Consider the following 57671-nt stretch of genomic DNA (forward strand, 5'->3'; position numbering starts at 1 on the left):
AGGTAACCTCGCCCCTACCTGCACGGACACACGCCAATGGGGATGGGTTCTATTAGGCCCCAACGGCTTCCTTGGCGGCGTACATCACTTCGACGTCAATTTCAGAGCAGTTGCGATCGCGAGCAAACTTCTCCGTATTTCGCTTCACTTTGCCGCGCACAAAACCAGGTACTCGATTGAGTTCAACTAGGGCTTCTTTACTCCACACCAGTTCAGAATCAGCGGAAACGGTTTTAGTAATCACTTCCTTTGTGTCATGACCCCCAAAGATTTCCAGCAGGTGGTCTTCCATACCCAAGGTGAAGGAGTTATAGACCAGATCCACAATTTGATTGGAGCCTTCGTATCCTAAGAAGGGACGATAGCCGACGGGGAAATTCTGAATGTGAATGGGAACCGCAATAACGCCGCAGGGAATATCGAGTCGCTTACCCACATGGCGCTCCATTTGGGTACCAAAAATAGCGGCTGGCTCGATGGTGGCAATCTTGTCAGCGATCGCGCCATTATCCTCACTAATCAAAATCTCATCGCAGTACTCGCTCACTTGATCACGGAACCACGCCTCATCGTACTTGCAGTAGGTCCCTGCCAGGACGACATGGATCCCCATCTCGCGGGCTAGAATCTTCGTCATCGCGGCAGCATGGGTACTGTCGCCAAACACAACAGCTTTTTTACCGGTGAGGTTTTGACAGTCGATAGATCGTGAAAACCAAGCCGCATTAGACACAAACCGAGTTTGCTCGTCGATGAAGGCTTCGTAATCGACAGCTGCCCCTTGAGCGTTAAGAATCTTTTGAATCGCTCGGATGCAACGTGCTGTTTCCACAACCCCCATGGGCGTCACGTCAATGCAGGGCTGGTCAAAGGTCTCTTTCAGATACGCTGCGGTGGAGGGACCGACCTCACGATAGGGCACCAGATTAAACCAGGCCTGCGGCAGCTTCTTGATATCGTCTACCGTAGCCTGATCGGGTAGGACAAGATTCACGTCGATGCCCAAATCGCCCATGAGTTTGATTAGCTCAGTGCGATCGTGATTATTGTGGAACCCTAAGGTTGTGATGCCAATGATGTTGACCGATGGCCTTGCCGTTTTTTCCGTTGAGAGGTTGCCCTTCTTTTGGGCGCGCTCTAGGTAGAACTGAACAATTTGCTGAAGAGTGCGATCAGCGGCTTGCAGTTCATTAACACGGTAATGGTTAACGTCTGCCAACAGAACATCGCACTGAGCGTCAAGACTAGCTCGCTGCACGAAATTTTGCAGATCTTCTTGCAAGATGCTGGAGGTGCAGGTCGGGGTGAGGACAATGAGGTCGGGATGCTCTTCGTGATCCTTGCGGACAATATTGTCTACAACTTTTTCCTGGGACCCTTGAGCCAGCACATTGCGGTCCACAATGCTGGCCGTTACCGGGGTGAAATCGCGTTCACGCTCTAGCATTGAACGCATGACATTGAAGTAGTCGTCTCCCAGCGGCGCATGCATAATGGCGTGCACGTTCTTGAAAGAACTTGCGATCCTAAGCGTGCCAATGTGGGCAGGACCGGCATACATCCAGTAGGCCAGTTTCATAAAAGGAGTCTCCTGTCGTAAGGTTTGAACTGCTAATGAGGTTTTTGCCGAAAACCCTCGCAATCCTTCAACGCAGGCTCCAGTTAAAAAGACTACGCATTGAAGCCTTCAGTATTGGTTTGTTCTAAGCTTCACTATAGTCATCAACGGAAAAGCTCTAGTGAAATTTACCCCAGCGTTTACACAGTGATAGATTCCGCAATGTTTCTGAAACAGGATTGGGGTGGCTGGACAAATGCCAAGAGAGACGTGATATACCACGTCTCTCTACGGTGGCTGATGGGGATGCTAGGGCTGTCGTCAGTTCCGGTGGGCCAAGATGATTTGCTGTTTGGCTGTGGTCTAAGTACCCGGATCCGATTCGATGGACAAGACTGGTGGTCTAAAGCTATAACTACCGGTGTCCCGTTAGCCCTCTTCAGTCGTGGCTTTGACAGACCCATCACTCGTTCGGGCGATGAAAACACCGCCCAAGATTAAGGCAAACGTTAGCAGATTAACGGGGCCCAAACTTTCCGAAAAGATGAAGTAGGCAAATATCGCCGTGAGGACTGATTCCAGTAGCAGAAATACATTGACGAAAGCGGATGAAAGATATTTCAAGCTGTAGACCACCAAGCCATGCCCCAGAGCTTCGCAGATAGCGGCCAAACACAGGACCATCAGCCACCCTGTTAAAGAGACAGGTAGAATAACCTCTTCTGTGGTTAGAACAATTGGCAGCATCACGACTGAACCAATAAAACAGCGCCAGAAGAGGATATTTTGCGAACAAATGCTGGCTCGTAGGCGCTCAATGATCAAACAGCTGGCCGCATAGAAGACGGCTGACAGCAACGCTGCTGCATCTCCGATCGCAGGCATGGTGCCCCCTATACCGAGATCAGAGACCGGGGTGGACAAATCGTTGAGACCTAACGTCAGGGCACCCATTAGAGCGATCGCCATCCCTAGCAAAAATCGCCGATTAAACCGTTGACCCAGCACCAACCAGCCCCCAAGGACTGTAAAAATGGGCGGCATATTAGCCAGCAGAGTGGCATTGACGACGCTGGTTTGAGTGATAGACCATGTCCAAAAGAATCGCCCTACAACATGGATAACAGCAACTATCACCAACAGCAGCATGTCTTGCCGAGACAGGTTTTCTTGAGGGGGAACCGCTGTTTTGGAGTGTTCAGACCGCATTCTGCTGAGACCGCTCCAAGCCCCAAAAATCAACGTTGCAATCCATAAGCGATTGAATAACGTTGAATTGGCGCTGATGTCATACAGCGAGATCTTGATAAAGATTGCCGTAAAGGAAAGAGAAACAAGAGCAACGCATAGCAAAAACAGGGCTGGAACAGGAGTTTGTTTAGCCTCCAGTTCAGCCGTATTTAAATAATTACTAACCATTTATAAAGACCTCATAATGCCGTGTAGTCTTGCAGCCAAGACCTACACCCTGAGATGCTTGCAGCCGTATCTTAGAAAGCGCGATCGCGCTTTCTAACCATCATCTTTGAGCTATGAACTATCGCTGCAACAATGACAAGTGACAGAGTTTGAACTGTGTACTCCTGTCAGCTCAGAGCAATTGCATAAGCGGGTTAATCCTTCATCGGAACTGAAAAGCAGAGCAAAAACCTGAATTCCTTGACGGAGCGAATCGACTGAAAATCTGTGAAAATCGATTCAGACCGCGCCGTCTCGAAAACTAACTTAATACTCAACCCATGTTTTTTCAGAGGTTTGGTCGATTGAATTTATGAAGTGTTCACATAGCCGTGAAAAGTTTGCTTTCGTCTAATCGTCCGTCCAGAAGTTAATTAATCAGTTCAGAAACCGAGAAGTACACCACGTCATCCGTCAGAATTTTTAGCAGCGGAATCACCCAACAGCTGGCTCTGTCAATTCTTTAATCAGCTTGTAATGACAAAACAATTTGAATTCAGGAAATGGTGTCAATATGAAGCAATTTTTTGAAAAATTCATCCATTCGTAGAAAAATTCATCGAGTGACATAGGTAACTGGAGCAAGCCCCTGGTAATCTTGGCAATGGTCGTATAGTGCTCCGCAAAATGCGGTTTTCAAACTGCGCAAAAAATGGAGTCATTCAAAAATGCATTTTGAAAAGGGGTCTATACAACTTGGTCATTGTAGAGGTATTGAATGCCAGCAATTTTATTCGGTTCCATTGGAACGATCGCAGAAACCTCGGAACTACAGAGACAGGCTTTTAATCGAGCCTTTGAACGCCACGGTTTAACTTGGCATTGGAATCGTGAAGAGTACGCTGCCCTATTGCAAAAAAGCGGTGGGCGGCAAAGAATTGCAGCGTATGGGCGATCGCTAGGACAATCGGTTGATGCCGCAGCAATTCATCAGTCCAAGTCTGAAATCTTTCAGCAGTCTATGGCTTCTGGGCAGCTCCAGCCCCGTGCTGGCGTTGTTCAAACCGTACAGGCAGCAAAACAGCACGATCTAAAAGTCGGGTTGGTGACAACGACCTCCGAATTCAACGTGCATGCCCTCCTCAAGGCTTTAGGTGACAGACTCTCGTTTGAAGATTTTGACATCGTTGTGACGTCTGCTCAGGTTCAACACGCCAAACCTGCTGCTGCTGCCTATTCGTTGGCGCTGGCACAGTTGCGTGAACAACCTGGTGAATGCCTTGCAATCGAAGACAATGTGGACGGGTTAACAGCGGCGAAATCTGCGGGTATTGCTTGCATTGCGTTTCCAGGCGCAAATACTGCGCACCACGACTTTTCGGCCAGTCTATTCAGCACAGATCATTTGGACTTTGCCACCCTGAAACAATTCTTGCCTGCGCTCAGCAGTCAACTGCGGGGCTAGGATGCAGCTATCAAATGCTATTCGTGATTCAAAATCCTATTACGTTCGACCGCTCTCACCGTTTGGTGCGGAGATGATTGGATTTGATATCACGGCTATCACCTCTGAGGATGCTAAAAGGATTCGTCAGGCGCTGGCCGACCAAGGTGTGCTCGTCATTCGCCATCAAGAGGTGTCTGATGCTGATTTTGTCAACTTCCTAAAAGCCTTAGGACCGCTGACCTTTACCACGGGGGAAACCCCCCTAGCCGATCAGCCCTGCCTCAATATCGTCAGCAATGTGGGTCGAACGCGCCCGCCGAGAAGCGTTTTTCATACCGACACCAGCTATGTGGCTCAACCGCCTGCTTACACGGCCCTGAAAGCGATCGCCCTGCCTCAGTCGGGAGGAGAGACCCTATTTTCCAACCAATATCAAGCCTTCGAAACCTTGCCCAATCAGGTCAAAACTCAGCTTTCAAAAGCCCAAGTCCATCATGTGGTGTCGGGTCTGGACCTGACTGGTGAGCAAGAAACTGAGTGCTGGCATCCGCTCTTTCGACAACACCCGATTTCGGGCCGCACGGCACTGTTTCTGTCAACGCCAGAGCGGTGTCAGGCCATCTCTGGATTGGAGGCGACCCTAGGACACCGAGCCATTCGTGTGTTGTATAAGCATTCAATTCGGCCTCATCGCCTCTATCGCCATCGTTGGCAATCCGGCGACATTGTTATATGGGACAACCGCTGTACCATGCACCGTGCTGATCATTCCCAAGTGTTGGGCGATCGCGTTTTGCATCGTGGGCTAGTCTCGGGCGAAGTTCCCCTAAACCCATGACCGGCGGATCATTTCATCGCCAACCATGATGTTGGTCGGTGCAAAGATTTGCTCTCGCCAAAACAGTTAGAAAAGACAGTCCGTGCCTTAATATTTTGTTACGATACGGGCTGTATTTCTCATGATTCCTGGGTTGAGCACTTTAAGTAAAAACCAACCCAGCCCCCTGTAGAAGTTTCTCCCTCAAGCTAATGTCCACATCGATTCAATATGGTTCGCGCTAATTCACTATTTTCCTCTCCTGAAAGTTTTTCGTCTCGTTCATCGCCCGCCAATTCAACGGTTTCAGCTGATCCCATCGAGTCTAAACAGCTTGACGAACAACCCACAGATGCTCTCTTTACAGCGTTACCTACCCCACGGGCCGTCACGCCTATGGGCATTTTGGTAGAGCGGTTGGACGCGATCGCAGTCATGGCTGAGCAGACTCAAGCATCTGCGTCTGTGCTGATCGCCCTGCAAGAAACCCTGGCCTTGGCCTCAGGACTTGATCCGTATTTGGCAACCTGCACCACTCCCGAGACTGAAGCCCTGAAACATCTGGCTCAGAAAACAGCGGCAGAAGATTGGAGTCAGCGGTTTTCCGATCAAGAAACGATTCACCAACTTGAGCAAGAAATGCTCTCCGGTCATGTAGAAGGTCAACTGCTTGGGTTGTTTGTTCGAATGATTCGTGCCCAGCGTGTACTTGAAGTGGGCATGTTTACCGGATATTCGGCGCTGGCGATGGCAGAAGCCCTGCCGCCAGAGGGTTGTTTAATCGCCTGCGAAATGGACGCCTATGCCGCAAAGTTTGCCCAAACCTGTTTTGCAGCCTCGCCCCACGGTCACAAAATTCAAGTCAGAGTTGCTCCGGCGCTAGACACCCTGGCTCAACTAGCCAACGAACAGCAGTCCTTCGATCTGGTCTTTATCGATGCCGACAAACGAGAGTACATCGACTATTTCAAACAGCTGATTGACAAAAACTTGGTTCCCCCTGGTGGCTTCATCTGTGTGGATAACACTCTGCTTCAAGGTGAAGCTTACTTGCCAGCTGCTCAGCAGACGGTGAATGGACGCGCGATCGCTGAATTTAATCGGTTTGTCGCTGCCGATGCGCAGGTCGAGCAGGTCCTATTGCCCATTCGAGATGGCTTGACTGTCATTCGCCGTAAGTACTAACGCGCCTTTTGATCAATGCCGTCCAAATTTAACGCTCTCATCAAAACAACAGCCGCGCTTGTGCTCCTTATGCTGGCTTTGCCGTTCAACCTCTTAGTGGTCAGCACGGCCTACCTTTGGAGTTGGGTTCGCGGATCATCTCCACCAATCCATCCGACTGGTCAGCCCCAGCGAATTTTGATCACGGGCGGCAAGATGACGAAAGCCTTACAGCTGGCGCGATCGTTTCATCAGGCAGGCCACTCTGTCGTTCTGATAGAAACTCACAAATACTGGCTGTCGGGGCATCGATTTTCACGTGCGGTTGATCGATTCTACACGGTACCGATTCCTGAACACGATCCGTCAGGGTATGTGGAGGCACTACTTAATCTTGTTCAACAGGAGAAGATCGATGCTTTCATCCCAGTCTCTAGTCCCATTGCCAGCTACTACGATGCGATCGCGGGTGAACGCTTGGCCCCTTATTGCCAAGTCATTCACGGCTCGCCCACCGTCATCGAAACGCTGGATAACAAATATGAATTGTGTAGAAAGGCAAGTGCTTTAGGGCTGACAACTCCTAAAGCGTTTTTAATCACCCATCCACAACAAATTCTTGAGTTTGATTTTCAAGCGGATGGCAGTCGCTATCTGTTGAAAAGCATCCGCTACGATTCAGTGTCTCGACTAGATATGACTCGACTTCCTTGTCCGGATATGGAGAGCTATGTTAGCCGTTTGCCTATCAGCGAAACAAATCCCTGGGTGATGCAAGAATTCATTAGGGGACAGGAATACTGCACCCACAGCACCGTCCGCGACGGCAAAATTCGACTTCATTGCTGCTCCAGGTCTTCACCTTTTCAGGTCAATTACGCCCACATTCACAACCCTGCAATTGATGCCTGGGTAGAAACCTTCGTGGGTGCTTTGGGCTTGACAGGGCAAATCTCTTTTGACTTCATTCAAGCCCCCAACGGTACGGTCTATCCCATCGAATGTAATCCCCGAACCCATTCCGCAATCACCATGTTCTATAACCATTCCCAGTTAGCGGAGGCCTACCTCGAAGACGCCGAAACCCAGTCATCGATTCCTATCACTCCGCTACCGAGTAGTCGTCCGACCTACTGGTTCTACCATGAGGCTTGGCGGCTGACAGCCATAAAGTCCTGGAGTGATGTAAAGACCCGCCTCACAACCCTTTGGCATGGCACGGATGCACTCCTACAAATCGATGATCCACTCCCTTTCTTCACCGTTCCCCACTGGCAAGTCACACTGCTCTTGCTCAACAATCTGCGCCAGCTCAAGGACTGGGTCAAAATCGATTTCAATATTGGCAAACTGGTTGAACGGGGGGGCGATTAACCGTGTCAAGATTGCGCGTGCTACATTTGACTGGCTCTGCCCAAGATAGGTTTCACCGCGACCTGTCTCGGCTTTATGCCAGAGATTGTCTGGCGGCCACGGCTGACCCGACGCGCTACGAGTTTCAGATTGCCTACATCACACCAGACAGGCAATGGCGATTTCCACTATCCCTGAGCGATCAGGACATTGCGACAGCAGAAACGCTGGACCTCTCAGAGGCGATCGCGCTCATCCAGTCCCTCAGGATCGATGTCGTCATCCCCCAAATGTTTTGCCTCGCGGGAATGACACTCTACCGTAACCTGTTTGACCTACTGGGCATTCCTTATGTGGGGAACGCTGGAGAGGTGATGGCGCTGACAGCTCGCAAGGACAGAGCGAAGGCGATCGCAGCCGGAGCGGGCGTCAAAGTCCCCTACGGCGAACTGCTGAAGACCTCCAATAGCCCAACCCTGAGGCCGCCTGTGGTCATTAAACCCAGCAGTGCTGATAATTCTCTGGGCGTCAGCTTGGTGAGCGACGAGCATCAATACACAGCAGCGCTACAAACGGCGTTTAGCTATGCTGACACGGTTCTAGTGGAGGAATACATTGAGCCGGGTCGAGAAGTGAGATGTGGCCTGGTGGAAAAAGAGGGTGAACTAATTGGCCTGCCGTTGGAGGAGTATCCTGTTGATGCCAAAAACCATCCCATTCGCAGTTATGGCGACAAGCTTGAGCGCAGCGAATCGGGCGATCTGGCTTTGACGCCAAAAGGCATTAACAAATCTTGGATAGTTGACCCCAGCGATTCCATCACTCCAGTCGTCCAAGCCGCAGCGAAGCAGTGCCATCAAGCTTTAGGCTGTCGTCACTACAGCCTATTTGACTTTCGGATCGATCCCCAGGGCAATCCCTATTTTCTAGAAGCTGGACTTTACTGCTCTTTTTCCCCCAGAAGCGTTATTGCTGAGATGGCGAAGTCCGCTGGCTTATCCCTCAATGAATTATTGGCAATGACCTTGAAAGCTGCCTTGAGACCATGAAGGAGCGGGTTCAACAGTCTCAAGCTACTGGTTTTCATAGCCAAAAAGCTTCATGGCATAACCACATTGGCTGCTGATTACAGATTTCAGCTCCGGAGTCAGCTGTTCTTTAAGCTCCCTAGAGGAATCGCTTTCCCGCACAAACTTGAAATCCTTATCGGCGATGCGATTGTTTTTCAAGCGACGCATAGACTCTAGAGAACAATGATCGCGAATTATCTCTGCTCTTTCTCGATCAATATCATGGCCGAGAAAAGCTGCTATTTCTTCAATGAAGTCAACTGTTTTCAATAGTAAGTCTTCATATCGAATGAGTAGAAAATCTACGTTGTTTTCATGGGCTTTCCACGTTAGTACATTATCCTGCCAGGTTCCCCACTGATTGCCTTGGAAGATGACTTTGTTGATAGAGTCTTCCAGCTTGTATTGATCAGAGTTGTATCTCTTGAAGTAATGATGATAGGAGCGAATGACATCGAATGGATGTCTAACAATGTAAATAACTCTTCGATATGCGAGCTTATTCTGCTGCCCTGGACGAAAAGGATATGAATTGTGAATTTTGAAAACTCTAGGCTGAGGTGATTGATCGTATAAGCCAGTTGCTAATGCATTCAAGCCGGAATTTCGGCTTAGATCGGGTACGAAATGATCTATTTCTTTAAGCGTTTGAATACTTTCATTCGGGAAAATAATATTGAAAATGATGTTTCTGACCCAGGTATTGCCAGATTTTGGATATGAAACTAAAAAAATATCGTCTTCCGTAACTGGAAATTTCAATGAATTACCAGTTGCTTTATCTAGCAATCCATGACCTGAACTACTCATTGTTGGCTTTTTCGGAAAAGCAGTATTTTTGACGAATTGGATGCATCGATTAGCAGCGCATTTAATCATATCAAAAGGACGATATATTTGCTGTAGAGTGTCAATATAATTTAGAGTTATAGATTGTTTTTATAGATGAGAAAATGCCTTAAATTTCAGATTTGAAATTTGTAGCTTTAGTCATCTAGGCTTATGCACCTAATAAAACCTGGCTGCTTAGTCTATAGCCAGAGGGCTCGCCGTCTTGTTCTGATGAAACTGTAGCGGCCATAATCCGCAGCTTTCCAGAGATGTAAGATGTAACGATGGAAATTCTAGCTTTCTAGGGCTGACATACTATGAGTGATGTCAGTACTATTCTTCAAGAATTCAAAAATCCACTCTCTGCATGAAGCGTCATTGTTGCGAGCACCCTGATTAATCTTCTGAAGATGCTCCTTCTTATCAGGATCTTGCTTCAATGATCAAAAAAATCAGAGGCCACTAGCATAGAGCCAATGCCTGAATCGGTGAAGATTTCCAGCAACACGGCATGGCTGATGCGCCCGTCGAGAATGTGGGCAGCACCGACGCCTTGGGCTAGCGATCGCACACAGCACTTCACCTTGGGAATCATGCCCCCCGCTACAATCCCCTCTTCGATAAGCCGCCGCGCCCGTTTAATGTCTAGTTTGGGAATCAGAGTTGACGGATCTTTGTAATCGCGCAGAATGCCAGGAGTGTCTGTTAGGAGAATCAGTCGCTCCGCATTGAGTGCAGCCGCCAACTCTCCAGCCACCGTATCCGCGTTGATGTTGTACGCCTGTCCCATCTCATCAGACGCCACGCTGGAGATTACAGGAATGTAGCCATCCTCTACGAGAGACTTCACCAAACCCGGTTCAATATTGGTGACATCTCCGACAAACCCAAAATCATCCCCTTGGGAACGGGCTGTAATGAGGTTGCCATCCTTGCCGCATAACCCAACGGCTGACCCGCCTGCTTGGTTAATCAGCGACACCAGCGCTTTGTTCACTCGGCCCACTAAAACCATCTCAACCACATCCATGGTGGGAGCATCGGTAACCCGCAAACCATTCTTGAATTGCGGCTCGATATTGAGTTTCGTCAGCCAGGTATTAATTTCAGGTCCACCTCCGTGCACCACGACAGGACGAATGCCCACACAAGCCATCAGGACAACATCTCGCACTACGCTGGCTCTCAGGGTTTCATCTTTCATAGCTGCTCCACCATATTTGACCACCATGGTGCGCCCTTGGAACTTTTGGATGTAGGGTAGAGCCTCGCTCAAAATACGGACGCGCTCAGCATCGGTTTCCAAAATTCCAGGGGCTTTGGGTAGGGTAGTCATTAGTTCAAGAACAGCAATAATTTCCGTAGTGTATCAATCGTCAGGGCAGGTCGATGTCTCCGGTGGTGGTAAAATGCGGTCTTCCAGTCGTTTAACTAGGCGATCGCAACTCTCTTCCACCGTTTCGCCCGCCACAACGGTCAGGTGAATATCCGCCTCTGCATAGCGACGACGACGACTTTCCAAGAGATAAGACAGATGTTTGCGCCAGTCCTCTCGCTGTAGAAGCGGACGATTCTGGTTACCTTGTAGTCGTCGTTCTAGTTCCGGCAGAGGCACATCTAACCATACAATGACCCCTTGCCGCAGATGCCACCAGTTTTCTTGATTCAAAACAATGCCACCCCCCGTGGCAATTACCAACCGGGTGTATGGGGAAAGCTGACTGAGGACCTGACTTTCGATCACTCGAAATTCGGTTTCTCCAACGGTGTCGAAAATCTCTGGAATTGTGTGATGAGCGACCTGCTCAATTAGGGTATCTGTATCGAAAAAGCGATAGCCCAATCGTTCGGCCATTGCAGTTCCCAGCGTGGACTTGCCCACCCCCATCATGCCAACGAGGTACAAGTTGGTACCCCTCAAAAGATCGAATGTTGAGGTATTCAAAACGTTTCAAAACTGAGTCAGTAGACGTTCCGAATTTACCGTATCAAAGATTAGGGACTGCGATCGCCTGTATTTTCATCCTCATTCAGCGGACGATGGGGAGGAATGATGACGCGGTAGTCAGCATCATAGACGCTCTCGTCGCTCGCTTCAGGATCGCTCCCAGCATCATCTGGAGGACCATAAATAGTATCTTTACGCACCTCTTTCTCGCCACCCTCATAGCGTTGAGCATAGGCTGTGCTGGCAGGCGGATCGTCCTCCAAGTCCCAATCATCCCAACCCTCCGTAATGTCATCCAGCGTATCTTGCACCTGGCTTCCTCCGGGAGCGACATAGACAGTGTCTTGAGCAGAGTCATCCCAACCTTTTTCTAAATCTTGGAGGGTAGCATCGGCTCTCTGCCGTTCTTTACGCTGCCGTCGAGACAGGTTTTCGTCGGTGGGGTCATTGCTGCTAGCTTGGGACCAATCCTCCCATTGATTAGGAGAGGGCCGTTGCTCCCAGGCCTGCCAATCTTCTGCAGCGGCAACGTTATTCACAGGGGGCGGTGTCTCTCGATTCCCTTGAAAGGAGGTTTTAGGCGATGCCTCTCGTACCGGTTCCCGTGGCGGAGCGGGTTCGCGTGCCGGTCGAGCGCCCTGAAATGGCTGTCTAGTCGAAGCCTCTCTGGGAGACGATGTAGCAGTCGTTCCCCGAGCTTTTCCAGCATTACCTGCTGAGTCTTGAGGTGCAGTATCCTGGCGAACTGTCCAGCGCCGACGACTGGAGCGATGACGGGACATCATCCCCGTGTCCATCACGATCACGATCAGCACTGTAGTCAGAACCCCCAAGGCGATCGCTCCACTGATCCACACCCCTAAGGGCAGCGCCAGACTGTTGAAGCTAAGAAACGTCAACGGCAGTACTGGCGACAAATTTTGCACGGTCAGAGAGACCAAAGTGCAAACGATCAAGATAGCAACAACGATTCGCCCAATTCTCATAGCAGAAGACATCTTCTTCGAGTGACTTCACTATCGTAGAACCTTAGGGCTAATGGGAGGATGAGGGATAGACAGGTGCTAGGCGATCGCTAGATGGCTCGCCGTCTTCTCCTAACACCAGTAGCAACGGCTATACTTCGAGTTTTCTAGTGCTGAACTCGGCAGTCCTTGCCAGGCATACGCTACTCGCCAAGCTCAGCCCATCCGCGCTAACATGGAATGCTGCTGTATCCATCGACTCTTTAACCCTGCTGTCATGTCTAGTGCTCCTCGTCGCTATCACGTCACGACCTTCGGCTGTCAGATGAACAAGGCTGATTCCGAACGCATGGCCGGCATTTTAGAAACAATGGGCATGGCTTGGGAAGAAGATCCCTTACAGGCGGATATCGTGCTTTACAACACCTGCACCATTCGCGATAACGCTGAGCAGAAGGTTTATTCGTATCTAGGACGCCAAGCAAAACGTAAACAGACCAACCCTAATCTGACGCTAGTTGTCGCTGGTTGCGTAGCGCAGCAAGAGGGTGAAAAACTGCTGCGGCGGGTGCCTGAACTTGATCTGGTTATGGGACCCCAACACGCTAATCGTCTCCAAGATTTGCTGGAGCAGGTGATGAACGGCAACCAAGTTGTGGCAACGGACCCGGTCCACATCATGGAGGACATCACCCAACCGCGACGGGACAGCGAAGTCACCGCTTGGGTGAACGTTATCTACGGTTGCAATGAGCGCTGCACGTACTGTGTGGTACCGGGTGTTCGTGGGGTTGAACAGTCCCGCACACCGGAAGCTATCTATGCGGAAATGGAAGCGCTAGGGCGTCAGGGTTTTAAGGAAGTTACTTTATTGGGACAAAATATCGACGCCTACGGTCGTGACTTGCCCGGAATCACTGCGGAGGGCCGTAGACAAAATACGCTGACGGATTTGCTGTATACCGTTCACGATATTCCCGGTATTGAGCGTATTCGCTTTGCCACTAGCCATCCCCGCTACTTCACCGAACGGCTGATTCAAGCGTGTGCCGAACTTCCTAAAGTGTGTGAGCATTTCCATATTCCTTTCCAATCCGGTGACAATGATGTGCTGAAGGCCATGGCACGGGGCTACACTCACGAGAAATATCGCCGCATTATCGATTCCATTCGTGAATACATGCCTGATGCCGCTATTAGCGCAGATGCGATCGTCGGCTTTCCTGGCGAAACCGAAGAACAGTTCCAGCGCACCATGCAGCTTGTCGACGATGTTGGCTTCGATCTACTCAATACGGCTGCTTATTCTCCCCGGCCCAATACACCAGCGGCTCTATGGGACAACCAGCTAAGCGAAGCAGAGAAGAGCGATCGCCTCCAGCGACTCAACCATCTGGTAGGACTCAAGGCAGCAGAGCGATCGCAGCGTTACGCTAATCGCGTTGAACAGGTTCTCATAGAAGACGTGAACCCTAAAGACCCATCACAGGTTATGGGGCGCACCCGTGGCAACCGCTTGACCTTTTGCACAGGCGATATTACTCACTTGAAGGGTCAGCTTATTGATGTCCAAATTACTGAGGTTCGGCCTTTTAGCTTAACGGGTGTACATCTTGTTCCGGCTCACGCTTAGTGCTGATCACAGGCTGGCTTGGTGTACTTCAGCGGAATTCAAAATGCAAGGCACTCTACTCTTCGAGAACGCTAAAGGCGAACGAGAAGAGCAAGGCTCTACTAAGCTTTTCTTGTGTTTTGAATAGTGAACGTATTTCTGCCGTAATCCACTATTTTTCAGAACTGTTGAATTCGACGCCTTCGTAGAGATCGGCAAGGCTCATATTGAAGGGGATCGCATTCATGACCAGCTGCTCGTCAGTTGACCAATAGTCTTTGAGCAACCATTGTCCTGTTTCCGTCTTGGTGTGTTGAATGACGTGATGACACGTCTGATCAATCAGAATGTATTCCCGCATTGATTCGAGAGAGCGATAATACATAAATTTATCGCCTTGGTCATAATTCTGAGTCGATTTTGATAAGACTTCAGCAATCAAGGATGGATTCATAATCGTTGTTTTGCTGTCGTCTGTATAAACGAGTTGCTCTTTCACCAGCATGACGTCTGGATAGGTATATTGGCGATAGTCAGGAATCCACAAGCGGACATCACCCATGTAAACCTTACAGTTCTGTCCCTTCAAAGACAGCTTTAAGGTCGCCGCCAAATTGAGAGCTAGCTCGTTGTGGTTGGTGGTCCCGCCAGTTATGGGGACAATGCTCCCGTTCCGATATTCACTTCTATGATCAGCTTTTGCTTCTCGCTCTAAATATTCTTCTGGGGTATACCGCCGAGACTGAGCTTGAACCATGATGACCTCTTCGAAAGGCGCTTCCCTAAAAACTACAGCGGTATGCGTTTGAGTCAAGCACACCCCATTCCCTGTTCTCTATTCCCTCAAGACACTGAGATGGACTTGACCAAGCTGCACAGGGCTATATCAATGCGGATTAAATTCTGGCGTTCTCTAACTTTAATCCGCGATCGAAGGATGCTTGCCGACGAGTCGATCTCGTAATTGTTTAACGCGATCGCGATATTTGGCGGCTTCCTCAAAGTCCAAATTCTTGGCCGCTTCCTTCATTTGCTTTTCCAACTGGCTGATGAGTTCAGGAATATCTTCCAAAGCCAAATCGTCCTTATGCTCATAGGCTTCATCCAACTCATGCACATTGAGGCGACGAGAGACTTCTAAAAAAGAGAGAATGGCGTTGCTCTTTTTGCGAATGATGGGCGTAGGAACGATGCCGTTTTCCTCATTGTATTGCTGCTGAATAGTACGACGTCGCTCGGTTTCCTCAATCGCTCTAGCCATGCTATCCGTTAGGTTGTCAGCATAGAGAATGGCTTTACCTTGGACATGACGAGCCGCACGTCCCATGGTTTGGATGAGCGATCGCTCAGCCCGTAGAAAACCCTCTTTATCCGCATCTAAGATCGCAACAAGCGACACTTCAGGTAGGTCTAGTCCTTCCCGCAGTAGGTTAACCCCAACCAAAACATCAAAAATGCCGTCTCGCAGGTCTTGAATGAGCTCAATGCGCTCAATGGAATGGATCTCAGAGTGCAAATAACGGACGCGGACATTTTGTTCGTTGAAGTATTCAGTGAGGTCTTCGGCCATGCGCTTGGTCAGAGTCGTGACCAGCACACGCTCGTTCCGCACAGCTCGCTCTCGAATTTCGCCGAGCAGATCATCCACTTGCCCTTCAGTGGGACGCACAAAGATTTCAGGATCGAGCACTCCCGTGGGGCGAATAATCTGCTCAACCACCCGCCCCTCAGATATCTCGAATTCCCAGTTACCCGGCGTGGCCGAGACGAAAACGCACTGGCTGACTTTCTGCCAAAATTCTTCCGCTTTGAGAGGACGGTTATCAGCAGCGCTAGGAAGGCGAAAGCCATGTTCAATGAGCACCTTTTTACGGGAGTGGTCGCCCTCATACATGCCGCGAATTTGAGGGATCGTCACGTGGGATTCATCAATCACCAACAGCCAATCTTTAGGAAAATAGTCAATAAGACATTCGGGAGGAGAACCCGCCTGACGACCGGCCAGATGCCGAGCGTAGTTTTCAACGCCGTTGCAATATCCCACTTCTCGCAGCATTTCAAGGTCATAGCGGGTGCGCTGCTCAAGTCGTTGCGCCTCCAGTAGTTTGCCTGCCTGCTCCAACTGTTCGAGGCGATCGCGCAACTCCTCTTGAATGGCTTGACAAGCTGCCTCTAGACGTTCATCCGGTGTGACAAAGTGCTTTGCCGGGTAGACATTCACCGCTTCCATACTCTGTAGGGTCGTTCCCGTAACCGGATCGACGTAGCGGATAGCATCAATTTCGTCACCAAAAAACTCGACGCGAATAACTCGATCCTCATACGCCGGACCGATCTCTAAAACATCCCCTTTGACCCGGAAGCGGCCACGACCCAAGTCCAAATCGTTGCGACTGTACTGGACTGTCGCCAAATCCCGCAACACTTGTCGCTGATTGACTTCCATACCCACCTGTAGGGGAATCGACGCCTTCAGATATTCAGAGGGGATTCCTAGGCCGTAAATGCAGCTAATGGAAGCGACGACGATCACATCACGCCGTTCAAAGAGCGATCGCGTTGCTGAGTGTCGCAGCATATCAATCTCTTCGTTGATAGCAGCGGTTTTGGCGATATAAGTATCCGTAACAGGAACGTATGCTTCCGGCTGATAGTAGTCGTAATAGCTGATGAAGTACTCCACCGCATTATCAGGAAAGAATTCCCGCAATTCGTTACAGAGCTGTGCTGCCAGCGTTTTGTTGTGAGCTAGCACCAGTGTCGGTTTGCCAATTTGATCAACGACACGAGCGATGGTATGAGTTTTACCGGTTCCCGTAGCTCCCAGTAAGGTTTGATAAGGTTGCCCGCCTTGAAGATACTTGAGCAATCCTGCGATCGCTTTAGGCTGATCTCCCTTTGGCTCAAATGGCGCCTGAATCTTAAAATCTCCCACCGTTTCCCCCTCCACACACCTCAGCCTAACTAATCTATAATGACGGATTTTTTGGGGCTGTGAAGGGTTTTACCTTTTCTCAGAATTCAAACTGTTCATTCTCTGCTTCAGCCAATTGACTCCCCCATCTCAAACTCATGTTGAACTGCTGGAGAGAGAAGGCAATGAAATTTAAAGGAGTGACGGATAGCCTTAAGTAGCGGCAATACCCATCAGAGCCTACAACCCTTCTTCTGTACTTTCCGGATCTCTGGGCACTTTCTAGAAAGCTAGTACACTACGGCAGAAATAGGCTCACCATTCAAAACATTGGGAAAGCCCATCTGCCTCGGTTTTGAATTCTGAATTTTGAATTTTGAGTTCCGCGTAGCGGTACTAGTAATGTCAAGCTTATAGTCCTATCTCGAAAATTGTTTTTCCTTAACTCAAAAATATGTTAAACAAGTTTTATTGTTAAAATAAATCTGTTTTCTTAAACAGCAAATCAAAACGCCCCGAAAGAACTTTTATGCTTCTATGTTATGGCGTTATGGCGAAACATCTAAAATGAAAACGCATTCATCTAGACAGGGTTCAGGGTTCGGTTTAGCAGTTTCAGATCAGTATCTTTAGAAGAATTTCAGGCTTTAAGAGCAGGCAGAGGACAATCAAAGAATGATTCGAGAAATCAAGTCATCTTTTATTTTTTCACGCTATCTAAATGCTTTTTAGAACGCGCTTAATCAAAAGTTTGTAATTAAAGACCAGTACTATGCCAAGTCAAAACTATGGGAATGTCGTCACGGTGGCGACTCAACTCAAGAGTGTTCTAAATCAGCACAGATCTTTAAAAAAAGCGGCTTTCTCTGCGGTTGGTGCGCTCACTCTTGTTGGCACCACAATTTTGCCTCAAGTTCAGGCGCAAGCCCCTGAGCGCTGGCTGGAGGTGCAGCGTATTGCAGGCTCTGTCTCCGTCCGAACGAATCAGTCTCGGGCCGCTCAGATCGGCGATCGCCTCTCTCAACCGGGTAATAGCCTCACAACAGGATCGGCATCGAGTAGTAACTTGACGCTAGATGACGGCATCGGTTCCATTGCAGTTGCCCAAAACACCCATTTAGCCGTCCAGCGCTTAGATACTCTACCAGATGGAGCCAAGGTCAGCATTGTTGATGTTTCTAGAGGACAAGCTCGAATTCAGGCTCGTCCCTTTACTCATCCCAACACGATTCTGGAACTTAGAACCCCGAGTGGTGTTGCTGCTGTTCGAGGCACTGAGTTCGGCTTAACGGTTGCTGAAGATGGTAAAACAAGCGTTGGCACACTAGAAGGACAGGTCAACGTGACGGCAGAATCCGTTACGGTTAGGGTCAATGCAGATGAGGTTTCAACGATTCGCCCTGGAGAGCCGCCAACTACACCTGCACCATTAGATAGAGTGTTGGATATTGAGTGGTTTACTCAAGAACGGCGAGGCAATATTCTATTCCTATCAGGGCGAATCGATCCTTCCAACGTCCTGCTGTTTGAAGGTGAGGAAATTGAGATTTCACGGAGCGGTTACTTTGAGCAACAAGTCAGGTCTGCTCGTCGTAATCGCAGCATCGCTTTCACGGTTCAAAATCCTTTAGGAGAGACCCGTTTGCATCCTGTTTCTCTGTGGCGATTACCGGATTTGGATCGGGGTAGCAATCAGGACGGAGAGTAGGCGCGTCTATAATTTCAGGGTGGGAATTACAACTGCTTCGGTGAAGCCTGTTGTCCCCAATAGCGTATATCCAGGGCATCTTGATCAACTGATTTTCACTGGTATCACTATTGCTATGAAGCAAGCTTTGAAATGGCTTCGTTGCACCTTGGGAAAGCGGTTGCGATCGCTTCCCATTCGGTCTCGACACTGTACGACATCGCCTTGGATAGCCGGTTTGGCGGCGGCGGCGACGGGTGCTGGACTTTTGCTATTGGGTGCGTGGGAGCCATCAGAGCGCATCGCTTATACAGGACTGTTTCTGCTGCGTGACGCTCTGCAACCGATTGAATGGGATGAGCGCATCGTTGTTATTGCTATCGATGAGCCCAGCTTAGATGCCTATGGTGCTTTTCCTTGGACACGGGAGCGCTATGCTGCCCTCTTAGACACGCTGATGCCGGTTCAACCGGCTGCGATCGGCTTTGATATCCTCATGTCAGAATCGACGCCCACCGATGCTGCTTTGGCTGAGGCCATCTACTATAGCGGCAACGTCGTTCTATCAGCAGGGACTGATCCATTGGGTAATTCCATTCAAGTGGCGCCCACTGTAGTCGATCAGACGGATGGCTTTGTTCGGGTAGGGCATGTCAACCACACACCGGATACCGATGGCATCAGTCGTCAGGCTTTTCTGTACGAAGTGTATGGTGCAGATGTTGCTCCTAGCCTTGCGATTTCGCTATTGGATACCTATGAACTGAGTTTATCGGGTCTGCTGACCCCTGAACCGATTGAGATGCCGGATCTCAATGCCCAGTTCATGCAGCAGCCCCAGAGATATAGCCAAAACAACCCGCTGTGGCTGAACTGGCCAGGACATACACGATTAGACCACACCGCATCTGTCCCGCAGGGAGTAACCACACTCTCGTTTTCAGACGTGATAGCTGAGGATGCAGATCCTCAATTGTTGGCCCAGCTGCAAAACAAAATTGTCCTGGTGGGATACACAGCCGTAGGGATCGTTGGAAATTCCGAAGATGCCCTCAGAACGCCTTTCGAGCAGCAGATTCCCACCGCTGGTGTCTATTTGCATGCAGCGATTTTAGACAATCTTTTAAACGATCGCTTCTTAATGCGGCTTTCCCCTAAAGCGACTCTACTGCTGGTCATTACGATTGGATTTGTCAGCAGTCTCCTGTTCAGTCCCCGTAGCGCTAACCAGCGTCTGATGATGATTGTAGGTATCATCTTGCTATGGTGCGCGATCGCCTACGGCAGTTTTTTGAGTGGCCTGTGGATACCCATTGCTGCCCCCATCGGCACAAGTCTGCTGGGACTCATCGGCATCCAATTTATAGAGCAGCGGGAACGCAAAACCCTGATGGATTTGTTTGCTATCAACCTATCTCCTGAGATGGCCGATTTCATTTGGGAGCACAAAGGAGAACTGTTGTCCGAAGGGCAAATTCAACCTCAATCCCTGAACGCAACCCTACTGTTTTCTGATATTCGAGGCTTTACCAGCATCAGTGAAAAGCTACCGTCTGACGTCTTACTGCCCTGGTTGAATCGCTATTTCGAAGCCATGACCGACTGCATCATGGCCCACGGCGGCGTGGTTGATAAATACATCGGAGACGCCATAATGGCCGCATTCGGAGCGCCCATTGCCCAACCCACCCCGGAGGGCATCCGGCATCAGGCGATCGCCGCCGTCAACGCTAGCCTTGCGATGGTGGGACGACTGGAAGAGTTGAATAGTGAATTTGCTGCCGAGGGCCTACCTACAGTGCAATTTGGAGTGGGGTTGCATACCGGCGCGATTATGGCTGGCACCGTTGGCAGCCGTCATCGCGCGAGCTATTCTCTTTTCGGAGATACCGTCAACGTCGCGGCACGGCTGCAAAATTTGACCAAAACCTTACAGTCAGAAACGCCGTATCCAATTCTGCTGAGCGGTGCTACTGCCCACCATGTTGAAGAACACTTCCGTTTGACTCAGCAAGGGCAGCTCCAGCTGCAGGGACGATCGCAGACAACCAAGCTCTACACGATCGCCCGCGACGACAACGAGGCCAAGCGCCTTGAACAACCGATGGCTGACCGACTTTACAGCTATGGTAATGCAGCTACGGACTGAGGCAGAGCTGAATTTCATCGCCAATAGCAAGCCTGAGACGCGCTTGGGCACTGCTGCCATTGACGGCAATTTCAACCCAACCGTGACTGCCGATCAGGGCGATCGCGTGTCCAATCTCCACGTCTCCATAGGTTAGGCCGAACGGCATGTCTACCGCTCCAACCATGACCCGACTTCCCCCATGCTGATGCTGCGCCATCCGTTCTGGAATCGTCGTAATCAGGTTGCCAAATCCATCGATATGCTGCACATGTCCAACAATGGCATTCTCTGTTTTCCGAGGTTGAGGCACATCAATTCTCGTCACTGAGATCGGATCGATTGCTTCACCTAAATCAGATAGAGATACACCCATTGCGAGGTGAGCAGCGACGGGGGCAAAGATGTCTCGTCCATGAAAGGTCCGGCTTGGTTCAGGCACTCGCCAATAGGCAGATTGCGTCAAAGACACCGCCTTTAAGATGCCGACCTGATCGGTGACGCCGCTGAGAACGCCATTGTCAGGACCGATGAGATAGCCATAGGGCGTCTGTAGGGCGATCGCCCGGCGCGCCGTTCCTACCCCTGGATCAACGACCACGACATGAATTGTTTCCTTGGGAAAATAGGCGTAGGCGTTCAGCAGCGTAAACCGGGCTGCCGCAATATGTTGAGAAGGAATAGCGTGGGAAAGATCGACCAGCCTGACATCCGAGCAAATGCTGAGGATGACGCCCTTCATCACGCCGACATAGCCATCTTGATAGCCAAAATCAGTCAGCAGCGTGATGAGAGGAGCCATTGATTGCACACCGTCCAATGCTCAAGCGATTTGAGGAACGAGTCTTAAGCACTCATTACAGTAGGCAGTTTACCGAATCGACGATCGCGCTGCTGAAAACTCAACAACGCTTGATGAAAGGCCGTCCGATCAAAATCCGGCCAGAGGCAGTCGGTGAAGTATAGCTCGGTGTAGGCCAACTGCCAGAGAAGGTAGTTGCTGAGTCGCTGTTCACCGCTGGTCCGAATGAGCAGGTCAGGATCGCGATCGCCCGCTGTATACAGCTGTTGCTGGAGCAATGCCTCGTTAATGTCTTCAGGAGCCAATTGTCCTTGCTGCACTTGCTGAGCGAGCGACTGACAGGATCGGACTAGCTCATGCCGACTACCGTAATTCACCGCTACATTAAACTTGACTGCTTGATTATGTTGTGTCGTCTCGCAAGCTTGGTGGATGGCGCCCTGCAGCGTCTCAGGGAGTGGTGACAGATCCCCCAAGAAATTCAGGCAAACCCCTTCCTGATGCATTTCCGCAAGTTCCTTGTGCAGCACCCGCTCAAACAGTTTCATCAAAAACGAGACTTCCTTGAGCGGTCGCTGCCAGTTCTCAGTGGAAAAGGCGTAAACCGTCAGCGCTGGAATGCCCCAATCCTGACAGCACCGTACCAAATCTTTGAGAATCCGAGTTCCCTGACGATGGCCCGCCATGCGCGGTAATCCCCGCTGTTTCGCCCAGCGTCCATTGCCATCCATGATGAAAGCGACATGTTGAGGTAAGCGATCGCGGTCGAGATCCAAAGGCAGCGTTTTCATAATTAATTCCTGTAGAAAAAACAATAGTTGAGAATCAGAATTCAAGTATCAGAAGGCAACCGTCCAAATTCCGTCACCGTTCTGCTTTCATGCGCCATCCTGATGTATTCCCGTTTGGTGAGGACCAAACAGAGAGTCCAAATAAGCGGGCGTCAGCGTTTGGTTCCATCGCCAGAGCGGTTTAATCACTTGGTCGAAGGTATAGAGCAGCGTCATGCGATTGGTTGGCGACCATTGCTGCCACGCGAGTTCAGTCATCATGCGGCGCAGGGTATGCAAGAGGCTGCCTTGGGTTTGGCGATCGCGGAGCTTAGTCCACAGGGCCCGGCTCATCGTCTTGCCCATTGTCCAAGCAGACGAATCAGGATAGGCCCACATGCCAAAGCCCCAAAACTTGGTCATGTGGTTGATTTCGTCGATTAATAGCTCCGCTAATACAGTTTGGAGTGCGCCTGTGGAATGCGCCATCATCCAAAGGTATAGGCATGTGGCGCCATACTCTGTGGCCACCCGGTGCAGCCCATGACGATAGAGATTTTCACGGGGATCCACGGCAGGACGATAGGGGCGTGCTTTATGGGGGATGATCGTCGGTCTTTGACCGCTGAGCAGCGTGTAGAGCTTGGCCAGCGCAGGGGTATGGCGTTTTTCTTCGCGCTCCCAAAGACCGACTTTAAGCAAGTTACCAGCGTTGTCAACCTCACCGCCGACATACTGCGCCATGGCTGGATAGAGCCTCTCTAGGTACTGACGGCTGCTTTGGGTATAGTCCCGGATGGGGGCTTCGGTATTGATGGCCCCCAGCAGAACAGCACAAAACGTTGGGGTATCAATGCCCATTAGCTGGTTGGGGTGAACCTCTGACCAAGCGATCGCCCCCCAAGGGCGCACCGTCGGCTGCTGGAACTGGGTCGGCAGTTCTTCCAAGCGATCGCGCAGGCTAGATTCAGTGACATAGTGCGATCGGAGACACCGAATTCGTTTCAGTATCCGTAACCTATGGGGAGCCAGGGCAGACTCTTCGTCAAAATAGTAAGGATCATCCTGAGGAACAGGCACATACGTCATGGTTATCCAGTCTCAAAAACTTGGATTCACCCTACTGCCTGCTAAGGGGCTATGTCAGTCGGTCAACGTCTGTCGATGCAGAGAAACCACCGTCCAAAAAAGTCGGAAAACGTCTGCGATGTTTTAATTAATACATTAGCGTCAGAAATTCTAGCTATGGTCACTGAAGCAGGATGAAGAAAAATTATCAAACCCTATGGACCAATACAGCAGTCGAGTAGCAACGTGAAACATCGTGTTGATAGCGTTAGCCCTCTAGGCTTGTGCACCCAATAGCGTCCGGGTGCATAGCCCATGGCCCAACGGCTAGCCGTTTTGTCCTAATGAAATGGCGGCCATACCGAACCCAGTCACCCCTTTCCTACCCTGGACTTCACAATGAGGTTACAGCGATGAATGCAGATGCGGTTTTAGAACTCGCTGATTCCCTAGTCTTCAATGCCACAGGAAGACATCTAAGCGATTTACAGCGAAAAATTCTGAAGGACGTTTGGCGACGACAAACCTACAGCCAAATCGCCCGACGGCTGCGCTACACCGAAGGTCATATCAAGGATGTGGCTTCTCAAATTTGGCAGGCGTTATCCCAATCCCTGGATGAACGGGTGACTAAAAGCAACAGTTTGTCTGTGCTGGAGCGCTATCTCCACAAGGCCAAGACCAAACTGACTCAGTTCTCGTTAGACAGCCAGTCCCATGCTGGAGACATCCGGTTGGTTGGGCGCGAGTCAGCGATCAAGGAGTTGAATCAGCACATTGCTCAAGGCCAGCGGGCGATCGTGCTCCACGGCGAGGGCGGCATTGGCAAAACGACGCTGGCCCAAGCCTACCTAGAGCGCTGTCCCTGTGACCGCGTGCTGGAATTGCTGATTGCCAAGGAAACCGCCAACATCACACCCGCAGAACAGGTCGTTGAAGAGTGGCTGCGACAGGACTTTCAGATCGAGCCAGGACAGGATTTTGGAGTCACCCTCGATCGCCTCAAGCGGCAATTGCGAGACCAACGGGTTGGCATTCTCATTGATAATCTGGAGCCTGCTTTGGATGCTCAGGGACGGTTTTGGCCGCAGCATTCTCGCTATGGCGACCTGATGCGAGTGCTCTGTGACCCTAAGGGCAAAACCGTTACTCTGCTGACCAGCCGCGATCGCCTCTGTGAACCCGGCGTCACCGTGACTCATTATCGCCTGCCGGGTCTCACTCAAGACACTTGGCGGCTTTTTTTTGACCACCACGCGATCGCCCTCAGTTCTGGCACTCTGAAGGCCATGCACCGGGCCTATGGCGGCAATGCCAAAGCCATGACGATTCTCTGCGGTGCCATTGGCGGCGATTATGCGGGAGATGGCGATGCCTATTGGCGAGACGTGAACGCCGATCCACTAACGGCCCTGGATCTCAAAAATCTGGTCACCAGCCAGATCAATCATCTGAAAGATCTGGACATGGACGCCTATCGTTTATTTTGTCGGTTAGGGGTTTTCCGCTATCAGGACGTGGCTCGCGTTCCCACCGATGGACTGCTGGCGCTGATGTGGGACAGCGACCCAACTCGGCATCGTCAAATTATCACGTCCTTGCGGAATCGATCGCTGGTTGAAAGCCACAAAGGAACGTACTGGCTGCACCCCGTCGTTCATGCTGAGGCCCTGGAACGGCTCCGCCACAGCGCCGATTATTCCAAGGCTCACACCCAAGCCATCCAGTTTTGGACCCATCACATTGCCACCATTGCCTCGATTACAGAAGCCACCCAGGCGTTCGAGGCATATCACCATGCGTTCGCTATCGCTGACTACGAGGCCGCCGCCGCCGTGCTGCTCAACAGTCGCCACAATCAGTGGGGCCAGCACCTCACTTTGGGCAGCACACTCTATCGTGTGGGACTCCTGCAACCGGTGATCACGTCAGTGCCCAGGCTGCTCCCACACCTGCCAGAGGACCAGCGCACCAGCGAACTCCGCAATATCCTGGCCGATGCCTATTGGATTTCCGGCAAGATTCACGCGGCGATTTCCATGCAAAAGCAGGCCCAAGCGATCGCCCGTCAAGGTCTGGAAGTTGCCCAACAGGCCGCAGCCGACGATCGCGAAATCTACCGCTGGCGCATGGTGGAAGTAGACGCCCTTCTCAGCCTTGGCCTGTATCACTTAGACCTGTGGGAATTGACCGAAGCTGCCCAGTTTTTCCAAGCGGCGATCGCCGCTGCCGAAGGTACCCCTCAGCAAAGCTGGGCCGAAAAAGCCTCCCTGTGTCTCGCGCTGGTGCAGTCCTACCAAACTGCCGACAGGACCACCCCTCGCTCTCCCACGCCGCCCAGTCGGGCAAACCCGACCTCAATCAAGACTGCCACCGCACTGGCAGAAACCGCCTACCAAAAAATTGCCGACGTGTCGCAGCCGCAATACACCGGACGCTTCGCCTTCTTCATTCAGCTCCTGGCGCAGACCTACACCAATTTGCACAACGCTGAGCGAGCCAACGAGCTATACGAACGGGCGATCGCCTTTGCAGAAGAAAGCCATTACGTTCAAGTCAAAGCCAAAGCGCTCACTGGCCTGGGTCAACTGTTGCGGTCCCAAGGCGAGTTTTCCGGTGCCGTTCAGCATCTCAACGACGCGATCGTCCTGTTTGAAGACTTGGGTGCCCAAAGCGATCTGGCTGAAACCCACTACCAGCTGGGGCTAACCCTGCAACACCGCCAAGCAGACACCGCCCAAGCCCACTTCACCAAAGCTGTTCACCTCTTTGAAGCGATTCAAGCGCCTCGGCAAGTCACTAAAGTGCAGTCTGCGCGGCGAGAGAAAGGATAATGCGAGGCGGCAGGCGTTAGTCCCCTTCCATCCCCCCATACTGTTGCTCCATCCAGTCACTTCTTGTACAGTGTCCCCTACGGGGAATGATTCTAGGCGGGGAAGAGAGGAGTTAGCGGCTCCTCAAATCCCCTCATCATCCCGAACTTAGCCTAGGTAAGCCGAGATGACTGGGATCAATGGTATCCCCACTATCTTGCCCTTACCACTTCAAAACCAGGGATCTGGATAGTTCCCCGTTTTCCTTAGTCGAAAACGGAGATAAACCCGTCATGTTTCAATCCAATAGTGGCGAAGAGACCCCCGTCTCTTCAGCTTTCCGCCTGCCGTCTCTCAATCACGAGACGGTGCGCCACATTCTGCTGGGCGATTATGACGCCTTGACCGAGGTGATGAATCGCTTAGCCGTGTTGGGGTATTGCGACCGAACCGCCTGGACCGAACCGTTACGCACAGGCCGCAACGGTGAATACATCAGCGTTATGACTCGCAAGCGGACAATCCCTTAGCCAATCTGCGTTGACAACGCAGTAGATTTAGCTCTTGCCGTTGAGCTGATGCTGATTGCTGTCGCCCCCTGCCCCCAAATCTAGTGCTTCTGAGGTCGAAGTCCCCCAGTCCTGGGGGATTTAGGGGGCAAAGCGAGTGCTTCTGCCTCACCCTAAATCCCTCTCCCAATCCTGGGAGAGGGACTTTCTCCGGCTCCCCTTCTCCTAACTTTGGGAGAAGGGGTTGGGGAATGAGGGCAAAATTGCCCAACTGGGATGCACCCGACAAAGCAGGATAGTGTGCTGAATGCAAGATGTCAGGTCTACCCAAGGATAAGCCGAAGAGCCAGCTTCAATGTTGGGTTCTGGCTCAATGGGTCGCTAGCTGAGCGGAGTTGCAGCCCCATCCTGCTGCCCTCGACTCCGCTCAGGTTCCGGCTGCTGGTCACTCAACCATCATCACCCAACACAGCCCTCTGCCTTCCTCCCTCTTTCACACCTGCTTTGCGTTTTCATCCCCTTGCGGGGGAAGTAATTGAAAACAGTCAATATCGACAGCTCCAGCGACTACACCCGTATGTTTCCGTCCCCTTGCGGGGGAAGTGATTGAAAACCAAACGTTAAATCTAGGAGTCAATCCATGACGAGGTTTCCGTCCCCTTTCGGGGGAAGTGATTGAAAACCCTGGTGACTACAATGCGGCTTCTGTATATGGTCAGGTTTCCTTCCCCTTGCGGGGGAAGTGATTGAAAACCCGAAGGCTCGGTTAAAACCGTTCACCCCTTCCAAAGGTTTCCGTCCCCTTGCGGGGGAAGTGATTGAAAACGGTCAAAGCGTAGCAGTGCAGAACCACAATGGGGGTTTCCGTCCCCTTGCGGGGGAAGTGATTGAAAACCTGTGGCAAAGAGACCTCTTTCGAGGGATCGACCAGTTTCCGTCCCCTTGCGGGGGAAGTGATTGAAAACTAGATGGGCTGCAGGAAGATGAGTCTATGGCTTATGTTTCCGTCCCCTTGCGGGGGAAGTGATTGAAAACCATGCTGCCTTCTTTCTCTGGAGGAATGACATGGGAGTTTCCGTCCCCTTGCGGGGGAAGTGATTGAAAACCCGCGCTACTAAAGCTACTACAAAAACTCGATACCAGTTTCCGTCCCCTTGCGGGGGAAGTGATTGAAAACCGTAAGGATGTCAGAATACCCGGTCTGTAACAATACAGTTTCCGTCCCCTTGCGGGGGAAGTGATTGAAAACTGTCGCTTCTACCGTGACCAACGTCAACGTTATCAGGTTTCCGTCCCCTTGCGGGGGAAGTGATTGAAAACTTGTAAAATGGAGGCTATAATTTTGGATCAGTAAGTTACGTTTCCGTCCCCTTGCGGGGGAAGTGATTGAAAACCTACCCCTTTTGAAACCCTTATACAGCAAGGCTTTCAGAGGGCGTTTTCGCGGGGGTCTGGGAAAGGGCGAAATTAATGAGAATTTCTTGCAACAAGACCCCTTCAAAATGGCCGCAAAGCCTTGTATCGCAAGGGCTCCGCGGGGGTCAACGAGACTATGCGGTTTTCAAGGATCGGCGGACCCCCGCGAAAGCGTGAATCTTGGATTAAGAATACTCAATCCATCGCGATCTGTCAGTAGATCTGACGCATTTCGCAACAGTTGAAAATTTTGTGGCTGAGAAAGGATCTCCAGGAGAGCATTGACCGCCAAGACGCTAGGGATGGCTCTCAGCTCTGACTCAATCGTCGGAGTCATTCAAGATTTTCGGGACCTTGATGAAGTCGTCTTCTCGGTCGGGGGCGTTGTCGAGGAGGCTTTCGCGATCGCCAAACGTTTCCAATTCATCGGGACGGCTGATATTGCTGACTTCGATCGCCCGCGTGGTGGGCGGCACATCGGCAGTATCTAGCTCGTTGAGCTGCTCAACGTATTCCAGGATGTTGTTGAGCTGGGTGGTGAACTGCTCTTCTTCTTCCGCCTCTAAATCGAGTCGCGCTAGATGGGCGACCTTACGAACCTGTTCAAGATCAATCATGACTGTGTACCAATCTTTGCTATGCAAACCCTCTTTCGCTGGCTGACCTGATGTAAGGGGGGGTGATACCAGCCAGGGTGAAGGTGGGCACTGCCCACCCTACGGACTTGGTATACGCCAGCCAGGGTAAAGGTGGGCAGTGCCCACCCTACGGATGTTAGAAGAACGTATCTGCCTTCATGCGTCCGGTGTTCTTCAGCCAGTTTTGCGCCTCAATATAGTTGTTCGGGGCGATGCGGATGGCCTCCATCCAGTAAGTGGCGGCCTGGTCAAATAGCTCGGTTGCACCTTGACTGTCGCCAGCGGCCTCTGCCTGTTCGCCTTGATAGTGATAAATCACCGCGATGTTGTTGAGCGCCTGACAGAGACGAGGGTTGAGTTCCAGCGCTTCTTCGTATTTATCTAAGGCGTTTTCATGCTCACCATTGCTCGCGTGAATCAGCCCCATGTTGTAGAGGATAAAGCTCTTGTCATAGGGATCCTCTTCTAGGGTCAGAGCTTCCTCATAGTTCTGCATGGCTTCAGCATATTCGCCATCTGCTTGAGCAGACATGCCGTCTCGATAGTAGGCAAAGGCTTCTTTCGCACTCTGCTTGGTCGGCATCATTTTGAGGATCATGTCTGCCATGACCGTAAAGGTTTTATCGATGAAGTTATCGTTACGCTGGGTTCTGGGCATGACGAACAGAAAATTTCAGTGAACGCATTTCTAACTACTTTAGCGCTCACTGGAGCGATCGCTGCTATCCCGACGGTATCGAGTCGATGGATTGCAGTCGCTGATTCAAAAAACAGACCAGATCTTCAACGGTTTCCAGCAGGGACTCGTCAAATTCTTCGGTAATGTCGATTTGAAACGTTTCGTAAAAGTCAGCACAGAGTTGGTTGGGCCAATCGAACCAGCAGACTAAGGGAATTTGCAGATCCTCAATCAGGCGATCGCTCGGACGTAATCTTCCAACATCTAATCCTGAATAGTCGGACAGCTTCGTGTAGATAAAAGTTAAGAGCTGTTTGGAAACCGCACTAGGCGGGTGAGTAAATAACCGCGTCCAGTCTTCCAATGACAGCGATGAGCGCTTGCGGAGCTGGGCGTTAATTCGACGGCGAATACCGATATCGGGACTTAAATCTGGATAAGCCCTTAGGTTTCGCAAGTAGTTGACAACTGATTGCCACATGAAGAATTAAAGATCCGCTTGGCAGCTACCTGACTCAAGTGTTCCCAGGAAACATGTTGCGACTCTATTGCCGTCGACAATTCAGGGAAGTTGTCGTCTTCTTCATATGTGAAGAAATAGAACAGGTTTGAACCGCATAGCCGTACAAGCACGTAGGTCAAAAGTGCTTGGGCGTTCCTGCATGTTGATTGAACGCTCTAACCATTGCACTTAGATGCCTTACTCTACATCGGTTTTGCTCTCACAAGACTATTAAGGTCTATCTAGATTTACTGAGTTAGATTGACTACGTTGCTCCAAGCTGGCCATACAATCCTTAGCGAAACAGCCGCAACGCTCCCGTTCCGCGACATTTATTTGGCTCAGCAAAGAAGCCGGGACCGCTCGTCTTGAAGTAGAATTTGGGCTGATTGTAGAGGCTGGGGCGGATGAACTCGGGGGATGACCACCCGGAGTTGAAAAGCTGGAAGAGAGGCTATGGCTCGGCAGGTGCTGTATGTTGACCCCGAACAAGGACGAGACGACCAAGCGGGTCGTTCTCAAGATCAACCTTTGAAAACCATCGCAGCCGCTCTGCGTTTACATCAAACCGAAACGACTATCCAGCTGAAAGCCGGGCTGTATACCTCAACTAGTGGCGAGGAGTTTCCAATCGCAGTTCCAGCCGGATGTGAATTGGTGGGAGAGACGCGTGGCGATCGCCCTGCCACCATTCTGCAAGGCGGCGGCTCGATTCAAAGTTCAATTTTGGGACAGCAAACGGCGACCTGTCGGCTCCAGGATGGCGCCAAGCTCAAAAACATCACGATTATCAATACCCAGGCGCAGGGCGTCGGTCTTTGGCTGGCAGAGGGACGTGCCCAGGCTGAACTGGTTACCGTCATGAAATGTCCGCAATACGGAGCAGTGGCCTTGGAGCAGGCGTTGCCTCTGTTGAAAAACTGTATATTCGAAGACTGTGGCGTTGCGGGGGTAGCCCTGTTTAGCCAGAGCAAGGGGGTGTTCGAGCGGGTCTTTTGCCGGAAAAATCGAACCGGGATGCTGATGCGAGACTCGGCATCACCGCTGATTATGGCCTCTAGCTTTCAGCAAAATGTCATCGGCGTTGCGATCGCCGACACCGCTAATCCTGTCTTGCGGGGCAACCGCATCACCAACAATCAGACTCATGGGATACAGCTCTCGGAAAGAGCGACGGCTGACTTTGGACAAGCGCAGGATGTGGGTAACAACATTGTGCGGAACAATGGGCAGACGGATATTCAGAATAGAGCGCGGCGATCGCTCATCTCTTGCGGTAACGATGTCTTGCCTCAACGGGTGAGCGGCAACGTTGATCTGGTGGCCAGCGACATTCCAGATGCTTCTGTTGTGCCGAGTCCACTGCTTGATCGCCCTGCTACCGTTTCCCCGACTCCGCCAACGCCAACGCCAACGCCCCCCTCCGAATCTAAAGGGGTAACGCCGCCTCAGGGATCGACTCGGTTTACCGACATGGCAAACCATTGGGCGGGTCCTTTCGTAGACGGTTTAGTGGAGGCCGGAGCCGTTGCCGGGGTTGGAGACGGATCTTTTCGTCCGAACCAGCAGGTCACGCGGGCAGAATTTGCTGCTTTTGTGGTTGCTAGTTTTCCAGACCGCCCTCTGAAAAATCCACCTGCCCAGTTTCGCGATGTCACATCCGAGTTCTGGGGTTACGAGGTCTTGTCCAAAGCACAGCAGATGGGCTTTTTGACAGGATTTCCGGATGGCACTATGCGCCCCAATGATCCCATCACTCGGATTCAGGCGATTGTGGCGATCGCGAATGGACTGGAGTTATCCGGCGGACGAGCAGATGATATTGGCATTTATCGCGATCGCGCCCAGGTTCCTAGTTATGCTATCGATGCGTTGGCTGCGGCCACTCAGCGCCGTCTAGTTGTCAACTATCCGGAACCGCTGATACTTAGACCTTTGGAACCCATTACCCGAGGCGAAGTTGCGGCTTTGATCTATCAGGGGCGGCTCGCCGTCGGGACATCAGCGGCGATCGCCTCGCCCTACATCGTGCAGCCGGATACGACTCAGCCTTTATTTAGCGATCTGGACAATCACTGGGCCACTGGATTCATTCGAGAACTGGCGGAAGCTAACTTGATTAGCGGTCTATCAGATGGTCGCTTTGCCCCCGAAGCCCCGATCAATCGGGCCCAGTTTGCCGCTTTGATTGCGAATGCCTTTCAACCTTCGCCCCAACAACCCTCCCGGAATTTCCGAGATGTGCCAGCCCATCACTGGGCCATCAGAGCGATTCAAACCGCCTATCAGGGCGAATTTATGTCTGGCTTTCCCGACGGTACCTTCGCCCCCGATCACCGCCTGTTGCGGGTCCAGATCTGGGTTGCTCTGGTCAACGGATTGCAGCTCACCTATCCAGATGTTGATCTCCAGCCTCTGGGACAGTTTGCCGACTATGCCTCCCTGCCTCGCTATGCCCTGACGCAAACCGCGATCGCTCTAGAACAACAACTCATTACCACTCATCCCAACCCCTCGCGCCTGCGTCCCAGCCAAATTGCCACTCGCGCTGATGCCTGCGTCTCCGTCTATCAGGCCCTTGTCGGACTAGACAGATTTCCAGCGATCGCGTCTCAGTACATTGCTTAAGGTGAACGAGCCTTGAATTAAGCGCTACTTAGAAGGGATAGGGCTTGTAGGGAATCCATTGCGCCCAAAGACGATTGAGTGTTCCATCAGCAATCAGAGCATTGAGGACGCCGTTGAGAGCATCCAGCAGCTCTCGATTGCCGGGTAATACGCCGATCCCGAATGGATGTCGAGTTTGAATTTCAAAGGCCGTTCGCAGGTTGGTATCTTGCGCTTCCATCGCCATGAGCAAAAGCGAATCTTCAACAATGGCATCAATGTCGCCGGTCTGTAACGCTGACAGCATCTCAGACGTGACTTTATGTTCTCCATCAAAAAAGATCGGCTCAATGTCAGTCGGGAGCTGTTCTAAAAGCGAGTTGCTGACGGTTTCCTTGAAAAAACCAACGCGCTTTTCACTTAAATCAGCTTTGCTATCAATATCCGAAGCTTCACGAACCAGCGCTGCTGTGTCGGAGCGTCCATAGGAGCGAGTAAAGTCAGCCCAAGCTCGATGTTCTTGCGTAATCGCTTGATTAAAACAGATAACGTCGTAATCCCCTGAACTCAGGGTCGAATAAAAACTTTTTGTAGGAATATCGAACCACTGGGGAGTCAAATCAAGGCGATCGCACATGACGCGCGCCAGCGCTGGCTCAAATCCCTGACGCTGGCCGTCGCTGATGAAACTCAGAGGACGGGCTTCAATATCGCTTGTGATGATGCACAGCTTACCTACCTCAACAGTCGTAAAGCTTGCAGAGGTTTGAGAGTGAGCCATATTTACCATACCTTTGTTGTCTCCCACCATTAATCAGGAAAGAGCGGTGCACACTCATAACATAAAACTTAATAAACCCTAGCAGACTCCCCCGAAGGTAGAAAGGGAACTGCCGCCCCCTATTCTGTTTTTATCTCTTCTAACTGGCGTTTGGTGATGACTTTTTGGATGAACCATAAAGCTACTGGTCTATTTCACCATACGTTAACGTAGAAAACTGTGACGGCAGTCTCTTTCCCTCTACAGGACTTATTGAGCGAAGTATTGAGTTTTCTTATCAACGAACTCCGAGGCGGTTTCTAGGCAATTTAATCAACCGCAGCCTGCCAAAACCGAATCGTTTCATCAGCGGCACTGCTAATTAAGCTATTGTCTTCTGCCTGGAACAGTAGATCACGAATGGCCCAGTCGTGATAGAGCTTAGCGAAGCATTGGTTTGCTCGCCACTGCCAAAGACGAATCTCAGAATCATGGCCACCGACCGCCAACAGCTGATTGTCTGCACTCAAGGCGATCTCGGTAATGGCACTGGATCGCTGAGCTAGGAGGCTATGGTCCTTTAAATCTGTCAAAGACCAGGTTTCAAGATGTCCCCTGCTGCTACCTGTGATCAGCGCTGACTCAACAGTGCTTAGCTGAACAGTCCGGAGACCTGCTTTTGCCGTCCAAGTGTGTAGCAGTTGGCCTTCCGGGATCGTCCATAGGCGCAAAGTTCCCTCTTCCCCAACGCTTATTAAGCGGCGGCCATCTGGACTTACGATGAGATCATTCACCGCTTGACTGTGACGGATCAGGTCAACTGATCGCTGAGCAGTCGCGGTATCCCAAAGAGCAATGCGACCCTCGGTATCCGCAGTGGCCAGCCTATCTCCGTTGGGTGACAGCGCGATCGCTCTCACCTGCCAACCGGGTTGCTGGAGCGTTTGCAACAACCGGTAGGAGCGCAAATCCCACAGCTTGACAGTGCTATCTCGGCTACCGGTCAACAGCAGTTGTCCAGCAGGGTGGAATGCCACGGCGACGACCGCATCGGTATGTCCACTGCCAAACCCTAGCCGTTGGGAAAAGGTCTGCACGAGATCGCCCGTTTGCCGATCCCAGAGCTGAACAGAATTATCGCTGTTGGCAGTGGCGATCGCTCGACCATCGGGACTAATCGCAAGCGCATTGGCAACTCGTCCAGGGGTTGTCCACACTTGGGTGCAGCGCCACCGAGTCGCCGTTGTTTGAAAAGTTATGGTGGCCTGCGAGGGCGATTTCGCGGTTAAAACACCTGCTGGATCTAAATCGGCCAGCGCACTGGTAGCGCTGCCATAGCGGTTAGCCAGAGGACGAGCGATGAGCTTATTTAAGACGCGAGTTAGCGTGATCCCCACTGGGGAAGCCACAAAGGACTTCCAGATCCATCGATCTTCTGCAACTGAATATAGATTGAAGGGATGTTCTCCTGTCAGCAGATGAACACAGGTCATGCCTAGGCCATACAGATCACTGGCGGGGACAGCTTTGCCTAAGGCTTGTTCGGGAGCCGCATAGCCTGCGCTGCCAATCACAGTCCCGGTATGTCGCAGTTCAGTGGCAGTCAGTAAGGTTCGGGCAGCCCCAAAATCTACGAGGACCGGGAGATCATCGGTATCCGGCAAGAGAATATTCTCGGGCTTGATGTCGCGGTGAATAATTCCTTGCTCATGGATGAAGGTCAGTACGGGGAGAAGGGCAAGCAGCAGCGATCGCACCCGTGCCTCCCCTAAGGGACCCTCTGCTGACAATGTCTGCTCTAAATTTTTGCCTGGGATAAATGCCTGCACCAAACAAATATCGCGGGAGGATTCCAGCACAGCGATCAATTCTGGAATCTGAGGATGCTGACCCAAATACGATAACCGTTCAGCCTCGGCAATCGTCCTCTGACGCGCATCTTCAGCAGACCCAGTGGCAGACGGAAGAATTTGTTTGACAACACACTTTTGGAAAGGCTGTTGAGCTTCATCCAAGGCTAGAAAGGTACGTCCAAATCCCCCTTGACCAAGTTGCTGTAATGGTCGAAAACGCCCTCCCAGAAGCAATTGAGCACCACAACTCTGGCAGCGATCGCGATCGTCTGAGTTCTGTGGTTGAGGACATTGAGGGTTTATGCACAGGGTATTCACAAAAAGACCATCTTCTGAGCGATCGTTTCAAACTCTCTTTACCAGTCTGACGTGAATCATCTGGGCCTGATCAACAACCCATCCAAAAAGCTTGCTGTTAAGATTCGACCATGTTTGACGCTGTTTGCAAATTTCTGGTCGAAACGTTTTCAGCCGATTTTGCTGGCTGGCTGCTTGGAGAAACGATGAGTCTCACTGAGCTAAGTCCTTCTGAACTCCTCCTGGAGCCTATTCGGGCAGATGTCCTCCTCTTACAATCAGAGAAGCAAGTCCTACACTTGGAATTCCAAACCCAGCCTGACGCAGCCATTCCCTTTAGAATGCTGGACTATTGGGTTCGCCTACACCGGCGTCTGCCAGACCACACCATTAGACAGGTTGTAGTGTATTTGTTGCCCAGTCAATCATCACTAGTGCAGACAACCGCTTTTCAATGGTCTGAAACCTATCATTCTTTTGAAGTCGTTCGTCTGTGGGAACAGCCTACTGAAGCGTTTCTGTCGTCTCCAGGGCTTTTGCCACTGGCAATTCTCAGCAATACTCAGGATCCTGAAGCGACTTTACGTCAGGCGGCCAAACAGATTGAATCCGTTAGCGATCGCCGGACTCAAAGTAATCTATCGGCATCTACTGAAATCCTTGCAGGGCTACTATTAAACAAACCACTTATTCAGACAATTCTGAGGAGAGACCTGATGCAAGAGTCTGTGATCTACCGAGATATCAGGGAACAAGCTATTCAAGAGGGCCTTCAGCAAGGGCTTCAGCAAGAGCGACTGCTCGTATGGCGCTTGCTGAACAGGCAGATAGGACCGATTCCGGCCAGCTTGAAGGCGCAATTAGACGCCCTCTCCCACGAACAGGTTGAATCCCTAGGTGAAGCACTACTCGATTTTGAAGAACAGACAGACCTGATGCAGTGGCTTTCGGCTAACGTTTAGGCGAATGATTCACCGATGCACCAGATCCAGATCTGAGTTGTCTTGAATCCTTTAAGGAGATTTCTGACAATAAAAGACTCCGGCTGTGGTGCATACTCTGCGCTAATGACACCCTACCAGCGGTCAAGTCTTTTCTAGAAACCCTCTAAGTTGGCACTAACTCCCCGGGACGAAGCTTAGACCACTTGCCCATTTCCTGCTTAAAGCTGTCACAGCCAACCACATCCCACTCCATCTCAATGATTTCGGCTTCCTGACGAATGTTGACATTGATGGTTGGATTGGTTGCTTCGAAGTTAGGAGACTCTGTGAGGTGAGGCTGTTGATGCTGGGTTTCCACTGCATGATAGGTCGTGCAGCGATCTACATAATGGCAGTTCACACAAATGCACATGGATCTTTTCCGGCGAAACGGCCTACTGTTGAGTAAGGGAAAACAATGAGTTTTCGCTAATCTAACGCAATATCCGTATTGACTGCTTGCAGAGGGGAGGCAATGTTGCAAAATGAAAAGCTGTGCCTTCCAGTTTTTGCAATTCTGCTCATGCTGAAGGCTCTGTTGTTTATCGTGTCATCCGTCCTTGCAAGCTGTTTCCCTCGACCAATTTCCCATCGCAACTGCGGCCCTATCCGTGAGCTCTGTTCTGTCGCCTCAGTCCTGGCCCTTTGCCCTGTCCCTGTTGCCGAGATCGGCACATCTAGTGGGCGGCAGCGTACGAGATGCCTTGTTAGGGCGCAAGGCTGACTACCTCGATCTTGATTTTGTGCTGCCTTGTGCTGCCGTGGAGACGGCAAGAGCGATCGCCCGCCATTACGATGCCGGGTTTGTGGTGCTCGATCCGAAAAATCAGATTGCTCGGGTCGTATTTCGGCAGGCTACTGTGGATTTCGCTCAGCAGGTCGGTGAAAGTCTGGAGGCTGATCTGCATCGGCGGGATTTTACGGTCAATGCGATCGCCTATCACCCGCACACAGAACTCATCTTCGATCCTCTGGGGGGATGTGCTGATCTCAAACGACGCCTACTGCGGATGATTGCCGCCGATAATTTAGCCGATGATCCTTTGCGCTTATTACGGGCCTATCGACAGGCAGCTCAGCTGGGATTTTCGCTGGATGAACAGACTCGTATTACTATCCATCAGCTTGCTCCCTTGTTGGGTAAAGTCGCGGCTGAGCGGGTCCGGGGTGAACTGGATTGTCTGCTGAGCAAGCCTGAAGGAACCCCATTGATGAAACTGGCTCGGGAAGATGATGTGCTCTGCACCTGGCTACCTGCGTTGTCTGGGGAACAGATCTGCCAGCTGGTTGCCGTTGACCAAGCAGCCAGATATCTTCAGGAACAGCGCCCAGAGTTTGCCCAACTGCTAACCACCTGGATTAAGGAACAAACGCCACCTGGATTTCACCGTAGCTGGTTCAAAGCCGCTAAGCTAAGCCGTATCCTGTCCCCAAATGTGGCGGTCGCAGAAGCAGAGCTAACTCGCTTCAAATACAGCCGAGTTGAACAGCAGGCTGTCTTGGCGATTCTACGAGGATGGGAGTGTTTGCAGGCGATCGCCACGGGAGACAACTCTCGACGTCAGCAATATCATCTCTTCAAGACTGCCGATAGCAGTTTTGTTGCATTGGTGCTGGTTGGCTTGGCCGAAGGTGTCCCATTCCCGATCCTCAATCACCTTATTGATCGTTTTTTAGACAAAGCTGACCCGGTAGCGCACCCCCACCCATTAGTCAGCGGTCGGGACTTAATTCGAGAGCTCGGCATCCGTTCAGGACCTCATATTGGGGAAATGCTGTCTGCGATCGAATTGGCTCATGCGGAAGGCCAGATCCAATCGTCTCAAGACGCTCTAGAGTGGATTCAAGAGACTTCCAATTTGTAAAAGGGATACGTTGGGTTCTCTGGCGGCAACCCAGCTTACATATTCAAGCTCGACAGATTACTGGTACCGCTAGGCGGAATTCAAAATGGCAACGTTTCCCACACCTCTGCTCGATGAAATGCTGGCAAAGCGGCAGCAGCAGGCCGAACAAGAGCGTCAACAACTGCTGGAACAAGCTCTGCAATGGTTATCGCTGCACGGTGAAGAATTTGGCATTACAAGCGGCTTTCTCTTCGGTTCGGTGACTCAACCAGACCGTTTCTCTCGCCGATCAGATATTGACCTAGCCATTGAAAGTTTGAAAATAGGCGATCCGTTTGGGTTGATGAGCTATCTTTCCCTGCACATTGATCGCGAGGTGGATTTGGTGCCGCTTGACCAATGCCACTTTTCATCCAAAATTCGCAGAGACGGGATTTTATGGAAAAGTACCAAGCCGCTGGATTAGCCGCTGAACTCAAGGCACAACTTAGGTTGTTTGAACGGGTTCAAGAGCGCCTACAAGAACGAGTTGCTGCAAATACCGAAACTTCAGCGCAACTCGACAGCATTGCACTCCAAATCCATAATCTCTATTGTGCAGCGGAAGATTTAATGAAACTGATAGCACAATCGTTTGAAAATAGGATAGGCAGTGGTGTTGACTGGCATTGCTCACTTCTGTTGCGGATGAGTGAACCCGTTCCTGGAATCCGGCCAGCTTTGCTGTCCGAGGATTTGTTCGACATCATGAATCGGTTACGAGGCTTTCGTCACTTTGTTCGCCATGCTTATGTGACGGATATTGATGCCGCTCAGCTGCAAATCAATTTGGCATTCGCTGTGCAATTGACCCATGAGCTTCCAACAGCCGTACACCAGTTCATTGGTCAGCTTGAAGATCCCGATTTCAGTTCTGATTGAGCACATTCGGTTAGGCTTTGAATTTGGTCTAGCGTTAGCGGTAAGTTGGCGGACACGGCAGCCTGAGACGTACTTAGCCAAAGCAAGAACTCAATGTTGCCAGCAGGGCCAACAATAGGCGAATACGTTAGCCCTCGATCGCACCACCCCAGTTCTCTCGCGGTCAGCAATACTCGCCAGATTGCATCGGCTTGGTCTTGGGGCGATCGCACGACACCGTTCTTGCCGACTTTCTCTTTGCCGACTTCAAACTGGGGTTTGACCAGGAGGATTGCTTCTCGGGGAAACTGCAACAGTTGCCAAAAAGCAGGTAAAACCTTGGTCAGTGATATGAAAGAAACATCCATGACGCCTAAGTCCGGCCAGATAGACGTTGCTTGATACAGCTCTGTCGGTGTCAGATGGCGTAGGTTAGTGCGCTCTCGGAGAATGACGCGGGTATCTTGCCGTAGTTTCCAAGCCACCTGCCCATAGCCCACATCAACACCGTAAACTTGCTTGGCTCCAGCCTGTAGCAGACAGTCCGTAAAGCCTCCGGTGGAAATTCCGCCGTCTAGACAAATGCGGTGGTCAACAGTGATCTCAAACGTCTGCAAAGCCTTGGCCAGTTTTTCTCCGCCGCGCGACACAAACGGAGCCTTCTGTTTTACTTTGATATCAGCATCTAGAGCGATCGCGGTTCCAGGCTTGTCAACGACTTGATGATTTACCTGCACTTCGCCTGCTCGAATGGTTCGCTGCGCTCCCTGGCGTGTGTCACAGAGTCCTCGCTCAACCAGTAGTATGTCTAGCCGTTGTTTAGGCAACGGTTTCGCTCCAAAACGACTTCTTTTTATCCCAAACTGACTTCATCTTCAAAAGTGGCACGTCTGACGAAGTGAAAGGGTCCGGCCAATGACCCCCACAAATGCTCATCGGTAGCGGGATCGCGTCCCCGGTCCCAACTCTGAAACTGTTCGCCGTCAATTTCAAATTCGCTATCCAGATACGTCGTTTTGCCCTGACGCTCCACCATACAGGCTTTGCCAGGCTCTACCCCCCCTTTGAAGCTATGCCCTGTCCATTCGACATGCATGTTGCAGTGGGCCATGCGCTCAACCTGATCGCGAGTCAACTGCGCCAATAGAGTGCGATCGCGAGCAGCCCCATAGAGGCTTTTTTCATCTTTGATAGTGTAATTCTCAATCTCGATGCGATCGCCTTCGGTAACTAACTTCAGCACTCTAGCCCGATAAGGCTGCTTCAGCATAAAGTCATAGGCCTGCTCTAAATACAGGCTGACACCGTCAAGTAAGCTGTAAGGCAAAGGACGCATACAAACCCGAATGTGGGCGTAGAGGGGCGGATTTTCGAACGCCTGCTGCTGATTGCTGAAGTCCGCCGCCATCCATCGAGCCAGAGTGGCGATATCGGTTGAATGAGTCATCGGTCTGTATGGGGAGCTGATTGATCGACAAAGGCTATTGTACGACTGGATGGTGTGGGACGGGTATGGCAAAGCTGACACCCTACCAGTAGTCAGTTCTGTCCTGGAGCTCCCCTAAATCTTCGAGGTTGGGTCTTCCTGGGCTGCGGTGCCTTAGGCTGATCAAGAGCTAGCTGGAGGCACTGGTATAAAAGCGTAGGGCAAATCGCCAAAACCATCGGGATGCCTGGAGTAGGGCGATCGCCAGTAGGACAGAACCCATAACCCAGGCCCACTCGATCCGGCCTAAAAGAGCCTGAGCTGGAATTGTTGTCAGAAACGCGACGGGAATAATGAAAGTCAAAAAGACACGGTACGCAACCGGATACGCCACAATCGGAAAGCGTCCAGCTTCCAGCAATCCTCTCAATACCTCAGTAACGTTATAGATTTTGACGAACCAGATGCTGGTGGCTCCCAACATGAACCACAGGCTGTATAAACTCAGGAAACCGAAAAATAATGGCGGTAGGGCCACCACGTAAGCGATTGGACTTAACCCCAACCGTACCCCGGCATAGGTCACAATAATTAGCCCAAAGAGTAAATCGGGAAGTCCCCAGGGTGAGAGTGTGCGGGTTGATAACCAGAATTGTGAACTGATGGGCTTAAGCAACACAAAATCTAGGGTTCCTTCTTCGACCTGCCGTACAATTTTATTGAGATTGGGGGCCAGAAATGTGGCTGAAAAGCCCTGTAGCAGCGTGAAAATTCCCAGGACGATGAGGGCTTCTTCCCAAGTCCACCCCGGAAATTGGTATCCCGTTCGATAGAACAGAAAAAGCCCAAACAAGCTACCCAACAGTCCTCCCAAGCTACTGAGGGCAGCCACCAAGAAATTGAGTCGATACTCCAATTCAGCCGCGATCGCCGTGCTCCAAAAGAGCTTTAACACACTCCAGTAGCGCTGCATCATGCTCCCATCCCTGAATATTGCCGCAGTCCTCGTCGCCACAGCCAGCGATTGATGGATAGAAAAATGAGACTCCAGAGGGCGATCGCGATAAATCCCTGTGCCACATTGGTTGATCGCCCGATGATTAAATTTGCTGGGAAATAAATCAGATAAGGGAAAGGTGTCCACAAAATCACGGCCCTAACGGCTTCAGGAAAGACGTCCAAAGGGGCAATCATGCCTGACGTAAAGGTGTAAATGAGATACCACAGCTGCTCAATAGCATTAGCCCGCTCTGTCCAAAAGGCGAACATGGCGAACGTGTATTGAACGATAAACCGTAGGCAAAAAGAACCAATAGTCGCTAGCACGCCAAGCAGTAGGGTTTGTGGCGAAGGTTGCCACAGAGCTTGGGGATACAGTAGGAAAAAAGCTCCCAATAGTATCAGGATGAAGGGAAGCCGAGCAAAGCGCTCCGAAACATGACTAAAGAAATGTCGCCAGACCGGATCAATGGGCTGTAGTAAAAAGGGAGACAGCTTACCCTCAATGACCTCACGCTCAAACTCCCAGATAACCCAAACGACCGTTAGTTGGCGAACGAGAAAGACGACCAAAAAGTAGCGTACAAACGTAATTGGATCTAGCGCAAACTGGCCGTCCTGAGAGGCTTTCGCCCAGATGCCCATGAATATGAGAGGAAAAGTTCCCGAAAGCACCCAAAACATCAACTCTGCCCGATATTCCACCATGTAGGCGTAATACACCGAAAGTGAGACCCGCGAAACGGAGAGCACTCTACGCAGCAGTCGAATGAATGTATTCACGGCGGCAAGTCACCAAAAGTGTTTCTCTAGGAGACCATAACGCTTGTCTTCTGGCTTCCCATGCTAATCAGCTCCTTACCATACCATTGAGCGTGCATTAGAATAGAAGCAAGATTTCAGGATAGCTCGGCTCAATGGCTTGACTAGGCACTTTTCTAGACGTCGGCCAACGACAAGGTCACTATTTCGGGTATAATCTTAAATCTTGTTGCGGGAGATTTCTTCCGCCATCCTTGGCTGCTTGTGCAGCACGTTAAAGACTGAATCGGAGATAGCCGATCCGGAACTGATTTGCTCGGTCTTTGAGAACTGAGGAGAATACCCAATTACGGAGAAAACGGTAGGTAAACATTAGCATGGTCAATCAGGTAGAGCAGGAAAAGGATACAGATATTGGGTTTACCCATGACGACTTTGCAGCACTGTTAGATAAGTACGATTATCACTTCAGCCCTGGTGATACCGTTGCAGGAACAGTTTTCAGCTTGGAGCCACGGGGCGCACTCATCGATATCGGTGCTAAAACTGCCGCCTACATCCCTATTCAGGAGATGTCGATTAACCGTGTTGAAAACCCCGATGAGGTCCTGAAAGCGGACGAAACACGTGAATTCTTCATCCTCACAGATGAAAATGAGGATGGACAGCTTACGCTTTCCATTCGGCGCATTGAGTACATGCGAGCTTGGGAACGGGTACGTCAGCTTCAGCAAGAAGACGCAACGGTTCGCTCAGAAGTTTTTGCGACTAACCGAGGCGGGGCCTTGGTCCGCATTGAGGGTCTGCGTGGGTTTATTCCCGGCTCTCACATTAGTACTCGCAAGCCTAAGGAAGATTTGGTGAGCGAAGAGCTGCCACTGAAATTCTTGGAAGTTGATGAGGAGCGCAATCGTCTCGTTCTAAGTCATCGTCGAGCACTAGTTGAGCGCAAGATGAATGGGCTTGAGGTCGGCGAGGTTGTTTTAGGTACCGTGCGTGGACTAAAGCCCTACGGTGCGTTTATTGATATTGGCGGCGTCAGCGGTTTGCTCCATATTTCTGAGATTTCGCACGACCACATTGACACTCCCCATAGCGTGTTCAATGTCAATGATGAGATCAAAGTTATGATCATCGATTTGGATGCGGAGCGCGGTCGGATTTCACTCTCCACGAAGCAACTGGAACCAGAACCTGGCGACATGGTGAAGAATCCTGATCTGGTGTTTGAAAAAGCAGAAGAAATGGCTGAGAAGTATCGCGAACAGTTGCTCAAAAAGGCAGAAGCCGAGGCGGCGGAAGCGGCTGGTGAGAGTGACTATTCGGAAGAAGAGGATGTTGATTTCTCTGCTACTGAAGAAGACTAGCGTGATTTTTTTGCGCTAATGTGCGTCATATCTTGATCAAAAAGAGCCGTAGTTTTAGAATTACGGCTCTTTTTGATGGCTTTATAAATTTGTCATTAGGGCAAATTGATAAATTCTTTTCAGGGGATTCCCTTTGTTCACCGAACAACAGCCGGGTGCTTGGCGTACGTTAGATGGTCCGCCATCTTGTCACGGAACTGAGACGGCAATACCTCTTCTCCCGGGTTCTGTGTTGCGATCGCCCTGTTCTCAAACCAATCTTAGTCCTTCAAAAGTCGGCGTTGAAACATCATCGCAAAAGCGCCGACACTGGCAGCAGACACCAGCGCGAGTCCTTCTCGAATGGTTGCCATGAGATGAAAATCTCGGCTGCCACCATGACTGATGTTGTGATAGTCGATGCCCATGTCATCTATAGGCACGATGCGGATATCTTCGTGACCTTCTTGTTTGAACTCAATCCGCCAACTACCTAATTGGTCCGCATCTGGGGCAAACGTAAAGTGCCCTTGCTCATCCGTTTGACTTTCTTGCCAAGGCGTTTCCAAATCTTCAGGCGCATACACGAGGACCGTCGCATCCTGCATGGGTTCACCGGTGCTGAAGGTGGCCGTAAACTCAAGCTCCAATGCCGAGGCAAATAGATCGACAAAGTAGTCTGTCTGTACTGCGTGTGCCCAAGCTGCCGTGGCGCTCACAAACATGAGCCAAACACTCAGCAATAGTCCCAATGCAAGCGTTTTCATAGAGGACTCCAAAAAACAATGACCTTCGCAACAGATGTGAATCCACGCGAAATCCTAGCACTTTGTCGATCAATCGTGTGCGATGTTCCCTTGGAGAATTGAATACGGTTGTCGATCAGCCGAGCCATACACCTGTGTGATCGCTCAAAATGACACCTGAAATTTTGGAGTGGCATCGTCTCTGTTGTTCGAAGGACAACACCCCCTGCTAGGATCGAGACTGTTGAGCCGGACACTGAACCGGAATTATGCAGATTTACCTGGATTACAGCGCTACAACACCGACTCGTCCTGAGGCGATCGCACTAATGCAGACCGTTATGCAGGAACAGTGGGGTAATCCCTCTAGCCTCCATCAGTGGGGCAATCGGGCTGCCGTTGTATTAGAGCGATCGCGGGCTCAAGTAGCAGGACTGTTGAACGCTCCAGCTGACAGCATCGTCTTCACCGCAGGAGGCACTGAGGCCAACAATCTGGCTGTGATGGGAGTTGCTCGTCAATACCAGACACCCCAGCATTTGATTGTTTCCAGTGTGGAACATTCAGCGATCGCTGAGCCTGCTCGTTATCTGGCTTCGATTGGCTGGCAAGTCACCTGGCTGCCGGTTGATCATACCGGGCGTGTTGATCCTGACGCTTTGGCGCAAGCCATTCGCCCCAATACTGTCTTGGTATCCATCATTTATGGTCAAAGCGAGGTCGGCACTCTACAGCCGATTCCAGACCTAGCCGCGATCACGAGGTCTCGCGGCGTCCTCTTTCATACTGATGCTGTGCAGGTGGTTGGGCGGCTGCCACTGGACATGCAAACGCTGCCGGTTGACCTGCTATCAATCTCCAGCCAAAAGTTTTATGGCCCACAGGGTTCAGGGGCGCTTTATATTCGTCCAGGAACAGACCTCATGCCGCTGCTCGGTGGTGGCGGTCAAGAAATGGGTTTGCGATCCGGTACTCAAGCTCTGCCCAATATTGCTGGATTCGGCCTCGCAGCTGAGCTGGCAACAGGTGAGATGCCCTGTGAAACCATACGGCTCATTCAGCTTCGCGATCGTCTGTTTCATCAACTGGCTGATGTTCCAGGTCTAGAGGTGACTGGCGATCCTCGCGATCGCCTGCCTCACCACGCCAGCTTTTGTCTGACCCATGCTAACGGTGTCGATATCACTGGGAAAGCCGTCGTGCGCCAGATGACTCTAGCGGGGATCGGTATCAGTGCTGGGGCGAGCTGTCGGAGTGGTAAGCTGAGTCCCAGTCCGGTTTTGCAGGCGATGGGCTATGGCGATCGTGCTGCCACGGGCGGTATCCGCCTGACACTTGGCAAGCACACAACAGCCGCCGACGTTGATTGGACTGCTATGGTGTTGCGTCAGATTCTGGACCGCATGTTATCTCCTCTAACCCCTGCCCACATGTCGTAGATAAAAATTATGACTGGAGTGCCTCGTAACATTGATGCTGCTGTTGAACAGGCTAAAGAAGCCACTCGTGCCGCGATTCAGGCAGGCGTTCCTCGCATCTTGATTGAACTCAATATTCCAGAACTGAAGGGTATGCCCATTGCCGAACAGTTCTATCCGGTTTTGCAAGAGTTGGGTTTTCAATTCAAGGTCTATTTTCCAGACGCTGGGGCTGCGGCTTTGGCCCGTCGGGATTGGGAGGAGCCAGAATTTAGCATTCGCGGCATCAATGAGGTCAAAGGACAGCTGGAACCTGACGATGACGCTTGTTTGATTGTTGAGCCATCCTCAGTAGAAGTCGGAACTGTCGAAGCGTTCTGCAATGCGGCAACAGGCAAGTATGTTGTGATGCTGAATCCTAAGCTAGAGGATATCGCCATCGTCGGGATTGGCTATGCTGCTCGACAGCTCAGAGAACGGTTTCTCAGCACGCTGGAATCTTGCTATTATCTCCAACCTCAGGAGGGCTACACGCTGCTGCGGATTTATCCAGGATCTTGGCAAGTCTGGGGTGAAGTCGATGATGATTATGAGTTGCTGGGGGAATTCCCGACCAAGCCCTCTGGAGAAGCGATCGCGGCTCTATTTGCTGAAGACGCAACCGAAGGCGATAGCTCTGATCCAGAAACAAACCGCCCCCGACCCCAAAAGCGAGGACTGCTCTCAGAGTTGGGACAATTTATCCGTGCGCTAACACAGTAATCTCACAACTTGCAGGACTTTCATTCATGATTGGTGCTTCATTCAAACTGAACCTGCATTGGGCAGAATTCACAAAGTGATTTTCAGTAAGGGAAAACCTCCACACAGGTCGGAGATGATACTCAATCAGGCTTAAAGATGGCATATGCTTTGAGTCAAGCTCACCTCATTCCCTGTTCCCATTCCCTGCTCCCTTAAGACACTGAGATGTACTTAACCGAACTGCACAGGGCTATATCAAGACTGAAAGTTGCCTCTATCGCATTTCTGCCAGGAAGTTTCGGCTCTGATAGTCGATCTTCTCCAAGTCACTTTGTAATTTGGATGGAATAGGCAAGCGCAGCTGATCTAAACAGGCTTTAACGCGCCAGCGGGTATCGTGTTTTTTGAGCATCTGCCAATAGTTGCGGCGATGAATGGCCGTCAACCGCTCCTTATCGGCCAGCAAATTCATAATGGCTTCGACGCCCTCTTCGGGGCGATCAGGCAATTCAATGGTGGCGTCTTTCCAGTCCAATAGTCTGTCGGCTTCTTTGGATGGTGGACGTTTGCCCACGATCGCGGTGCCTGAGGCCAGACCTTCAAACCAGCGGGGCGTCAGCGTAGGTTTTCGATAGAAGTAAGACGGGTGTTCTTGATAGTTTGACAATGCCACACTTCCTTTGGAGGTGTAAGTAAAGTCAAACGCCAGCGAAATCTTGCTCCGGCTGAGTATTTTTTTCAAAAGCACCTTGTGCTGATAGTCAAACCGCTGGGGAGTGTAAGGTTCATCGGGATAGAGATCAGCTTCTTCAGGAACTTGTCGGTAATAGAATAAGTCCTGACTGGACTGGTTGCATCTCTCAAAGAGTTGCGCGTGGTATTGGGTGGGAACGCGCCCATAGCTTGCAATATCGATGCATCGAGCAATATTCGCAGAGCCATGATCCAAAACATTAGCGCTATGAGGCCAATAAGACACTGGGATCGAAAATTCTTTTTGTAGAGGCTCAATCAGTCCATTTAGAGGGACAAAAAGGTGATCCAGCTGTTGTGTCAAGCTAGGAAAAGCATCGACTAACCAAGCGTCAAAAATATAGGCAACAACAACATCAAATTTTTCTCGCCACTCAGGAATACTCTTGAGAATTTCTAAGAAAGCACCATGCACTCCAATCAAAATAAGCACGTTCGTCTCATCAGACGGAAGCATTTTGCTAATATCAATCGGCTCATAATACCCCAATCCTTTACGAACAAATTTATTGGCCATGTTTTTAATGGGCTGAGGCCAAGCGGATTTGTCGATGGATTTTGTGATTTTTCGAGCCTTGGGTCTGATTAGGTTAGCATCGCAAGTATCAACAATAACGTCTTCAATATTGAATGCAGGTGCATTATGAGGTGCAGCATGAATATCGCGCATCGAGAGGACGTGAATTTTCATCTATAGAATTCCTCAATATTCTTAATTGAAAAGCTGCAATTTAGACATGACGTACTTTTTGCTGAGTTCTAAAGATACTTTAGAAATTTCCCTTAGGAACATAATAGGTAGAGATTTATCCACTTCTGAGCATCAGAAATATCCCAATAGCGCTACTGCGAATCTCTTACATGCTTTTTAGTTAGTCTGAAGAGGCGCGTCGTCGACGTACTCTCTTACCGGTAGATGACATCTCTTTCTTCTCATTCAAACATACAAATAAGTGGACATCAGGAATATCACGGAGATGCCTTTTGACTTCTTTATAAAAGGTTTGGAATTGTAAAATCTCGTCTTTCCAGAACGTCTGCTGTTCTATTTACGGGGCTACAATCACACATTTCAGAACGTGGGATTACAGACTTGAGACGTATATTTTGAATGCTGATACGTAAGTGTTTGGTTGCTTGAAACGGATAGAAAAGAGTCAGTGAAAGTATTACTCATCCGACGTCTTGCTCAACTATAGCCGTCGTCAGTTCCGTTAGGACAAGACGGTGAGCCATCTGGCTATGGGCTAAACACCCAGATGTTGGATGCACAAACCTAGATGGCTACAACTATAAAATGGACCAATTGTCTTCACCCGCAGCACATCATAACTGTGAGACAAAACGTTGGGGAGCGATCGCCTCCATCACCGATGATGTTTCTCCGGTGACTGACTGGGCAAAATGGACTGCCGCAGCTGGCACCAAGGCAAAGGGACTCGTAAAGCCTGAGAAGACAAATGCGCCTGTGAGTTCAGGGACGGCTCCTGCTAGGGGTAGACCATCACGGCTAAATGCGACACGACAGGCTCGCCAATCGCCTGGAGCCTTTGCTAGGGCAGGAATGAGGGGAGCAATGCCAGAACGAATCGTGTTTTCACCTGTTTCGGCGTCCAGATGGGGCTCAAGTGCGGTGGTAATGCGGCTAATTTGCCCAATTCGAACCGTCTGATTGAGGAACTGGACGCAGCCAGCATCTAAAAAGGGGGGGCGAATGTTGTGGTTGGGCTTCTCCCACAGATCGTCAGTATCATCTTCGGTCGCCTCAGATTCGATCGCTGAGCGCGTCAAATCCGCCGGCATAATCAATGCTCTCAGCTGCGTCGTTAGTGGTGGCGTTTCCACAATCTCGGCGTATGTGAAATACACAGGAACTTTGACACCAGCGGTTTTGAGGAGCTTGCGAGTCAGTCCACCCGCAGCGATCGCCACATTTCCAGCCGCATAAGCCTGAGTCGGTGTTGTCACGCCGGTAACGCGATTACCCACACGCACAAGTCCGGTCACCGTTGCGATAATAATCTGTCCGTCTAGCGCTTGCAGGCCGCGATTATAAGCTTTCACTAGCGCCATGGGATGGACATGGCCGTGACGGACGGTTAGAGCACCCGCGATCGCCTCTCCATTCAATTGCGGTTCTAGTTCAATGGCCTCTTGGGAAGTAATAGGGACGGGGGGAATTTCGCTAGCGCTGTATCGCTCGCATAATGGTTGAGGGTCTTGGTCACGGTCAACCGTTAGGACCAAATCCAGTTCGCGATACTCTGGCGACCAACCTGTCTCGTCTGGAAGTGCCTGATAGCGCTTTAGCCCTTCGTGGCAAAGCTGACGAAGTAAATCACTAGTGCCCGACCAGAACGGCACGCCACCATAGCTATACCGTGTTGCGCTTTCTGGGTCCACGGACTTTTCTAGGAGCAGAACAGAGCAGCCTTTTCGTGCTAATTCATAACTGAGGGCTGCGCCTGTTAAACCATTGCCGACCACAATCCAGTCAAAGGTCTGCATAGTCAAGGATGTATTTGGGACAGAATGATGCGGAGGCGATCATAATCGTCTTTAAGCAATACGTTCAGAACGCGACCTGTTTGTACTAACCAATCGCGATCTAATTTTCGTAGCTGGTAGACCTGGCGAATCACGGCGGCGATCAGTCCGTCCACAGGAGCACTCCGCATATCCATCAAGGTTCTGATGAAATCAAGCTGTTCTGTAAAGGCGATAATGTCGTCAGCTTCGCAAGTGTAGACCGCTTGATGAACTTGTGGGGGGCGGGGGGGCAAATGCTGATAAAAAATAGTGTCGCCTGCGGGCTGAAATCCGGCGATCGCTACCCGAAATTCCGTTTTCAACATGGCGAAGATCTGCGGTTGCTGTTCCCGTAGCTCTGCTAAAGAGAGTCCCAAAGCAGTCGCCCGATGGACAGAATCGAGAGGGCTTGTAGTGGCGTGATACACCACACCAAAAATCTGATTTCCCGAATCTTCATCTGCCGCTTTGACCCAGCTGCCGAAGGGGGGCATTTGAGCAAAGCTCAGGGAGTCCGGTTCAAGACATTGCGCCAGAAACTCAACCGTCGAGGTCTCGATCACTTCGGCAATGTGATTGGGCTGATGAGCCTGGGATGCAAATTGAGGCAGGGGCAGTCGCATAAGGGTTTGATTTCAACTTAGGACGCCTTAGAGGAAAGATAGTGAGTGGCGCGATCGCGGATTTCCTCTAGGTCTTTGGGCTTCATTTTATCCAAGTTTTTTAGGATAAAGCTCATGCGCCCTTGAGACTGAAGTTTACCGCGGTGACGATCTAAGAAATCCCAGTAATAGAAATTGAACGGACAAGCATCATCCCCTGTGCGCTGTTTGGGGTTGTAGCGACAGTCCTTGCAGTAATCGCTCATTCGATTCACGTAATTGGCGGAAGCTGAATACGGCTTTGAAGCCAACACGCCACCATCCGCAAACAGTCCCATCCCAATGACATTGGTCTGCATGACCCAATCATAGGCATCGATAAAGGCAGCATGGAACCAGTCTTCAACGGCTTGGGGTTGCAGGCCCGCAATGAGCGAGAAATTTGCCAGAATCATCAGCCGCTGAATGTGGTGACCGTATCCAGTGCGTTTAACTTGGTCGATCACCTGATGCAGACAGTTCATGTCAGTCTCGCCTGTCCAGAAAAAGTCAGGCAAGGGGCGATCGTGCTCAAACCAGTTGCGCTCAAAGTATTCCTCTGCCACATGCCAGTACAGACCTCGCATGTACTCTCGCCAGCCCATCACCTGCCGAATAAAGCCCTCGACGCTGTTGAGCGATAATCCCTGTTCCTGATAGGCCGTTTCGGCAGCTTCAATGACCTCTTGAGGATTCAACAGTCCTAGATTCAAGTAAGGGGACAGCATCGCGTGCCACATCGTGTCTTCCCCAGTCACCATGGCATCCTGATAAGGTCCGAAGGTTTCCAGTCGGTCTTGAATGAAATAGTCTAAGACCGCGATCGCCTGCTCCCGAGTCACCGCCCATGCGAAAGGTTCAGCCTCACCAAAGGTCGGAAAATCCAGCTTTTCAACCGCTTCAATGACGGCTTGGGTGACCTCATCCGGCTCGAAGGTCATCGGTACAGGGGTGTTGAGTTTGCCCTTAGGAGGCTTACGATTCTCTTTGTCAAAATTCCAGCGACCTCCCTCCGGCTCGTCTCCCACCATGAGCACCCCAAAGCGCTTGCGGCCTTCTCGATAGAAGCTCTCCATGAGTAGGCTTTTGCGTTGACTAGCCCACTGATTAAAGTCGTCTACGCTCCAGAGGAAGTGATTGTTGGGCAGCAGTTCGATATCACAGGGTAAATCTAAAGACTCAAGGAACTTAGCAAAGGGGCGATCGCTCGGCGTCATGACTTGGAGCGTGGTAATGTCCTGCGCTTTGACCCATTCTCTCAGTGGCGACTCAAAGTTCTTCGCAATCTCATAGGTGACCGACCAGCCTGCATCTTTCAGCTCAGCCGCAAAGTGGCGCATGGCTGACCACACTAAAATCAACTTTTGCTTGTGGTATCGCCGCTGTTGGCCATGCTGATGAGACTCGATCAGAATGACTGGAGTGTGATCTTTTTGCTCCTGGTTCTGGATCAGTGCCGTCTGTCCCTGCGACAGCTGATCCCCTAAAACCCAAATGCCCGTCGTCATTACTCTACCTCTTCAGCTATTCGCTATTGTGACGGCTTTTAGCGATCGCTGCCGCGCTCTCCGATTGGTTCACACCCGTAGACAGCAGTACAATAGTCTTAATCCCACGCCAGAGGTCAATCAGCGATGGTACTCACGGCCCAGGAACTGGCAGATTTGATGCCAGATGCCACTCAGCTAGAAAGCAACGAACCAGAGATGGAAAGTTCTCTTCACTACGCTCAGCTAGCTCTACTGGTGACCTGCTTAGAATGGCTCTGGCGTGACCAAGGCGATTTTTTCATCGGGGCGAATTTGACGATTTACTTCAGCCGAGAGCAGCTGAAAAACCGTGACTATCGCGGCCCCGACTTTTTCTTGGTGAAGAATACTGAAAAGCATCCCCGAAAATCCTGGGTGGTTTGGGAAGAAGGGGGTCAATATCCTGATTTGATCGTTGAACTGCTGTCCGACTCGATCGCCAGAACCGACAAAAATCTCAAAAAGGAACTCTATCAGAACCGTTTTAGAACACCTGAATACTTTTGGTTCTCACCCGAAAATCTGCAATTTGAAGGATTTCGACTCGAAAATCGCCGTTATGAGTCGATTGATGCCAACTCAGACGGATTGCTGTGGAGTGATGTTCTGGGACTTTATCTTGGCATTCACGACGGCAAGCTGCGCTATTTTCACGAAACAGGCGAACTGGTGCTCACCCCTGAGGAAGACGCAGTGCGATCGCAGCAACAAGCAAAAGCAGCTGAGGCAAGGGCTACCCGCTTAGCTGAGCAGCTCAGAGCAATGGGAATCGACCCGAATGACTAAAGTCTCGCTGTAGCCTTTTGCCTGTACCTCCGCTTTTCCGATCCCCGTACTCCTCTCCTTTCTTACAACATCGGGCGAGAATCTTTTCGGACTTTAAATCGTCAGGTTTGAAGTTATCGGAGAAGACAACAGTCAGCTTTATGCCACCAGACTGTATCGTCGTCACGATCTATTGCAGCAAGCGCCTTATGAAAATGGTTATGATTCCTTCCTGGACTTCACAATTCCTGACTCTTCTATTAGTAATCGGTACCAGCGCTACTGCCCTCGCTGCACCTTACGTTCCCCCTTCTGGCATCGGTGCTCCAGGTCGTCGAGAGAGTGCTGGAACAAGAGGCTGTTTATTTGGCAATCCCAGCAATCTTGTGGCTTTGGCCCCAGAAGAGAATATGGGGTGGACCACACAAGCCTATCCTCGCTTTTACTGGTACTTACCCACCAATCAAGCCAGCTTTGTGGAATTCACTTTGGCAAAGGCGATCGCGGATTCCGACACCGTCGAAGACATCTACAGTACCCGCTTCGATATCACGGGTGATGCCGGCATTATGAGTTTGGAGCTGCCTGCGACTGCTAGCATTCCACCATTGCAGACCGGCGATCGCTATCGTTGGCAAGTGACGATTTTCTGCAATCCAGAGGCTGAAGAGGGCGAGCTGAGTATTTACGGATGGATTGAGCGACGGCTCCCTGAGGACAACTTGGCAGACCAGTTAGAACTGGCTTCGGAGATTGAGAAAGCTGACTTGTATGCCACCAACGGTTATTGGTTTGATGCCGTTGATCAACTGGTGTCGCTGTCTGGCTCCATGCAGGAGAACATTGAGATCCAGACGCGCTGGGTCGAACTTTTGGATTCGGTGCAGCTTGGAAACCTGGTCGAGCAGCCCGTACTGATGGACGAGTGAAGGTATGCGTAGTGAACAAAATTCCGATGGATGAATCTTGAATTTTAAACACTGAAGTTGAACTGCTTGGAGAAACCCTCTACTCTAATTCCATTTGTTGATCTGGTCTTGCCTATGCCCCTGTTAGACCGTTTGCACATCGAAGTCACCAATGTCTGCAACTTCAAGTGTGAGTTCTGTCCGGACGCGATTATGGCGCGTCGTCGAGGGCACATGGACTTCGAGCTTTTGGACAATCTCCTAGAGGCGATCGCGACTCAAGATTTGGCCCGCATCGTCACCTTTCACCTGATGGGCGAGCCATTCATCTATCCTCATATCTTTGAGGGCATTCAAAGCGCTGTGCGTCGGTCAATTCGCCTACACTTGACGACCAACGGCAGTACCTTTCATTTATTTCCAGAACATATCGAAGCATTGGTGCGATCGGGCGTCCCCAAAGTTACGATTTCACTCCAAACGCCCGACCCAAAAACATTTCAGCTACGAGGTGCGCCACCCCGTTTGCAGTCCGAGGCTTACTTTCAAGGAATCATTGAGTACGTTCAGGCTAACCTCAAGGCGATTGACTCCCCTACTCGTATACACGTCAAGTTTTTAGACACAACGCCCCATCCGTTTTTAGTGCCTCATAAACCGATGCAGGTCGTTGATGGCAAAGCTCATATGCAGGAAGAACTCACAACATGGGCTCACCGGTTCCTGGATGGCATCGCTGATTCAACCATCCACTGGTCACACATTGCGCGATCGATTGAACGTCATCGTTCTGGCCAATGGCAGCTCATTCCCCTCCATCCCAAGCTCGTGCTGGAAACGTTTCCACTCGACAGTTGGGGCAATATTGAGTCTGCTGCGGTGCTTCCCGCTAGCTTTGGCTACTGCAATGGCGCTTCACAACAGGCAGGGGTGCTTTATGACGGCACGGTAGTTCCCTGCTGCAAAGATTTCGAAGGGCAGATTCCGTTGGGAAAGGTTACTGAGCAACCTTTGAAAACTATCTTGGAGGGGTCAGCTGCCTGCGCCCTGCGACAGAGCTTTGACCGTTTTCGAGTCGATCATCCGGTGTGTCAGCGCTGCATGGGAGCAGATACGCGCACAAAATCCTGGCTGCGACAGCTCGGTTCTGTGGCCTATTTCAAGGCTTACAGCCCTCTCATGCGAGCTGTTTATCCAGGTTGGGGAGAGGTTTGAAAAGAAGAAACGATGCAATTTAGGCACAAGCTCAACTGCAAGAGCTATAGCTGTCGTCAGGTCAGTTAGACGACGATGAGGAGCCATCTGGCTATGCGCTCAGCACCTGGATGCCATTGAGTGCATAAACCTAGATGGCTAAAGCTACATTAATCTGTAGGCAGCGCTTCAGGTCGTACCGTTACAGTCTGGGCTTGACCACCGCGACTCAACTCGATGGAGAGGGGGTCACCGATCGCGGTTGCCGACACTTGCTGCTGCACAGCGGTGGCGGTGTCAACGGATTGTCCGCCAATGCTCGTGATGACATCACCGACTTGCAGTCCCGCTGCGGCAGCTGGAGAGCCAGAGACCACATCCACAACCAAAACGCCTTCCTCTTCTTGAACGTTGAAGTCGCTTTGAGCATTGACCGCATCCCTCGTTTCAGCCGTTAGCTCCAGCATGCGAATGCCGATGTAAGAGTGATCAACTCGTCCGTTTGCCACTAACTGATCGGCAATACGCCCAACGGAATTAATCGGAATCGCAAAACCAATGCCCCGAGCGTTTTGAATGATGGCAGTGTTCATGCCAATCACTTCGCCACGCTCGTTCAGCAAAGGTCCACCTGAGTTGCCTGGGTTAATGGCAGCATCAGTTTGGATAAAATCGATCCGCTTATCAGACACACCAATTTGTCCGCTTGTCCGCCCAGTGGCGCTGACAATACCAACGGTTACTGTGTTGTCCAGCCCTAAGGGATTTCCAATTGCGATCGCCCATTCGCCAGGCTGCAACTGATCAGAATCGCTAAGTGGAATCGTAGACAAGTTCTCAGCATCAATGTCGATTACGGCTACATCTGTCAGGGAATCGGTACCGACTACACGACCTTCTACGATGCGGCCATCCTTTAAGGTCACATTAACTGTGTCGGCGCCATCAACCACATGGGCATTGGTGAAGATAGTCCCCTCTTCAGATACGATGAAGCCAGATCCAACGCCTTGCTCAACTCGCTGCTGAGATTCTGGCATGTCACCAAAGAACTCACGGAAGAAGGGGTTTTGAAACGCATCCGGCAGCTGAGTGGTCACTGTCCGCGAGGCGTCAATACGCACAACGGCTTCACCAGCGTCTTGGACAATATCAGCCACGAAGCTGGACGACGTAGCCTCTGCTCCTGGCACGGGAGCGATCGCAGTTTGCTGAGTCGAGGTCAGTGTACTGGACTGTTGATTGAGTTCCGGTTGCACTGCTCGAAGTGCTCCAGTTCCGGCAGTGGCTAAGCCGGCACCGGCTACCATCAGAAGGAGGGACTGTCCCACACGCTGAAACAGTCGATTGGAACGACGTGAAGAAACAGGGACAAATTCGCTATCTGTCAGGTTTCTCATGAATGTGTTTTCCTGCTGTTTAAGAAACGTTTGCTGTCTTTACATCCTTACTGTAAGGACTCGATTTGACGGTCTTGTTACAGCAGTGTGATAGGCCTGTGAAAGTTTGTCTAAAATCCCAACATCGACAAGTTATCCACAGTTGTCGGCACCCTCTTGATATCGCTCCACAAGGAAAATAAGTCATGCTGAAAGTTTTTGCTGATCGCGGCGGCACCTTCACCGATCTGGTCGCCGTTACCGATGACGCCAATGTAGCAGAACGACTTGCTGAACAGAGCCGCTTTCAAGTGACACCGTTGCCCAATCACCAGTGGGTGATCATTTACAAACTCTTGTCCGAGCAGCCAGAGCGCTATCAGGATGCCGTCATTCAGGGCATTCGTGACATTCTCGGACTGGCGCCTGCCGCACCGATGCCCAGCGATGAAATTGAAGTCGTCAAAATGGGAACGACGGTGGCGACGAACGCACTGCTAGAGCGTCAAGGCGATCGCACCCTCTTGGTGACGACCCGTGGCTTTCGCGATGCGCTGCGAATTGGCTATCAAAACCGACCAAACATCTTTGCTCGCAAGATTGAGCTGCCTGAAATGCTGTATGAGCAAGTCGTGGAGGTGGCAGAACGCTACAGCGCTGAGGGCGAGGTAATTCTGCCTTTGAGCGACGATGCTCTGGCAGATACGCAACAGCACCTCCAGCATGCTTACGACGATGGCATTCGGGCCTGTGCGATTGTGCTAATGCACGGCTATCGCTATCCCAACCATGAACAACAGATAGCGGCGATCGCGCGACAGATTGGCTTCACCCAAATTTCGGTATCCCATGAGGTCAGCCCGCTGATGAAATTCGTTAGTCGGGGGGATACGACCGTTCTGGATGTCTATCTCTCGCCCATTCTGCGCCGCTATGTTGACCAAGTGGAGGCAGCCCTGCAGCCCACTGCTGCCGCCAAGTTGGCACCCCGACTGGAGTTTATGAAATCTGACGGTGGCCTGACAGATGCCCGGCTGTTTCAGGGTAAAGACAGCATCTTATCGGGACCTGCGGGGGGCATTGTCGGCGCGGTGAAAACCAGTCTGCGGGCTGGCTTTGACAAGATCATCGGCTTTGATATGGGCGGCACCTCCACCGATGTTTCTCACTACAACGGTGAGTACGAACGCACCTTT

The 57671-nt window shown here is 51.0% G+C and carries 50 protein-coding genes and 1 CRISPR repeat array (1 of these 51 running past the window's edge); of the genes, 22 read left to right on the plus strand and 28 right to left on the minus strand.

The annotated features are described in order from the left end of the window. Window positions 1-52: 52 nt before the first annotated feature. Both bchB and PN498_RS20355 read right to left on the minus strand, forming a co-directional pair. Window positions 53-1579, minus strand: a complete 1527-nt coding sequence (bchB, locus tag PN498_RS20350; protein ID WP_272065205.1) for a ferredoxin:protochlorophyllide reductase (ATP-dependent) subunit B — start codon at window positions 1577-1579, stop codon at window positions 53-55. A 408-nt stretch (window positions 1580-1987) separates the two neighbouring features. Further along, window positions 1988-2977, minus strand: a complete 990-nt coding sequence (locus PN498_RS20355) for a DMT family transporter (protein ID WP_272065206.1) — start codon at window positions 2975-2977, stop codon at window positions 1988-1990. Between the two features lie 757 nt (window positions 2978-3734). Between PN498_RS20355 and PN498_RS20360 the strand changes: the two genes are divergently transcribed. The 5 genes from PN498_RS20360 (at window position 3735) to PN498_RS20380 (ending at window position 8786) form a co-directional block, all read left to right on the plus strand. After that, window positions 3735-4421: an HAD-IA family hydrolase gene (locus PN498_RS20360; RefSeq protein WP_272065208.1), complete on the plus strand. Its 687-nt coding sequence runs from the start codon at window positions 3735-3737 to the stop codon at window positions 4419-4421. Between the two features lies 1 nt (window position 4422). After that, window positions 4423-5241 (plus strand): TauD/TfdA dioxygenase family protein, encoded by an 819-nt coding sequence (locus PN498_RS20365; RefSeq protein WP_272065210.1) that lies wholly within the window; start codon window positions 4423-4425, stop codon window positions 5239-5241. 210 nt (window positions 5242-5451) lie between these two features. Continuing rightward, complete coding sequence (locus PN498_RS20370) at window positions 5452-6405, plus strand: O-methyltransferase (protein ID WP_272065212.1); 954 nt, start codon at window positions 5452-5454, stop codon at window positions 6403-6405. Between the two features lie 15 nt (window positions 6406-6420). Beyond that, a complete protein-coding gene (locus tag PN498_RS20375) occupies window positions 6421-7758 on the plus strand; it encodes an ATP-grasp domain-containing protein (protein WP_272065213.1) in 1338 nt (445 codons plus the stop codon). 2 nt (window positions 7759-7760) lie between these two features. Beyond that, window positions 7761-8786, plus strand: a complete 1026-nt coding sequence (locus PN498_RS20380; protein WP_272065214.1) for a D-alanine--D-alanine ligase family protein — start codon at window positions 7761-7763, stop codon at window positions 8784-8786. Between the two features lie 24 nt (window positions 8787-8810). Here the strand turns inward: PN498_RS20380 and PN498_RS20385 are convergent, their stop codons facing one another. The 4 genes from PN498_RS20385 to PN498_RS20400 all read right to left on the minus strand — a co-directional run bounded on the left by PN498_RS20385 (window position 8811) and on the right by PN498_RS20400 (window position 12584). After that, window positions 8811-9617, minus strand: coding sequence for a sulfotransferase domain-containing protein (locus tag PN498_RS20385; RefSeq protein ID WP_272065215.1), 807 nt, complete (start codon window positions 9615-9617; stop codon window positions 8811-8813). Between the two features lie 457 nt (window positions 9618-10074). After that, the gene (gene argB / locus PN498_RS20390) at window positions 10075-10974 is read right to left on the minus strand and encodes an acetylglutamate kinase (protein ID WP_272065217.1); all 900 of its coding nucleotides are present in this window, start codon (window positions 10972-10974) and stop codon (window positions 10075-10077) included. A 33-nt stretch (window positions 10975-11007) separates the two neighbouring features. Further along, window positions 11008-11583 carry a shikimate kinase gene (locus PN498_RS20395; protein ID WP_272065218.1) on the minus strand — a complete coding sequence of 192 codons (576 nt, stop codon included), beginning with the start codon at window positions 11581-11583 and terminating at the stop codon, window positions 11008-11010. A 50-nt stretch (window positions 11584-11633) separates the two neighbouring features. Beyond that, window positions 11634-12584, minus strand: a complete 951-nt coding sequence (locus tag PN498_RS20400) for a hypothetical protein (RefSeq protein WP_272065220.1) — start codon at window positions 12582-12584, stop codon at window positions 11634-11636. A gap of 244 nt (window positions 12585-12828) precedes the next feature. Between PN498_RS20400 and miaB the strand changes: the two genes are divergently transcribed. Beyond that, entirely contained in the window at window positions 12829-14184 is a 1356-nt protein-coding gene (gene miaB, locus PN498_RS20405) for a tRNA (N6-isopentenyl adenosine(37)-C2)-methylthiotransferase MiaB (protein ID WP_272065222.1), read from the plus strand. 151 nt (window positions 14185-14335) lie between these two features. Here miaB and PN498_RS20410 read toward each other — a convergent pair whose 3' ends face one another. Both PN498_RS20410 and uvrB read right to left on the minus strand, forming a co-directional pair. Continuing rightward, complete coding sequence (locus PN498_RS20410; protein WP_272065223.1) at window positions 14336-14920, minus strand: Uma2 family endonuclease; 585 nt, start codon at window positions 14918-14920, stop codon at window positions 14336-14338. Between the two features lie 162 nt (window positions 14921-15082). Next, a complete protein-coding gene (uvrB, locus tag PN498_RS20415) occupies window positions 15083-17098 on the minus strand; it encodes an excinuclease ABC subunit UvrB (RefSeq protein WP_272065225.1) in 2016 nt (671 codons plus the stop codon). A gap of 751 nt (window positions 17099-17849) precedes the next feature. On the opposite strand from uvrB, the gene PN498_RS20420 reads away from it, so the two are divergent. Further along, on the plus strand, window positions 17850-18785 hold the full coding sequence (locus tag PN498_RS20420; protein ID WP_272065227.1) for a FecR family protein: 936 nt from the start codon (window positions 17850-17852) through the stop codon (window positions 18783-18785). Window positions 18786-18900: 115 nt separating this feature from the next. Then, the gene (locus PN498_RS20425) at window positions 18901-20913 is read left to right on the plus strand and encodes a CHASE2 domain-containing protein (RefSeq protein WP_272065229.1); all 2013 of its coding nucleotides are present in this window, start codon (window positions 18901-18903) and stop codon (window positions 20911-20913) included. On the opposite strand, the gene PN498_RS20430 is transcribed toward PN498_RS20425, so the two are convergent. The 3 genes from PN498_RS20430 to PN498_RS20440 form a co-directional block, all read right to left on the minus strand. Further along, entirely contained in the window at window positions 20903-21694 is a 792-nt protein-coding gene (locus PN498_RS20430) for an SAM hydrolase/SAM-dependent halogenase family protein (RefSeq protein ID WP_272065231.1), read from the minus strand. The genes PN498_RS20425 and PN498_RS20430 overlap by 11 nt on opposite strands. 44 nt (window positions 21695-21738) lie before the next feature. Continuing rightward, entirely contained in the window at window positions 21739-22485 is a 747-nt protein-coding gene (locus PN498_RS20435) for an isoprenyl transferase (protein ID WP_272065232.1), read from the minus strand. 87 nt (window positions 22486-22572) lie between these two features. Next, on the minus strand, window positions 22573-23553 hold the full coding sequence (locus PN498_RS20440; RefSeq protein WP_272065233.1) for a hypothetical protein: 981 nt from the start codon (window positions 23551-23553) through the stop codon (window positions 22573-22575). Between the two features lie 392 nt (window positions 23554-23945). Between PN498_RS20440 and PN498_RS20445 the strand changes: the two genes are divergently transcribed. Both PN498_RS20445 and PN498_RS20450 read left to right on the plus strand, forming a co-directional pair. Then, window positions 23946-26366, plus strand: a complete 2421-nt coding sequence (locus PN498_RS20445) for a tetratricopeptide repeat protein (protein ID WP_272065234.1) — start codon at window positions 23946-23948, stop codon at window positions 26364-26366. A gap of 272 nt (window positions 26367-26638) precedes the next feature. Beyond that, entirely contained in the window at window positions 26639-26875 is a 237-nt protein-coding gene (locus tag PN498_RS20450) for a hypothetical protein (RefSeq protein WP_272065235.1), read from the plus strand. Between the two features lie 487 nt (window positions 26876-27362). Next, window positions 27363-28248: a CRISPR direct-repeat array (repeat unit 35 nt; unit sequence GTTTCCGTCCCCTTGCGGGGGAAGTGATTGAAAAC). Window positions 28249-28415: 167 nt separating this feature from the next. Here the strand turns inward: PN498_RS20450 and PN498_RS20455 are convergent. The 4 genes from PN498_RS20455 to PN498_RS20470 all read right to left on the minus strand — a co-directional run bounded on the left by PN498_RS20455 (window position 28416) and on the right by PN498_RS20470 (window position 30068). Beyond that, on the minus strand, window positions 28416-28607 hold the full coding sequence (locus PN498_RS20455; protein ID WP_272065371.1) for a hypothetical protein: 192 nt from the start codon (window positions 28605-28607) through the stop codon (window positions 28416-28418). Next, entirely contained in the window at window positions 28591-28887 is a 297-nt protein-coding gene (gene gatC, locus PN498_RS20460) for an Asp-tRNA(Asn)/Glu-tRNA(Gln) amidotransferase subunit GatC (RefSeq protein ID WP_272065236.1), read from the minus strand. The genes PN498_RS20455 and gatC overlap by 17 nt, the downstream gene beginning before the upstream one ends. 157 nt (window positions 28888-29044) lie before the next feature. Further along, window positions 29045-29566 carry a photosystem I assembly protein Ycf3 gene (locus tag PN498_RS20465; protein ID WP_272065237.1) on the minus strand — a complete coding sequence of 174 codons (522 nt, stop codon included), beginning with the start codon at window positions 29564-29566 and terminating at the stop codon, window positions 29045-29047. A gap of 64 nt (window positions 29567-29630) precedes the next feature. Further along, window positions 29631-30068 carry a hypothetical protein gene (locus tag PN498_RS20470; RefSeq protein ID WP_272065238.1) on the minus strand — a complete coding sequence of 146 codons (438 nt, stop codon included), beginning with the start codon at window positions 30066-30068 and terminating at the stop codon, window positions 29631-29633. A 477-nt stretch (window positions 30069-30545) separates the two neighbouring features. On the opposite strand from PN498_RS20470, the gene PN498_RS20475 reads away from it, so the two are divergent. Then, window positions 30546-32717 (plus strand): S-layer homology domain-containing protein, encoded by a 2172-nt coding sequence (locus tag PN498_RS20475; RefSeq protein WP_272065240.1) that lies wholly within the window; start codon window positions 30546-30548, stop codon window positions 32715-32717. Between the two features lie 28 nt (window positions 32718-32745). Here the strand turns inward: PN498_RS20475 and PN498_RS20480 are convergent, their stop codons facing one another. Together PN498_RS20480 and PN498_RS20485 are read right to left on the minus strand one after the other, a co-directional pair. Continuing rightward, window positions 32746-33477 carry a substrate-binding periplasmic protein gene (locus tag PN498_RS20480; RefSeq protein ID WP_272065241.1) on the minus strand — a complete coding sequence of 244 codons (732 nt, stop codon included), beginning with the start codon at window positions 33475-33477 and terminating at the stop codon, window positions 32746-32748. A gap of 308 nt (window positions 33478-33785) precedes the next feature. Next, window positions 33786-35627 (minus strand): serine/threonine-protein kinase, encoded by a 1842-nt coding sequence (locus PN498_RS20485; protein ID WP_272065242.1) that lies wholly within the window; start codon window positions 35625-35627, stop codon window positions 33786-33788. A 110-nt stretch (window positions 35628-35737) separates the two neighbouring features. Between PN498_RS20485 and PN498_RS20490 the strand changes: the two genes are divergently transcribed. Next, a complete protein-coding gene (locus PN498_RS20490; protein WP_272065243.1) occupies window positions 35738-36568 on the plus strand; it encodes an Rpn family recombination-promoting nuclease/putative transposase in 831 nt (276 codons plus the stop codon). 145 nt (window positions 36569-36713) lie between these two features. On the opposite strand, the gene PN498_RS20495 is transcribed toward PN498_RS20490, so the two are convergent. Next, complete coding sequence (locus PN498_RS20495) at window positions 36714-36962, minus strand: Ycf34 family protein (protein ID WP_272065244.1); 249 nt, start codon at window positions 36960-36962, stop codon at window positions 36714-36716. A gap of 238 nt (window positions 36963-37200) precedes the next feature. On the opposite strand from PN498_RS20495, the gene PN498_RS20500 reads away from it, so the two are divergent. The 3 genes from PN498_RS20500 (at window position 37201) to PN498_RS20510 (ending at window position 39357) form a co-directional block, all read left to right on the plus strand. After that, window positions 37201-38454: a CCA tRNA nucleotidyltransferase gene (locus PN498_RS20500; RefSeq protein WP_272065245.1), complete on the plus strand. Its 1254-nt coding sequence runs from the start codon at window positions 37201-37203 to the stop codon at window positions 38452-38454. Window positions 38455-38539: 85 nt separating this feature from the next. Continuing rightward, on the plus strand, window positions 38540-38902 hold the full coding sequence (locus PN498_RS20505) for a nucleotidyltransferase family protein (RefSeq protein WP_272065247.1): 363 nt from the start codon (window positions 38540-38542) through the stop codon (window positions 38900-38902). Next, the gene (locus tag PN498_RS20510; RefSeq protein WP_272065249.1) at window positions 38875-39357 is read left to right on the plus strand and encodes a hypothetical protein; all 483 of its coding nucleotides are present in this window, start codon (window positions 38875-38877) and stop codon (window positions 39355-39357) included. Before PN498_RS20505 ends, PN498_RS20510 begins: the two co-directional genes overlap by 28 nt. Here the strand turns inward: PN498_RS20510 and PN498_RS20515 are convergent. The 4 genes from PN498_RS20515 to PN498_RS20530 all read right to left on the minus strand — a co-directional run bounded on the left by PN498_RS20515 (window position 39324) and on the right by PN498_RS20530 (window position 42544). Then, window positions 39324-40163 (minus strand): TlyA family RNA methyltransferase, encoded by an 840-nt coding sequence (locus PN498_RS20515; protein WP_272065250.1) that lies wholly within the window; start codon window positions 40161-40163, stop codon window positions 39324-39326. The two genes, PN498_RS20510 and PN498_RS20515, sit on opposite strands and share 34 nt — an antisense overlap. Before the next feature lie 26 nt (window positions 40164-40189). Then, window positions 40190-40783, minus strand: a complete 594-nt coding sequence (locus PN498_RS20520; RefSeq protein ID WP_272065251.1) for a chromophore lyase CpcT/CpeT — start codon at window positions 40781-40783, stop codon at window positions 40190-40192. A 169-nt stretch (window positions 40784-40952) separates the two neighbouring features. Further along, entirely contained in the window at window positions 40953-41735 is a 783-nt protein-coding gene (locus PN498_RS20525; RefSeq protein ID WP_272065368.1) for an ABC transporter permease, read from the minus strand. Then, window positions 41735-42544: an ABC transporter permease gene (locus PN498_RS20530; RefSeq protein ID WP_442951436.1), complete on the minus strand. Its 810-nt coding sequence runs from the start codon at window positions 42542-42544 to the stop codon at window positions 41735-41737. The genes PN498_RS20525 and PN498_RS20530 overlap by 1 nt, the downstream gene beginning before the upstream one ends. A 356-nt stretch (window positions 42545-42900) precedes the next feature. On the opposite strand from PN498_RS20530, the gene PN498_RS20535 reads away from it, so the two are divergent. Continuing rightward, complete coding sequence (locus tag PN498_RS20535; RefSeq protein ID WP_272065253.1) at window positions 42901-43890, plus strand: 30S ribosomal protein S1; 990 nt, start codon at window positions 42901-42903, stop codon at window positions 43888-43890. A gap of 260 nt (window positions 43891-44150) precedes the next feature. Here PN498_RS20535 and PN498_RS20540 read toward each other — a convergent pair whose 3' ends face one another. Then, window positions 44151-44636, minus strand: a complete 486-nt coding sequence (locus PN498_RS20540; RefSeq protein WP_272065255.1) for a hypothetical protein — start codon at window positions 44634-44636, stop codon at window positions 44151-44153. 248 nt (window positions 44637-44884) lie between these two features. On the opposite strand from PN498_RS20540, the gene PN498_RS20545 reads away from it, so the two are divergent. Both PN498_RS20545 and PN498_RS20550 read left to right on the plus strand, forming a co-directional pair. After that, a complete protein-coding gene (locus PN498_RS20545) occupies window positions 44885-46054 on the plus strand; it encodes a cysteine desulfurase family protein (RefSeq protein ID WP_272065256.1) in 1170 nt (389 codons plus the stop codon). Between the two features lie 9 nt (window positions 46055-46063). Next, window positions 46064-46795 carry a DUF1995 family protein gene (locus tag PN498_RS20550; protein WP_272065257.1) on the plus strand — a complete coding sequence of 244 codons (732 nt, stop codon included), beginning with the start codon at window positions 46064-46066 and terminating at the stop codon, window positions 46793-46795. Between the two features lie 256 nt (window positions 46796-47051). Here the strand turns inward: PN498_RS20550 and PN498_RS20555 are convergent, their stop codons facing one another. The 4 genes from PN498_RS20555 to PN498_RS20570 form a co-directional block, all read right to left on the minus strand. Further along, entirely contained in the window at window positions 47052-48221 is a 1170-nt protein-coding gene (locus tag PN498_RS20555; RefSeq protein ID WP_272065258.1) for a glycosyltransferase, read from the minus strand. Window positions 48222-48856: 635 nt separating this feature from the next. After that, window positions 48857-50038, minus strand: a complete 1182-nt coding sequence (locus PN498_RS20560; protein WP_272065259.1) for an NAD(P)/FAD-dependent oxidoreductase — start codon at window positions 50036-50038, stop codon at window positions 48857-48859. Between the two features lie 2 nt (window positions 50039-50040). After that, a complete protein-coding gene (locus tag PN498_RS20565) occupies window positions 50041-50682 on the minus strand; it encodes an HAS-barrel domain-containing protein (protein WP_272065261.1) in 642 nt (213 codons plus the stop codon). 17 nt (window positions 50683-50699) lie between these two features. Further along, entirely contained in the window at window positions 50700-52208 is a 1509-nt protein-coding gene (locus tag PN498_RS20570; protein WP_272065262.1) for a cryptochrome/photolyase family protein, read from the minus strand. 126 nt (window positions 52209-52334) lie between these two features. Between PN498_RS20570 and PN498_RS20575 the strand changes: the two genes are divergently transcribed. From PN498_RS20575 to PN498_RS20585, 3 genes are all read left to right on the plus strand, one after another. After that, the gene (locus tag PN498_RS20575) at window positions 52335-53015 is read left to right on the plus strand and encodes a Uma2 family endonuclease (RefSeq protein ID WP_272065264.1); all 681 of its coding nucleotides are present in this window, start codon (window positions 52335-52337) and stop codon (window positions 53013-53015) included. Between the two features lie 188 nt (window positions 53016-53203). Then, window positions 53204-53923: a DUF928 domain-containing protein gene (locus tag PN498_RS20580; protein ID WP_272065265.1), complete on the plus strand. Its 720-nt coding sequence runs from the start codon at window positions 53204-53206 to the stop codon at window positions 53921-53923. Between the two features lie 114 nt (window positions 53924-54037). After that, window positions 54038-55117 carry a radical SAM/SPASM domain-containing protein gene (locus tag PN498_RS20585; protein WP_272065267.1) on the plus strand — a complete coding sequence of 360 codons (1080 nt, stop codon included), beginning with the start codon at window positions 54038-54040 and terminating at the stop codon, window positions 55115-55117. 149 nt (window positions 55118-55266) lie between these two features. On the opposite strand, the gene PN498_RS20590 is transcribed toward PN498_RS20585, so the two are convergent. Continuing rightward, window positions 55267-56496 carry an HhoA/HhoB/HtrA family serine endopeptidase gene (locus PN498_RS20590; RefSeq protein ID WP_272065269.1) on the minus strand — a complete coding sequence of 410 codons (1230 nt, stop codon included), beginning with the start codon at window positions 56494-56496 and terminating at the stop codon, window positions 55267-55269. Between the two features lie 185 nt (window positions 56497-56681). Here PN498_RS20590 and PN498_RS20595 point away from each other — a divergent pair, with 185 nt between their 5' ends. Then, a protein-coding gene (locus PN498_RS20595) for a hydantoinase B/oxoprolinase family protein (protein WP_272065270.1) crosses the window boundary here: on the plus strand, window positions 56682-57671 show its beginning. The gene runs 2742 nt beyond the window's last position; 990 of the gene's 3732 nt are visible here — the first part of the coding sequence; the start codon lies at window positions 56682-56684; the stop codon falls past the right edge of the window.

The organism is Oscillatoria sp. CS-180 (assembly GCF_028330965.1).
In the GTDB taxonomy this organism is placed as follows: Bacteria; Cyanobacteriota; Cyanobacteriia; order Phormidesmidales; family Phormidesmidaceae; genus Halomicronema.

Coding starts and splice junctions, on each gene's coding strand:
- bchB (WP_272065205.1), bottom strand. CDS start 1,579: ATGAAACTGGCCTACTGGATGTATGCCGGTCCTGCCCACATTGGCACG.
- PN498_RS20355 (WP_272065206.1), bottom strand. CDS start 2,977: ATGGTTAGTAATTATTTAAATACGGCTGAACTGGAGGCTAAACAAACT.
- PN498_RS20360 (WP_272065208.1), top strand. CDS start 3,735: ATGCCAGCAATTTTATTCGGTTCCATTGGAACGATCGCAGAAACCTCG.
- PN498_RS20365 (WP_272065210.1), top strand. CDS start 4,423: ATGCAGCTATCAAATGCTATTCGTGATTCAAAATCCTATTACGTTCGA.
- PN498_RS20370 (WP_272065212.1), top strand. CDS start 5,452: ATGGTTCGCGCTAATTCACTATTTTCCTCTCCTGAAAGTTTTTCGTCT.
- PN498_RS20375 (WP_272065213.1), top strand. CDS start 6,421: ATGCCGTCCAAATTTAACGCTCTCATCAAAACAACAGCCGCGCTTGTG.
- PN498_RS20385 (WP_272065215.1), bottom strand. CDS start 9,617: ATGAGTAGTTCAGGTCATGGATTGCTAGATAAAGCAACTGGTAATTCA.
- argB (WP_272065217.1), bottom strand. CDS start 10,974: ATGACTACCCTACCCAAAGCCCCTGGAATTTTGGAAACCGATGCTGAG.
- PN498_RS20400 (WP_272065220.1), bottom strand. CDS start 12,584: ATGTCTTCTGCTATGAGAATTGGGCGAATCGTTGTTGCTATCTTGATC.
- miaB (WP_272065222.1), top strand. CDS start 12,829: ATGTCTAGTGCTCCTCGTCGCTATCACGTCACGACCTTCGGCTGTCAG.
- PN498_RS20410 (WP_272065223.1), bottom strand. CDS start 14,920: ATGGTTCAAGCTCAGTCTCGGCGGTATACCCCAGAAGAATATTTAGAG.
- PN498_RS20420 (WP_272065227.1), top strand. CDS start 17,850: ATGCCAAGTCAAAACTATGGGAATGTCGTCACGGTGGCGACTCAACTC.
- PN498_RS20425 (WP_272065229.1), top strand. CDS start 18,901: ATGAAGCAAGCTTTGAAATGGCTTCGTTGCACCTTGGGAAAGCGGTTG.
- PN498_RS20430 (WP_272065231.1), bottom strand. CDS start 21,694: ATGGCTCCTCTCATCACGCTGCTGACTGATTTTGGCTATCAAGATGGC.
- PN498_RS20435 (WP_272065232.1), bottom strand. CDS start 22,485: ATGAAAACGCTGCCTTTGGATCTCGACCGCGATCGCTTACCTCAACAT.
- PN498_RS20440 (WP_272065233.1), bottom strand. CDS start 23,553: ATGACGTATGTGCCTGTTCCTCAGGATGATCCTTACTATTTTGACGAA.
- PN498_RS20445 (WP_272065234.1), top strand. CDS start 23,946: ATGAATGCAGATGCGGTTTTAGAACTCGCTGATTCCCTAGTCTTCAAT.
- PN498_RS20450 (WP_272065235.1), top strand. CDS start 26,639: ATGTTTCAATCCAATAGTGGCGAAGAGACCCCCGTCTCTTCAGCTTTC.
- PN498_RS20455 (WP_272065371.1), bottom strand. CDS start 28,607: ATGACTCCGACGATTGAGTCAGAGCTGAGAGCCATCCCTAGCGTCTTG.
- gatC (WP_272065236.1), bottom strand. CDS start 28,887: ATGATTGATCTTGAACAGGTTCGTAAGGTCGCCCATCTAGCGCGACTC.
- PN498_RS20465 (WP_272065237.1), bottom strand. CDS start 29,566: ATGCCCAGAACCCAGCGTAACGATAACTTCATCGATAAAACCTTTACG.
- PN498_RS20470 (WP_272065238.1), bottom strand. CDS start 30,068: ATGTGGCAATCAGTTGTCAACTACTTGCGAAACCTAAGGGCTTATCCA.
- PN498_RS20475 (WP_272065240.1), top strand. CDS start 30,546: ATGGCTCGGCAGGTGCTGTATGTTGACCCCGAACAAGGACGAGACGAC.
- PN498_RS20480 (WP_272065241.1), bottom strand. CDS start 33,477: ATGGCTCACTCTCAAACCTCTGCAAGCTTTACGACTGTTGAGGTAGGT.
- PN498_RS20490 (WP_272065243.1), top strand. CDS start 35,738: ATGTTTGACGCTGTTTGCAAATTTCTGGTCGAAACGTTTTCAGCCGAT.
- PN498_RS20495 (WP_272065244.1), bottom strand. CDS start 36,962: ATGTGCATTTGTGTGAACTGCCATTATGTAGATCGCTGCACGACCTAT.
- PN498_RS20505 (WP_272065247.1), top strand. CDS start 38,540: ATGGCAACGTTTCCCACACCTCTGCTCGATGAAATGCTGGCAAAGCGG.
- PN498_RS20510 (WP_272065249.1), top strand. CDS start 38,875: ATGGAAAAGTACCAAGCCGCTGGATTAGCCGCTGAACTCAAGGCACAA.
- PN498_RS20520 (WP_272065251.1), bottom strand. CDS start 40,783: ATGACTCATTCAACCGATATCGCCACTCTGGCTCGATGGATGGCGGCG.
- PN498_RS20525 (WP_272065368.1), bottom strand. CDS start 41,735: ATGCAGCGCTACTGGAGTGTGTTAAAGCTCTTTTGGAGCACGGCGATC.
- PN498_RS20535 (WP_272065253.1), top strand. CDS start 42,901: ATGGTCAATCAGGTAGAGCAGGAAAAGGATACAGATATTGGGTTTACC.
- PN498_RS20540 (WP_272065255.1), bottom strand. CDS start 44,636: ATGAAAACGCTTGCATTGGGACTATTGCTGAGTGTTTGGCTCATGTTT.
- PN498_RS20545 (WP_272065256.1), top strand. CDS start 44,885: ATGCAGATTTACCTGGATTACAGCGCTACAACACCGACTCGTCCTGAG.
- PN498_RS20550 (WP_272065257.1), top strand. CDS start 46,064: ATGACTGGAGTGCCTCGTAACATTGATGCTGCTGTTGAACAGGCTAAA.
- PN498_RS20555 (WP_272065258.1), bottom strand. CDS start 48,221: ATGAAAATTCACGTCCTCTCGATGCGCGATATTCATGCTGCACCTCAT.
- PN498_RS20560 (WP_272065259.1), bottom strand. CDS start 50,038: ATGCAGACCTTTGACTGGATTGTGGTCGGCAATGGTTTAACAGGCGCA.
- PN498_RS20565 (WP_272065261.1), bottom strand. CDS start 50,682: ATGCGACTGCCCCTGCCTCAATTTGCATCCCAGGCTCATCAGCCCAAT.
- PN498_RS20570 (WP_272065262.1), bottom strand. CDS start 52,208: ATGACGACGGGCATTTGGGTTTTAGGGGATCAGCTGTCGCAGGGACAG.
- PN498_RS20575 (WP_272065264.1), top strand. CDS start 52,335: ATGGTACTCACGGCCCAGGAACTGGCAGATTTGATGCCAGATGCCACT.
- PN498_RS20580 (WP_272065265.1), top strand. CDS start 53,204: ATGAAAATGGTTATGATTCCTTCCTGGACTTCACAATTCCTGACTCTT.
- PN498_RS20585 (WP_272065267.1), top strand. CDS start 54,038: ATGCCCCTGTTAGACCGTTTGCACATCGAAGTCACCAATGTCTGCAAC.
- PN498_RS20590 (WP_272065269.1), bottom strand. CDS start 56,496: ATGAGAAACCTGACAGATAGCGAATTTGTCCCTGTTTCTTCACGTCGT.